Here is a 55,336-nt window from a genome sequence, read left to right as displayed (position 1 = left end):
TGCTCCAGCCGATCTCCTCCGCGAGCAAGTCGACGCGGACCGGGCCCGCGCAAAGCCGGTCCCACGCGTGACGGACAGGTGCGTCCAGTGCGGGGCCACGAGCGAGCCTGGCCGCGAGGTACGCGTCCAGCAGCCGGAATCGCTCCGGCCAGTCCGCCGCCTCGGCCAGCCGTTCGGTCAACGACACCGACGGCAGCAGATCCGACGCCGCGACGACCGAATTCGCCAGCTCCCGCAACGGAATCCCGAACAACGCGTACGAACCGAGCGGCGTCAGGGTGACGACGATGCCGCGCGATGCCCCGGCCTGGTCGACCCGCAACGGCCGGTCCCGCAAGCCCAGTACCGGAGAAGCGGGAATCTCCAGCCCTCTGGCCGGCGCGGCGATGTCGATCACCCAGGTGAGCACGGACAACGGGGTGACCTGCCAGGAGTTCGTTCCCGCGTCGGGAAGATCGTGCGCGACATAACTCGACACGTGGGCGGCAAGGGCGGGGTGCGGCCATCGGAGAACCCGCTCGCCGGGCGCGCGGACGATGTCCCGCCGCGGCACCACGAGACCCCACCCGCCCATGCCGTCATCTTACTTTCGTTCAAGACCCCGGACGACGTCCTTACCTAGCGTTCCGCTCATGAACAAAATCGGGGGCTTCAGAGATCCGGCGGCCGAAGAACGCTATTTCGCCGCCTACGACCGTGCCATGGCCGAATGCCCGGAACCGCACGCGGTCTTCGACGTCGAAACGCGCCACGGGACCACGCGGGTCTACCGTTACGGCGACGGCGGCGCTCCGATCGCCCTGTTGCCGGGACTCCTGGCGACGTCGGCCTGCTTCGCGGAACTGATTCCCGCCTTGGCCGCACGGCACACGGTCTACGCGATCGACACGCTCGGCGAAGCGGGCCGTAGCGTCCAAAAGGCGCCGTTCAAGGACGTCCGCGACCGAGCGAGCGCACTCGACGACGTCTTCGAGAACCTGGGGCTGACCGGGGTGCGCCTCGTCGGCGGTTCGACCGGCGGCTGGCACGCGGTCAACCAGGCGATCCACGCGCCCGGCCGACTCGGCTCCATCGTGTTGCTGGACGCGACGACCGTCTCGGCGCCATTCACTCGGAAAGTGCTCTGGTACGGCGTGGCCGCGGCCGCGCTCGACAGTGAGTGGCTGTGGCGCCGGTTCTTGACGTGGTCCGTCGGCGAGGACGTCCTCGACCAGCCCGCCGCCCGGCTCGTGCTCGCCGGGATCCGATGCTATCGCGCCCGCGTGCCGTTCCAGGTCTGCCCGACCGAGGAGGCATTGCGGTCCACCGACGTTCCCACGCTCGCCTTGTTCGGCGGACGCAGCGTCGTGCACGATTCCGCCGCTGCCGCCGCACGGCTGGAAGATCTGCTCCCCCATGCCGATGTCGAAATCCTGCCCGACGCCGGTCACTACCTCTATCTCCGCCCGCAGGATCGCGATCTCATCCTCGGCAAGGTCGCCTTAGCCGCCCGCGCGCCGGCGCCCCGGCGTGCCGCGGCCAAACTGGCGCGACACGCGGCGATCAGCCGGGCCGAGGCGGCGCTTTCGCCATGACCGCACCGCGGGCAGGACATCGTGACGTCACCGGACAGTTCGTCGACGGAGACGGTCAACGCGGTCGCGCACGAACGGCACCACCGGTGCCGCGTGACCGGGTTGACGTGCAGCGGCGAAGCCACGCACTGATGGATCCAGCGGCCGTGCACGTGGCAGGTCAGGCGGTCGTCCGGGGACAGGCGGCCGACGTCTTCCGCGTCGTCCTCCATCGCCAGCAGAACCGGCAGGGTGCGGCTCACCGGGTTCAGCCGCGTGGTCGAGGCCAGTGTCGTGGTGTTCATCGCTTTCTCCTTCCGGCTCTTATCAGGACGTCGAACGGGGAACGCCAGATACGACACAGCCGGGCGGCCTTCTCGCCGAAACCTCCCTCAGGCGGGTGAATTGATCTTGGTCGAATCCGAACCGTTACCCCATTCGGGTTAATCGCGCGTATCTTTCGGATCATGACGGCCGACCTGGTTGCACTGTCCACATCAGACAGTCACGGACCCGGCTACCTGCTGTTTCCGCCCGCCGGCGGCATCAGCCGGGCGTTCGGCGCGCTCGCGGGCGCGGTGGACGCCGACGTCCGAGCCTTCGAATATCCCGGACACGGAGAACGGCTCGCGGAATCACCGGCGTCGTCTCTCGAAGAACTCGCCACGCGACTGGCCGCCGCGACACCGAAGGCCTGGTTCTCCAGTTCCGTGACGATCGGTTTCGGAATGGGCGCCTTCGTGGCGTTGGAAACCGCTCAACGGCTCGGTGTCGCCCCCGGCGCGCTGATCGTCGTGGACGCGTGCGCCCCGCAGCGGCGCTCACCGGACAAGAACGCCAAGGCGGGCGCGTCGGCGATGGGGCGGGTGTTCGGCCGCACCGGGCTCACCCCCGTCGCGGGCTACCGCGACTCGCCCGAAGGCTGGGAGTACGCCCTGGACCTGCTGCTCGGCGACCTCCAGTTGCTGAACGCCTACCGCGGGCCCGCCAGGACGCGGCTCCCGTGCCCGATCGCGGCGATCCGCGGCACCGACGATCCCGCGTCCGCCTCGGGCGACGACGCCACGGGCGGCTGGCGGGTCTGGACGTCCGGCCCGTTCGTGGGGCGCGTCGTACCCGGTGGGTATCTGGGCGTTCTCGAGGCCGGCCGGGAGGCCGAGTTCTGGGCCCGGATCCGCAGGCTGGAAGCGGCCTTCGTGACCGCTGAGCCCGAAGTCGCTTAGACGGGTGACGTACACCGGTGACGTCGTCCGACGGTCGCCGCGCTCGGCGCAGGCCGCTTAATTTCGTCCCGTACCAGGCGTTTCGCGGGAGGAATCAGGATGCTCAGCAGGAGAAGGTTCGCGCAGGCCGTCGTCGCAGCCACGGCGGGGGCCACCGTGGCTGGCTGCTCGGCCCAGCCCGCGGCGGCACCGGCGGCGGCGCCCGTCACGACCGGCGGAAACACCTCGTTCGGTCCGATCAAGCAGATCGAGGCCGGGGAACTGAGCATCGGTTACGCCGAAGCGGGCCCCGCCGGCGGTCCGGTGGTCGTGCTCCTCCACGGCTGGCCTTACGACATCCACAGTTACGTCGACGTCACCCCGCGCCTGGTCGCGGCCGGGTACCGGGTGATCGTGCCGTTCCTGCGTGGCTACGGGCCGACCCGGTTCCTGTCGAAGGACACGTTCCGCAACGGCCAGCAGTCCGCGATCGCCGCCGACATCGTCGCGCTGCTGGACGCCCTCAAGATCGAGAAGGCCGTCTTCGGCGGCTTCGACTGGGGCGCCCGCACGGCCGTGATCATCGCCGCGCTGTGGCCAGAACGCTGCAAGGCACTCGTCTCGGTGAGCGGCTACCTGGTGACCAACCGGGAGACGAACAAGCAGCCGCTCTCACCCGCCGCCGAACTGGGTTGGTGGTATCAGTACTACTTCGCCACCGAGCGCGGCATCCTCGGCTACACGAAGAACCGCCACGACTTCAACAAGCTGATCTGGAAGATCGCGTCGCCGAAGTGGACCTTCGACGACGCGACCTACGACCGTTCCGCGGCCTGCTTCGACAATCCGGACCACGTCGCCATCGTGATCCACAACTACCGGTGGCGGCTGAGCCTCGGCGATGGCGACCCGAAACTCGACGCGCTGGAACAGAAACTCGCGCAGGGCCCGGCGGTTTCGGTGCCCACCATCACGATCGGCAGCGATTTCGACGGCCCGAACACCGACGGCAAGGCGTACCGGTCGAAGTTCTCCGGCAAGTACGAGCACCGCGTCCTGAACGGGATCGGCCACAACGTCCCGCAGGAGGCCCCGGCGGAGTTCGCCAAGGCCGTCCTGGACGTCGACCGGTTCTAGCGTGCCCCGGTGAGGTGTTCGAGGGCGAGCTGGGAGAGGCGGATGAAGCCATACCCACGTTCCGCGGCCTTGTCCGGATCGAAGTCCTCGAACGCCGACCGGTCCGCCAGCAGATCCGCCGCCGTCTCGCCGTCGTTCAGGGTCGGCGTCGCCAGCTCCGGGACCAGGGCGGCGTCCAGCGCGGCCCGCACCTCGGGATCGGCGCGGAACGCGCGGGAACGTTCGGCGAACAGGAGGTAACTCGCCATGTTGGCCTCGGCGCTGGCCCAGACGCCGTCCATGTTCTCCGTGCGCAGCGGCTTGTAGTCGAAATGCCGCGGCCCGTCGTACCCGCCGTGCTCGAGCAGATCGACCAGGAAGAACGACGACAGCACGTCGCCGTGGCCGAACACGAGGTCCTGGTCGAAGCGCGGGCCGCGCTGACCGTTGAGGTCGATGTGGAACAGCTTGCCCTGCCACAGGGCCTGGCCGATGCCGTGGACGATGTTGAGCCCGGCCATCTGCTCGTGCCCGACCTCCGGGTTCACGCCGACGATCTCGTGGTTGTCCAGCGTGGAGATGAACGCGAGCGCGTGCCCGATGGTCGGCAGCAGGATGTCACCGCGTGGTTCGTTCGGCTTCGGCTCGAGCGCGAGCCGCAGGCCGTAGCCCTGGTCGAGGACGTACTGGGCGAGGAAGTCGATTCCCTCGCGATAACGGTCCATCGCCGCGCGGACGTCCTTCGCGGCATCGGTCTCGCTGCCTTCCCGGCCGCCCCAGAGCACGAACGTCGACGCACCGAGTTCGGCGGCGAGGTCGAGGTTCCGCATCACCTTCCGCAGCGCGTAGCGGCGGACGTCACGGTCGTTGCTGGTCAGGCCGCCGTCCTTGAAGACGGGGTGACTGAACAGGTTCGTGGTCACCATCGGGACCACGAGACCTGTCTCGGCGAGCGCGCCCTGGAACCGCTTGAGGTGCCGCGCGCGCTCCGCGTCGGCCGAGCCGAACGGAACGAGGTCGTCGTCGTGGAAGGTGATCCCCCAGGCGCCGAGATCCGAAAGACGGTGCACGGCTTCGACCGGGTCGAGCGGAGGACGGCTCGCCGGGCCGAACATGTCGTTCGCCTGCCAGCCCACGGTCCACAGCCCGAAGCTGAACTTGTCCTCACGCGCCGGTGCCTGAGCCATCTCGCCTCCAATTAGTTTGATGCCTGAACTTATCGACGCCGCTCCGGCGGGTCAAGGCTTTCGTTCAGGCATCGAACGAATACAATCGCGCGATGATCGGCACTCGCCCGGCGGGACAGCACACGGTGCGGCAGCACAACGCCGCCCTCGTCCTCGGCGCGATCGCGGACGGTCCGGGCACGTCGCGGGCAGGTCTCGCCGCCGCCACCGGGCTCACGAAGGCCACCGTGTCGACGGTGGTGGACCGCCTGATCGCGGCGGATCTCGTGGCCGAAGGCGAGCCGGAACAGCGCGTCGGCCCCGGACGGCGCGGCACCGTCGTGTCGCTCTCCCCGACCGGCCCGCATGGGCTCGGCATCGAAATCGGCGTCGACTACCTGGCGTCCTGCCTCGTCGATCCGACCGGCACCGTCCGGGCGCAGGAGGTCCGGTACGCCGACAACCGGACGCCGCGCGTCTTCCAGCGCGTCTCGGCGTTCCTGCGCAGAGCACGGAAGCGGGCGGACGCGCTGGGCGTGCCCGTCGGCGGCGTCGGTATCGCGGTTCCGGGCCTGGTCGAGTCCGGGCTCGTGCGGCTCGCGCCCAACCTGGGCTGGCGCGACGTCGACCTCGCCGACCGGCTCGGCGAGACGTTCACCGTCGCCAACGAAGCGAACTTCGCGGCCCTCGCCGAGCTGTGGCACGGCTCGGCGTTGCCGGATTTCGTCCACGTGTCCGGGGAGATCGGGATCGGCGCGGGCATCGTGCTGGACCGCGCCCTGTTCGAAGGCGTCCGCGGCGCGGGCGGCGAGATCGGTCACCTGCCGGTGGCGCCCGACGGCCCGCCGTGTTCCTGTGGCGCGAACGGCTGCCTGGAACGGATGGCGGGACAGGAGGAGATCCTGCGGCTCGCGGGCGCGGACACGGTGGACGACCTCGTCTCCGCGCTGGAATCCGGCGACGAGGCGGCGGTTGCCGCCGTGACCGTCGCCGCGCGGCATCTCGGCGTCGGACTGTCCACTGTGGTCAATCTGATGGACGTTCCGGCGGTGGTACTAGGCGGAACCTACGCGCGGCTGGAGCCGTGGCTGCGTGAGCCACTCCTCGCCGAGCTGGAACGCCGTGTGCCCAGCACGGCGTGGTCGCCGGTACGTGTCGTCCGCTCGGCGCTCGGCACCGGAGCCGCCGTACGCGGGGCCGCCGGTTCGGTGATCCGCGGTATCCTCGCGGACCCCGAGCACTATCTCACGACTCACTGGCCATCCGATCAGGACGCTCGGGATCGGTGACCCCGGGCAGCGACGCCTCGATGGCCTGCGCGCGCGCCTCGATGTCCGCACGCTGGACGCGCCGGGCGTAGGCGATCAGTTCGTCCCGATCCGCGTGCGGGAGCCAGCCCTGCTCACAGCCGGTCTCCAGCCGCACGAGGTACCGCACCAGCTCAGCCGACTCGGCGCCGAACTCCCGCATGCGGCGCGTCAGCAGTTCCGCCGCGGCGAGGTAGCCGTTGTTCCAAGCGTGGACCGCCAGCAGTTGCGCCGTCGCGGCGAGGATGTCACCGAGGTGGAACCCGCCCTCCGCGGCGAGATGCCCGGCTATCCGGAAGCTGCGTCTGCCCTCGCCGACCGGCCCCTCCTCGCGAATCGCTTCGAGCAGCGCCCCGATCTGCCGTGTCAGGTAGTCCTGACCCGCGTCCTCCACCGTCACCGCATTCCTCCACCCAGTCGCCGTGATCGTAGAAAGGTGTCAATGGGGAGCAGGCCAGATACGTCGAATGCCGAACCGTTATCACCCGAATGGCGTGCGCCGGTCAACAGGGAGCCACCGCTCCGGTCTCGCCCGCGGGGCACCAACCCGGATGCTCGCGGAGCCACTCGTCGCGCTGCTTCGTTCTGGCGGCACGCTGCCTGCGCCTTGCCAGACGAGAGGCCGCGATCGGCAGAAGGAGCAGAACCCGCGCCATGATTCCTCCACCTCCGCCATCGAACCCGCCTGTATTCGGCGAGAACGCGAAGAGCGTTACAGGGGGGTGCCGGGCCGCCACACGTGTCGTCCATGAAGGATTCGGGACCCCGGACGGCACACAAGAACCCGTCCTCACCACTCACGAGGGGCGGAACCCCGCTGCTCCTCGAAGATCAGCCAAGTCCGCGTCGACCGCACGCCGTCCAGCGCCTGCAACCGTTCCAGCACGACGTCCCGCAGCGAAGCGTTGTCCGGCGTCCGCACCAGCAGCAGGATGTCGAAGTCGCCGCCGACGAGCGAAACGTGCTCGACGAACGGGATCTGCCGCAGCTCGGCCGACATCGTCCGCCATGACGTCTGCTCGACGGTGATCAGGATGTACGCGCTCGTCCCGAGTCCGGCCCGCCGCGGGTCGATCCGGGCGCCGAAGCCGGTGATGACGCCTTCGGACATCAGCCGGTCCAGCCTCGCGTAGGCGTTGGTGCGCGAGATGTGCAGACGCTCGGCCAGCGTGCGGACGGCGAGCCTGCCGTCCGCGGTCAGCTCGGCGAGGATCGCGCGATCGATGTCGTCGAGGGCAAGGACCGTTCGTCCCGGATCCCGCCCGTGAGCCACGCCACTACTGGACGGTTGGCCCGGCTGAACCGATCCTGCGGACAGTTTGTCGCTCATTTCTCGTGCCTCTTGAACACTGGGACTCCGGAAACCACCATCTCAGCATCATATGTCTGCGAAAGGTGGTGCTGCGCCATGTCGAGGGAGACCACTGTCGCCGCGTTGCTGCCGTCCGGGACCCCGGTGCGGTTCCTCGCCGAGGACGGCACACGCGTCGACGAGCACGGTCACTACTCCGAACCGCCGTCCGAGCGGCTCGTCGAGGCCTACCGGCTGATGGTGCTCGGCCGCCGGTTCGACGCCCAGGCGACCGCGCTGACCAAGCAGGGCCGTCTCGCGGTCTACCCGTCGAGTGCCGGCCAGGAGGCCTGCCAGGTCGCGAGCGCGCTGGCCCTCACCGACGCCGACTGGCTCTTCCCCACCTACCGTGACTCCGTCGCTCTCGTCGCCCGGGGGCTCGAACCCGGCGAGATCCTGACGCTGCTTCGCGGCGACGCGCACTGCGGCTACGACCCCGCCAAGACCCGCGTCGCTCCCCAGTGCACCCCACTGGCCACTCAGACGCTTCACGCGGCCGGGCTCGCCCACGCGATGCAGCGCCGAGGCGAGGACAGCGTCGCGTTCGCGCTCATCGGTGACGGCGCCACCAGCGAAGGCGACTTCCACGAGGCGCTCAACTTCGCGGCCGTGTTCAAGGCGCCGGTGGTGTTCTTCGTGCAGAACAACGGGTTCGCGATCTCGGTGCCGTTCGAGAAGCAGAGCGCCGCCCCCGCGCTGGCGTACAAGGGCGTCGGTTACGGCGTCCGCTCCGAGCAGGTCGACGGCAACGACGCCGTCGCCGTCCTTTCGGTGCTGGACGACGCCGTCGCGCACGCGCGGTCCGGTCGCGGGCCCGTCCTGGTCGAGGCGCACACCTACCGGATCGACGCGCACACCAACGCCGACGACGCGACCCGCTACCGCGACCAGGCCGAGGTCGAGAAGTGGCGCGCGGCCGACCCGGTGCGCCGCCTCGAAACGTATCTGACCACCGAGAATCTGGTGTCCGACAGCGATATCGAGCGATTCCGGGCCGAGGCGGAGAAGTTCGCCGCCGGGGTGCGCGACACCCTCAACGCCGACGTCGAGCCCGACCCCTTGTCGCTGTTCGAGCACGTGTACGCCGTCCCGACCCGCCAGCTGGCCAACCAGCGCGCGCTGGTCGCCGCCGAATTGGAGGCCTGATGACCGAGATCTCGATGGCCCAGGCGCTCAACGCCGCCCTGCGCGACGCGGTCAAGGACGACGACCGCGTGCTGATCTTCGGCGAGGACGTCGGCCCGCTCGGCGGCGTGTTCCGGGTGACCGACGGCATCACCGCCGACTTCGGTGAGGAGCGCTGTTTCGACACGCCGCTGGCCGAGTCCGGCATCGTCGGCTTCGCGGTCGGGATGGCGATGGGCGGGTTCCGCCCGGTGGTCGAAATGCAGTTCGACGCCTTCGCCTACCCCGCCTTCGAGCAGATCACCTCGCACGTGGCGAAACTGCGCAACCGGTCTCGCGGCGCGCTGTCGCTGCCGATGGTCATCCGCATCCCTTACGCGGGCGGGATCGGCGGCGTCGAGCACCACTGCGATTCGAGCGAGGCCTACTACACCCACACACCCGGCCTGCGTGTCGTCACGCCGGGCACGCCCCAGGACGCATACGACCTCCTGCGCGACGCGATCGACTCACCGGATCCGGTGATCTTCCTCGAACCCAAATGCCGCTACTGGTCGAAGGAGCCCGTGTCCTTCGCCCGGGGCGGTGCGGCCATGGACCGCGCGGTCGTGCGCCGAGAGGGCAAGGACGTCACGCTGATCGCGTACGGACCGATGGTCGCCACCGCGCTGGAGACCGCGGAGGCCGCGACCGCCGAGGGCTGGGACGTCGAGGTCGTCGATCTCCGGTCGCTCAGCCCGTTCGACGACGAGACCGTGACCGCTTCGGTGCGCCGCACCGGACGCGCGGTCGTCGTCCACGAGGCCGCCGGATTCGGCGGTTACGGCGCCGAGGTCGTCGCCCGGGTCACCGAACAGTGCTTCCACCAGCTGCACGCGCCGGTCCTGCGGGTCACCGGCCTCGACATTCCTTATCCGCCGCCGAAACTGGAGCGCCATCAGCTTCCGGACGTCGACCGGATCCTGGACACCGTCGCCCGCCTGCAGTGGAACGACGAGCCGGTGGTGGCCGGTGCCTGACTTCCTGCTCCCGGACCTCGGCGAGGGGCTGACCGAAGGCACCATCGTCACCTGGCTGGTCGCGGAGGGCGACACCGTCGGTGTCGACCAGCCCGTCGTCGAAGTGGAGACCGCGAAGGCCGCGGTCGAGGTGCCCGTGCCGTTCGCCGGCGTCGTCATCCGTCTCCACGGCGAGCCCGGTCAGTCGCTTCCGGTCGGTGCTCCCCTGCTCACCATCGGCCCCGGTTTCACCGAACCCGGCGTGACGACCGCGAGCGAAGGCAGCGGCAACGTCCTCATCGGCTACGGCACGACCCACACGACCAGACGACGCCGGACGCGCACCGTCGTCACCGTCGCCGACAAGCCGTCGAAAGCGCCCGGCGTGATCTCCCCGTTCGTCCGCAAGATGGCCGCGGACAACAAGATCGACCTGACGAAGCTGACCGGCAGCGGTCCGGGCGGGATCATCCGGCGCGCCGACGTCGAAGCGGCGCTCGCCGTCCCCGAACAGAGGGGCGGCGAAACGCGGATCCCGCTGACCGGCGTCCGCAAGGCGGTCGCCGACAAGCTGACGGCTTCTCGGCGCCAGATCCCCGAAGCGACGGTCTGGGTCGACGTCGACGCGACCGGACTCGTCGCGGCGCGCAAGTCGCTCAACGCCTCGGCACCGGATCGCCCGGTGAGCCTTTTGGGCCTCGTCGCCCGCTTCGCCGTCGCGGGCCTGCGGAAGTACCCCGAGCTGAACTCGCGCGTCGAGGGCGACGAGATCGTCCAGCTGCGGGACATCAACCTCGGTTTCGCCGCGCAGACCGACCGTGGTCTCGTCGTGCCGGTGGTCCGCGACGCGGGCTCACTGTCCACAAGGGAGCTTTCGGCCGCGATCGGAGAGCGCACCGCCCAGGCCAGGGAAGGAAAACTGGGCCCGGCGGGCCTCACCGGCGGGACCTTCACGGTCAACAACTACGGCGTGTTCGGGGTCGACGGCTCGGCCGCGATCATCAATCACCCGGAAGCGGCGATCCTCGGCATCGGCCGGATCATCGACCGCGCCTGGGTGGTCGACGGCGCGCTCGTGGCCCGCAAGATCTGCGAGCTGACCCTGGCGTTCGACCACCGGGTGTGCGACGGCGGGACCGCCGGCGGATTCCTGCGGTTCGTCGCCGACTGCGTCGAGTCCCCGGTCACCGCGCTCGGGGATCTCTGACCGGGTCGCACAACCCGCGGTTGTGATCAGCCAAGGACCCGTTGTTCGACTTCGAGGTCCCGGCTTGCTTGGATCTCGCGAGTGGGCGGGAGATCGCTGGGGCGACGGTTCGGCTGGCTGTGGGCGGCGTACGCGGCGAGCGCGTTCGGTACGAGGTTCGCGTTCGACGCGTTCAGCCTGATCGCCATCGTGGTGCTGGGCGCGGGTACCACGGAGGTCTCGCTCCTGGCGTCCGCCGGGCTCGTCGTCGGCGCGGTGGTCGCACTGCCGCTCGGCCCCTGGGTCGAGTTCCGCCGCAAACGGCCGGTGATGATCGCGATGGACCTCGTGCGGTGTGGCGCGCTGCTGACCGTCCCGGTGGCGTACGCGTTCGGGCTGCTCGGTTTCGGCCAGCTCCTCGCCGTGTCCGTCGTCGTCGCAGCGGCCGACATCACGTTCCTGGCGGCCAGTGGGGCCTTCCTGAAAACCCTGCTGCCACGGGAGGACTTGCTGGTCGCGAACGCCCGGTTCGAATCGACCACCTGGACCGCGACCGTCCTCGGCCCGCCGCTGGGCGGTTTCGCGGTCGGCCTGTTCGGGCCGGTGGTCACGATCGCCGCCGACGCGGTCAGCTATCTGCTTTCGGCGCTCGGCATCCGGGCGGCCGGTGGTTCGGAGCCGCCACCGGCCAAGCCGGAAGGCCCCCGGCTGACCGGCCGCGACCTGAGGGAAGGCTGGCGGTTCATCCTCGCTCACCCGTCGCTGCGGCCGCTGTTCGTCAACACGATCGTGGTCAACGGCCTGATCATGGCGACCGCGCCGCTGATGGCCGTCCTGATGCTCGGGCAGCTCGGTTTCGCCCCGTGGGAGTACGCGGTGGCCTTCGCCGTGCCGTGTCTCGGCGGGCTGCTCGGGGCGAGGCTCTCGCGGACCGTGGTCGCCCGGTACGGCCGGGACAGGGTCCTGTTCGTCGCCGGTTGGCTGCGGGTCTGCTGGCCCGTCGGGCTGGTGTTCATCCAGCCCGGGATTCCCGGCCTGATCCTGGTGATCGTCGTCGAATTCGGCCTGATCACCTGCATCGGCGTCTTCAACCCGGTGCTCGCCACCAGCAGGCTCGAACAGGTTCCCCTCGACCGCGCGGCGCGCACGCTGTCGGCCTGGTCGATCGCCGGCAAACTCACCACCGCCTCGCTGACCGCGCTGTGGGGGCTGCTCGCCGCGTTCACCGGACCGCGCGCGGCGGTCGGCATCGCGGGTGCGCTCATGCTGGCGACCCCGCTCCTGCTCCCCCGAAACCGTCGGACCCCTGTGCCAGTATCCCCACATGGCGATCAACAGGGTGATGCCCGACCTCGAAACCCGGACATTGGAGGAAGCGAAGGCCTTCTACGTACAGGTACTCGGCTTCGAAGTGGTGATGGACCACGGCTGGATCGTGACCCTGGCCGACCCGAAGCGGCCCGAGGTCCAGTTGAGCCTCATGACCCATGACGAGACGGCGCCCGTCGTGCCGGTCGCCTCGATCGAGGTCGACGACGTCGACGCGCGGTACGCGGCGGCCAAGGCGTCCGGCGCGGAGATCGTGCACGAACTGACCGACGAGCCCTGGGGTGTGCGGCGTTTCTTCGTCCGCGATCCCAGCGGCCACGTGGTCAACGTGCTGTCCCACCACTGACGGCCGGAGGGGGTTTCATCGAAATTTCATGACTCGTCCCTAGCGTTCGAACACGCACCGTAGTCGAACGAAGGGACGATGAATGAAGAAACTCAGGGGGGTCCTGGCCGCCGCCGCACTGGCCGCCGGTCTGCTCGGCGTCGTCGCGCCGACGGCACAGGCCGACCAGGCGCGCTACTACATCCTTATCGGCGGTACCTGCGACGGGGCCGCGACCGTCTACAACGACGCCTGGTTGCGGGGCGGGATCAAGAAGGTGGTCCACTACCCGGCAGGGGCCGCCGGAGCACCGAACTGCGACCAGACGCCGATGGACCAGAGCGTCGCGCGCGGGCACGAAGAAGCCCGCCGCGTCGCCCAAAGCTCTTTCGACGAGAACCCCGGCGCCGAATTCGTCGTCGTCGGCTACTCGCAGGGCGCGCTGGTCGCGAACCTGGTGCTCAACGACATCGCCGACGGGAAACTGGCCGTGGACAAATCGCGGTTCAGGGCGAAGATCTTCGCCGACCCGATGCAGCCCGTCGGCCCGCCGGGACGGGGGATCAGCGCGGTGCTCCCGCCGGGCACCGGGGCGCCGTCGCCGTTCGGCGGCTACGTGTCGTTCGGCCCCGGCCGCACCGACTTCGGCGGTATCCCGTACATCCGCTACTGCATCGAAACCGACGGTGTCTGCCACTTCGACACCATCGAAGCGCCGGGCGGATACTTCGCCCAGCACCTGTGTTACCAGTGGGCCCGTCCCACGGATCACCGCTCGATCATGGAGGACACGATCGCGGACGGCGTGTACACCAACGGATCGCACGCGCTGCCGCGGCAGAACTGCCGTCCGCCGTGGCCGGTGGCTTGACCGGCTGAAGACGGCTGCCGTCCGGCGCCCGATCGCCGGGTGACAGCGGTTCGGGCGATGGCCCGCCCACAGTGTCGTGGGCGGGCCATCGTCGGACGCGAGAGGACCTCACGCGTGTCGTCCGTCTGGACACGCGTGTCGGCCATCCAGTCACCGGAACTCGCCACTCGCGCGACAGCAGCAGGTATCCAAGACAGGTCTAGACGTCCCTTGTGGACATTCAGGACACGGTCGATACCCGTCGTCCGATCCCTTCATCCCCTACCGAGCCGGCAGGCCTTCCGGTGCCGGCGCGTGGCCGGTCGGCCGGGCGGTGAACGTGCCCCGGCCCTGGGTCCGGCTGCGCAGCCGCGTCGCGTAGCCGAACAGTTCGGCCAGCGGCACGGTCGCGGTGACCACGGTCGTTCCCGCGCGCACCGTCGAACCCAGCACGCGGCCACGCCGGGCCGCGAGGTCACCGAGCACCACGCCGACGGCGCTTTCGGGCACGGTGACGGTCACTTCCGCGACCGGCTCCAGCAGTGTGATCGTGCCGGCGGCCAAAGCCGCCCGGAGCGCGAACCGCCCGGCCGTCCGGAACGCCATCTCCGACGAGTCCTTCGAGTGGGTGGACCCGTCGGTCAGCGTGACCCGGACACCGGTCACCGGATGACCGCCGAGCGGGCCTTCCGCCAGCGCGTCACGGCAACCCGCCTCGACGGCGCGGACGAACTCCCGCGGCACCCGGCCACCGAACACAGTGGACCGGAACTCGAATTCCCCTTCCGCCAGGGGTTCCGTGTCGACGACGACGTGGGCGAACTGCCCGGCGCCACCGTCCTGTTTGACGTGACGGTAGACGAAACCGGACACACCGCGCGCCACCGTCTCGCGGTAGGCGACACGAGGCCGCCCCACGCCGACGTCCAGCCCCTGGTCGCGCCGGATCTTCTCCACCGCCACCTCCAGATGCAGTTCGCCCATTCCCGAAAGCAGGGTCTGGCCGGTCTCGCGATCGGTCCGGATGACCAGCGACGGGTCCTCCTCGACCAGTCGCGCCAGCGCCGACATCAGCCGTTCCGTGTCGGTTCCCGTCCGTGCCTCGACGGCGACCGACACGACCGGATCGGCCACGACGGGTGGCTCGAGCAGGAGCGGCTCCGACGGTGTGCACAGCGTCGTCCCGGCACGGGCCGTCTTCAGGCCGACCACCGCGACGATGTCGCCCGCGACGGCGCTGTCCACCCTGGTGTGCCGGTCCGCCTGGACCCGCAGGATGCGGCCGACGCGCTCGATACGACCACCGCCCACGTCCATCACCGCCTCCGAAGTCCTGATCGTGCCCGAGTAGACCCGCAGGTACGTCAACCGCCCGGTGGCGGTCGAGGTCACCTTGAACACCAATGCCGCGAACGGCGCCGACGGATCGGCGGGCCGTTCCTGGGCCGTGCCTTCGTATTCACCCCGGACCGGCGGAACATCCGACGGGGAGGGCAGGTACGCCACCACGGCTTCCAGCAACGGCTCCACACCACGGTCGCGGTAGGCCGAGCCGCACAACACCACGACGCCGTCCCCGGTGCGAGTCAGCTCGCGCAGCGCCGAGACCAGCGTCTCCGTCGACACCGCCGAAGACGCGCAGAACTCCTCCAGCGCGGCCGGATGGAGCTCCGCCACGGTCTCTTCGAGCAGCCGCCGACGCCGGTTCGCTTCGTCCACAAGGGACTCCGGAACCGGACCTTCCTCGGCCGTCCCGGCGCCTTCGGCCCACACGAGTGACCGCATCCGCAGCAGATCGACGACGCCCACGAAACCGTCTTCCGCCCCGATCGGCAGCTGCACCACCAGCGGCCGCGGATGCAGCCGCTCCCGGATGGACTCCACGGCCGCGTCCAGATCGGCGCCCGGGCGGTCGAGTTTGTTGACGAACGCGATCCGCGGAACGCCGTGCCGGTCGGCCTGCCGCCACACCGATTCGCTCTGCGGTTCGACTCCGGCGACGCCGTCGAACACCGCGATCGCGCCGTCGAGGACCCGGAGCGACCGTTCGACCTCGTCGGAGAAATCGACGTGGCCGGGGGTGTCGATCAGGTTGACGAGATGGCCGTCCCACGTGCAGCTGACGGCGGCGGCGAAGATGGTGATGCCACGGTCCCGCTCCTGGGAGTCGAAGTCGGTCACGGTCGTGCCGTCGTGGACCTCACCGCGTTTGTAGGTGGTGCCGGTGACGTACAGGATCCGTTCGGTGAGGGTGGTCTTGCCGGCGTCGACATGGGCGAGGATGCCCAGATTGCGGACGGCGGACAGCGGGACGGTGCGCATGGCGCGGGCCTTTCGAAAGTGATCTCCACAGCTCTGATCGCGCGATTCGGGCGAACGCGGGCAGGCGCCCTCGCCGTCGGGGAACGACGGGAAGAGGGCGCGAAAAAGCCGGGCGTTCGTCAGCGGGCCGGTGCTAGCCGCGCGGCAGGCACCGGACGCGCGGAGACACGAGGATCACCTCGTAGCGGGCCGAGGGGACGACGACGGCGTGGTGATGACGCACTGTCCTGTCCTTCCTCGCCGGGATGATTCGCGAGGAGTGTAGCCACCGGGAACACTGGCCGGGAACCGATTTTCCACGAATCCGGCGGAACCCGACCAGTTTCCGGTGACGGCGGTGTCCATCCTTTCGAGGGGCACCACAGGAGAAAGGGACGGCATGGGGGCGGACGAACTGCTGAGCTTGGCGAAGACCGGTGACGGTGCGGCGTTCCGTGATCTCGTCGCGCCGTACCGCCGTGAGCTGCAGGCTCACTGCTACCGCATGTCGGGCTCCGTGCAGGACGCCGAGGATCTGCTGCAGGAGACGTTGCTGGCCGCGTGGCGCGGGATCGGCGCGTACGAGGAACGCGCCTCCGTGCGGACCTGGCCGTACCGGATCGCGACCAACCGCTGCCTGAACGCGCTGCGTGCGGGCGACCGCCGCCCGCACGACCACGCGGCCTACCGACCGGAGGTCCCGTTGCCCGAGCCGTCGCGCCGCCGCCCGGAACCCAGCTGGCTCGAGCCCTACCCAGACGTCCTGCTCGACGGGATCGCCGATCAGCTGCCCGGGCCGGAGGCGCGCTACGAGACCAGAGAGTCGATCTCGCTCGCGTTCCTGGCGGCACTCCAGCAGCTTCCGCCGCGACAGCGGGCCGTGCTGGTGCTGCGGGACGTCCTCGGGTTCCGTGCCGCCGAGGTGGCCGGGATCCTCGACACCACGGAGAACGCGGTGACCAGTGCCCTGAAGCGGGCTCGTTCGGCGCTGGCCAAGGAGCTGCCCGGCGGCGGACGCGAGACCGCTCCCCTGCCGGACTCGCCGCGGGAACGCCGGATCGTCGACGAGTTCACCCGCGCCTTCGAGGCCGGCGACGTCGAGGCCATCGTGGCGCTGCTGACCGACGACGCGTGGCTCACCATGCCCCCGCTTCCCCTGGAGTACCAGGGCCCGGACGCCGTCGGGCACTTCCTGGCGACCGTCGCGTACTGCGACGGCCGGCGGTACTCGCTGATCCCGGCCCGCGCGAACGGGCAACCCGCCTTCGGCTGCTACCTCCGTGATCCGAGGACGCCGATCGGGCACGCGCACGGGGTGCTCGTGCTGGAACTGTCCGGCGATCGGATCACCGCGGTGACCCGGTTCCTCGACAACTCGCTGCTCGCCGCGTTCGGCCTTCCCCGCTCGTTGCGCGGCTGATCCTCCGCTCTTCCGTGGCCACGTCCGCCGGGCGTGTGCCCCGTCATGCCCGAAACAAGGAGAAACCTTGACAACCAAACAGGCGTGGGTTCTGGGACTCGCCTCGCTGGCGTCGTTCATGATGGCGCTGGACAGCCAGATCGTGACGACCGCGCTGGGCACGATCCACCGGGATCTGGACGCGTCGATCGAACAGCTCGAATGGACCGTGAACGCCTACAACCTCAGCTTCGCCGTCCTGCTGCTCACCGGAGCGGCGCTCGGCGACCGCTTCGGCCGCCGCCGGATGTTCGTCACCGGCCTCGCGGTGTTCACCCTCGCCTCGGTGGCCTGCGCGCTGTCGGCGGACATCGGCACGCTGATCGTCGCGCGCGCCGCACAGGGCGTCGGTGCCGCGATGGTGCTGCCGCTGTCACTCACCTTGATCAGCGCGATCTTCCCGCCCGAGCGGCGGGGCAAGGCGATGGGGCTCTATCTGGGGCTCACCGGGCTGGCGACGTTCAGCGGCCCGTTCATCGGCGGTGCCATCGCCGAAGGGCTGGCCTGGCAAGGGGTCTTCTGGCTCAACCTGCCGGTCGGCGTCGTCGCCGTGCTGCTCACGCTCCGGCGCGTCGACGAGAGCGCCGGACCGGCGACGCGCTTCGACCTGGGCGGCGTCGTGCTGGTGACGCTGGGATCGCTGGGCATCGTGTGGGGCCTCGTCCGCGGAAATCTCGCGGGCTGGGGCAGCGCCGAAGTCCTGGGCTCGCTGACACTCGGCGTCGTGCTGGTGATCGCGTTCGTGTTCTGGGAACGGCACAACGAAGCGCCGATGCTGCCGATCCGGTTCTTCCGGCTGCGGGCCTTCTCCACGGCGAACGCGGCGAACTTCTGCGTCTTCGCCTCGCTGTACGGCACGTTGTTCTTCCTGCCGCAGTACTTCCAGACCGCGCAAGGACTCGGGCCGTTCGAGGCGGGACTGCGCCTGATGCCGTGGACCGCGACCCTGATGATCTGCGCGCCCGTCGCGGGCAGACTGGCGGACAAGTACAGCGCGCGCACGTTCGTGGCCGCCGGGCTGCTGCTCCAGACCGCCGGCATGAGCTGGATCGCCCTGGTCGCCGCGCCCGGCACGAGCTATGCCGCCCTGCTGCCGGGGTTGATCGTCAGCGGCGTCGGCCTCACTTCGGCCATGCCCGCCGCGCAGCGTTCGGTCGTCGGAGCCGTCCGGCCGCCCGAAATCGGGCAGGCGTCGGGTGCGTTCATGACGTTGCGGATCTTCGGCGGGGTCTTCGGCGTCGCGGTGGCGGTCGCCGCCTTCACCGGCTCGGGAAGTCATGGGTCGCCGGAGGAATTCGGCGGCGGTTTCACCGCGGCGATGGGCACGGTCGTCGCGTTCGCCTTCACGGGAATGCTGGTCGCCTTGGCGATGCCGGGCAGGCGACCGGCCGAAGCACCGCGGGCACCCGCCCTGACCGGTACCGATCGAGGAGGAAACCGATGACCGACCTGACCGCTGGAGCCGAAACACTCCGCGCCCTGCACAGCGGGGAAATGCTCGTCCTGCCGAACGTCTGGGACGCGGCGAGCGCCGAAGTCGTGGCGGAGGCGGGTTTCCCCGCGATCGCCACCGCCAGTGCCGCCGTGTCGGCGATGCTCGGCTATCCCGACGGCGAAGGTGCGCCTTGGCAGGAGATGTTCGCGGCGGCAGGCCGGATCGCCGGCGCGGTCTCGTTGCCGGTCACCGTGGACGCGGAAGCGGGCTACGGCCTGAGGCCGCGGGAATTCGTGGACCGGCTGCTGGAGACCGGTGCCGTCGGCTGCAACCTGGAGGACACCGATCACCGGACCGGCAAGCTGACCGATGCCGATCGGCACGCCCAGCGGCTCGCGGACATCCGCTCGGCCGCGGACGAGGCGGGGGTGCCGATCGTCGTCAACGCCAGGGTCGACACGTTCCTGGGCGACCGCGGGATCCCGGAACCGGAAAGGCTCGCCGAGGCCATCCGGCGGGGCCGGCTCTACCGGGAGGCCGGGGCCGATTGCGTGTACCCGATCGGGGTGCGCCGTCGGGACGACATCGCCACGCTGGTCAGCGAACTCGCGTGCCCGGTGAACGGCAACGTCGGCGGCGAACTGGATCTGGCCGCGCTCCGCGAACTCGGCGTGGCCAGGGTGTCGTACGGCCCGCGCTTCCATCGCGCGGCGCTGGAAGGCTTCCGGACGGCCATCGGGAAGCTGTGGCACTGAGGGGTGTCACCTTGCGAGCCGGATACCGACCTGCAGGGCTGTGACCATGACCTGATCCCAGGGCTCGCCCGATCCGCGATTCGAGCGCTTCGCGTGGGGGTCGTGAGTGGCAATGATCGTTCTAACCGTCTTTACCACTCACGACCTTGCACCGGTCACTTGCAGAAGGCGGCGTCCACAGTGGCCATGACCGCCTTGGCCCCCTTCTCCCCGTCGCCGAACGTGCCCGGCAGGGCGGTCACCGCGAGACCGACGATCCGGCCGTCTTCCGTGACTCCACCACGGGTTTCGAATCCGTGGATGTCCCCGCCGTGTCCCCAGTACACGCCACCGCAGCTGAGCGGATTGCTCATCAGGCCCAGACCGTATTTCGTACCGGGGAAGAGCGGCGCGTCGACCGTCTTCCGCATTTCGGCCAGCTGCGCGGCGGGCAGCAACCTGCCTTCGAGCAACACCTTGAAGAACTTGCCGAGGTCACTGGGCGTCGAGATCAGCTGCCCGGCGGCGCCGCCCCAGGACGGGTCCATCTCGGTCGCGTCGACCACCTTGCCGGTGGCGGCGTCGCCGATGGCGTAGCCCTGCGGATGGCGTCCCTGGATGGTCTGGTCGCCGACCTGCGGCCAGTAGGTGTGCTTCAGGCCCGCCTTCTTGATCACGCGTTCGGTGATCTGCTCTTGGATCGGGCGTCCGGTCACCTTCTCGATCAGCATGCCCGCCAGCAGGTAGCCGGTGTTGCTGTACTCCCATTTCGTGCCGGGGGCGAACTTCGCCGGGTGGCTCAAGGCCGCGGCGAGCAGTTCGTGGGCCGGGATGTACCGGTGTCGCACCTGCTCGAAGTTCTCCAGTCCGAGGTATTCGGTGTAGTTCGGCAGCCCGCTGGTGTGCTGCAGCAGCTGCCGGACGGTGATCCTGGTGGCGTCGATGCCCTCGCCACGCACGATCCCGGGAAGGTACTTCTCGATCGGCGCGTCCAGTTCCACCTTGCCCTCGGCCACCAGTTGCAGGACCGCGACCGCGGTGAACGTCTTGGTGTTGCTGCCCGCCCGGACCGTGCCGTCCCGGGGAACCGGGACCTGGCGATCGATCCGCGAGGACCCCGAGACCAGCGACGACGCCCGCCTTCGGTCGGCCACGTAGGCGAGCGCGGCCGGGAACTTCTCCTGACGCACCAACGAGTCCAACCCCTTCTGCAACTCGGTCCCGGTGGCCGGGGCCGCGTCCGCCGCCGTGGTCCACGCGGCGCCCAGCAGCCCCGCCACCGTCAGGACCACGACACCCTTGCGTACTGTCATTCGCACTCCTCGCTCGATCGGATCGACGTCTACGACCTTGGCCGAACCGGGCGCGAAGATCAGGAGTGCCGGCTGCCGAATCCCGGGTAGCGCTGGCGCTACCCCACCGAAAATTTTCGGACCAGAATTCGTCCCACCATTGTCCGCGCGGGATGCGGCTGACTAAGGTCAGTCCGGTAAGTGGACTAGACCACCCGAGGCCGGGAGGCGACGATGCCCCTCGACGAACAGCAGACCTGGGCAATGCTGCGCGAGCTGGACGAACCCGGCCACTGGGAGGTGCCGCACGACTTCGACGGACCGGCCGAACGGGCCAGATTCGAGCGACTGGCCGAACGACTCGGCCACCGATTCGGCTGCACCTGCGAAGTCGACCGGAACGTCCAGGACGCCAGCCACCTCGGCCGGATCGTGATCCCCGCCAGCGCGATCCCCGCGTTGGACCAGGTGACCGTCACGGTCAGCAATTTCGGCGGCCTCGTCGCGGTGACGCTGGGGAATCCGGGCAGTTACGACGAAGACGAGGAACAGGTGTTCTTCCCGGCACCGGTCCGGGGACAGGTCGAAGACGAGCTGGCGGCCCTCGGCTACCTGCCCGTCTCCGAACATCCGCTGTGGACCAAGTACACCGGGATCAGCGGCTTCGACACCCTCTATCCCCGCGACCGGCCGCCGTCGTGGTGGAACCGGTTCTTCGACTATCTCTAGGCGTTGCTCGGTGCGAGCGCGCCCGCGAGTTCCGCCGCGTCCGGCACGCTGACGAGCACCTCGTCGAACGAGAGCCCGGCGGCCCCGCGATCGATCTCGATCCGCAACCCCGGCGCACCCCTGCGGACGGACACGAGCTGACGGATCCCCGTGCCCAGCCCCCAGTAGCCCACCTTCAGTACTCCGCTGATCAGCGCGCCGGCCCGTCCCCCGCGCGTCCGCCGCAGGGGCGCGTCGACGTACTCGACGACCTTGATCGCCGCCCGCGGCACGACCACTTCGTCGCGCCACACGGCCAATCGCTCCCAGGCCGAGAACCTCACCCGCACTCCGCCATCGGTGATGTCCATCGTCGCCATCGTGACCACTTCCCTCCATAGGCAGCTGATGTAGTTGTTATAGCAAGTGTATAGCAGATATCCTTGCGTGGTGTTGCTGACTCTCGACCTCGACAGCGAGGTTCCGATCTACCAGCAGATCCGCGACCGGATCATCGAAGCCGTCGCCGACGGCGTGCTGGCCGAGGGCAGCACCCTGCCCTCCACCCGGCAGCTTGGCGCCGATCTCGGGATCAACTTCCACACCGTCAACAAGGCCTACGACCTGCTGCGGACGCAGGGCTTCATCCGCATCAACCGCAAGACCGGCGCGGTCGTCCGGCGGGACGCGTCCTCCGGTCCGGCGGAAGACGGCTACGCGGACGAATGGCAGGAGCGCCTGCGCACCTTGCTCGCCGAAGCCGTCGCCCTGGGCCTTGGCCCGCGCGAGGTGACCGGCCGGTGCGAGTCCGTACTGGACTCCTTCGCCGTGAGCGCCCGGCGATGACCGGACCGCTCTGGCTGAACCTGGCCATCATCGCGTTCACCGCGGCCACCTTCGCCTCGGCGCCCGCGCTGGCAAGGCCGACCCTTCCCTTCGGCGTCCGGGTCCCGGCCCGGCGCACCGGCGAGGCCGTCATTCTCCGCACGCGGCGTCGCTACAACCAGGGAATCGCGGCAGGCGCGGTCGTCGCCTGCGGCGTCCTCGTCGGCGGCCTCGCACCCGAGATCGTCCTGATCGGTCTCGTCGCGGTCTATTCGCTGCTCGGCGGCCTGGCCGGTCGTTCGATCGCCACCGCGAAACGCGAGGAAGGCTGGTACGCCGGGACACGTCAGGCGGTCACCGCGGACACGTCGCTGCGCTCGGATCCGGTCCGTCCACAGTGGATCCTGCTGGCGCCGGCGGTGCTGCTCACCGTCGTCACGGCGGTCATCGGCCTGTCCAAGGGCACCGGGAACTTCTCGACGGTCCTCACGCAGATCCTGGTCGTCGTCCTGATCCCGCCCCTGACCATCGCCATCTCACGGGCCCGGCCCGAGATCGACGCCGCACAGCCTTCCGCGTCCGCTTCGCGGTACCGGGAGTACCTGCACGGGGTGCTCAGCCTGCTGCTGATCTCCGCGGGCTGCGTCAACGCGACCATGCTCCTCATTTCGCTTCAGCTCTGGGAAGTCGTCGAGACGACGGTGCCGACCACGATCGTGGCCTACCTGCCCCTCCTCGCCGCCTTCATCGCGTGGATCGTCTTCTCCGTCAGCGCAGGCGACGCCGGGCACCGGTTGTCCCCCACCGGCGACGAACCGGAGACCCGGTACGAGCAACGCGACGACGACCGCCACTGGCACGCCGCCGGGATGGTCTATGTGAACCGGAACGACCCCGCGCTCCTGGTGCACCGGCGGGTCGGAACCTACTGGACGCTCAATCTCGGGCATCCGATCGCCTGGATCGTGCTCGCCGCGGTCGCCGTGACCGGGGTGCTCGCCGGATTCGGTGTCGTGAGCCTCCCGGCGAAGGGCGGCTGACGGTACCCTGGCCGTGGGTGAGGAACCGTGGCCGTGGTGCCCGACTTCGTGGGAAAGCAGGCGCTCGACGCCTGGCTCTCCGGGCATGACGCGGGCTTGTCGCTGCAAGGCCCCGATCCGGACAGCCCCCATCCGCTGCTGAACGGCCAGGTCGTCGCGCAGGTGCCCGCGGCCGGAACGCGGCTGCCGCGGTGGAGCGTGGTGACCGTCTGGATCACCGGCGGCGGTGACCCCGCCGGCGTCCGCGAGCCGCGGCGTCCGCTTCCGAACCTTCTCGAAGACCAGGCCGAGGGCTGATCACCGGGTGTGATCGGCGGTGCCCGAGCCGCTCGTTACCCTGAGGCAATGACGTCGCAGAAAACCCCTCAAACCATGAAGCCCGCGACAGCGGCGAAGAAGCTGGGTGTGTACCTCGAGGCGACCCCGGCGGAGTTCCAGGAGGGTGTCGTTTCCCGCGACGAACTGAACGCGCTGCAGGCCGAGCCGCCCGAGTGGCTGCGGGAACTGCGCCGCAACGGGCCGCATCCGCGTCCGGTCATCGCGGCGAAGCTGGGCGTCTCCATCAGCGGCCTGGCGCGCGGCGGGATCACCGGCGCCCTCACCACCGAGCAGATCGACGCGATCAAGAACGACAACCCCGACTGGCTGCAGCGGGAGCGCGAGACGCAGGCCGAGGTCCGTAAGGAGGAGGCGCGCCTCAAGGCCGCCCGTAGCGAGAGCTGACCTCGACGCCGGGCGCACCGGAGGCGTTGCGAAAGGCGCTAACCGCGACGACGGGGCTTGCCGCGCTTCCCGCCCTGAGGAGCGCGGCGATTCCCCGCCTGCGGCTTCCGGCCGGCGGGCTGAGGGCGTTTGCCCTTCGCCGGGGCCTTCTTCTCCGGCGCCTGCTTTTCCGGGGCCTGCTGCCGTCCGCGTGTGCTGTTGACCGTGCGGCCGCGCACGATCCCGATGAACTGCTCCATCAGGTCAGTGGTCTCGTCGTCCGGCCAGGACAGCGCGACCCCGGACTCCGGCGTGCCGGAGATCGGGCGGTAGGTCAGGTCACGCCGGTGGTGCAGCCGCGCGAGCGACTGCGGTACGACGAGGAGCCCGACACCGGCGGCGACCAGCTCGATGGCGTCCGCCGTGGTGGCGGGCCGATCCAGCGCGGGTTTCCCCGGCGGCGCGTCCCAGTCCAGCGTGTCGTCGAGCGGGTGCAGCACGATTTCGTCGGCGATGTCGTCGGCCGAGACCTCGTCCGCGGCGGCGACCAGGTGGTCCTTGGGAACGACCACGACGGTCGTCTCGGTGTAGAGCGGGATCGCGTGCAGCCCCTCGCGATCGATCGGGAGCCTCAACAGGACGGCGTCCACCTCGCGCTCCCGGACCAGCGCGGCGGCTTCGGCCGAGGTCGTCTGGACGAGTTCGAGCGGGACGTCGGGCGACCGTTCGTTCCAGATCCGGACCCACTTCGAGGGCGTCACGCCGGGGACGTACGCGAGCTTGAAGGAGGCGGGTGTGTCCGGGCCGGTCATGGGCGCAAGGTTACCGGGAGTGGTCATCGCCCTCGTGAGTGGCAAGGACGGTTAGAACCGTCCTTGCCACTCACGAGGGCCGCTACGGAGCCCAGGCCGCGGACACCGCCCAGGTCACGTCCTGGTCGTACGAGACCGGGTTGTCGTACGGGTGGCCGCCGCCGCTGGTGGCGACGTAGACCTCCTCGGCGTAGTGCCGCATGTTCGTGCCCAGCTCGTTCACCGACGCCAGCCGCACGCCGCCGGCGCCGGGCTGGGCGCAGAACGTCGCGTCCTTCCGGAACAGGTCGGTGTTGTCGTTCCCGCCCAGCCGCACCCGGAAGTCCGCGTGCCGCAGGAACTGGCCCGGATAGTTCCGGGCCTCCAGCGAGTAGCACGAGGGGTCCGCGAGACCGCGCCGCACGACGAACGTCGCGTCCGCCTTCAGCAGCGCCGCGCTCCCCGCGTTCACCACGTCCGTCCGCGCGAGGCCGTCACGGTGCCGCAGGAACCGGTCGGTGAAGCCGGGAGTCGTCACCTTGAACGACCGCGCCTGGTCCAGCGGCAGATCCGCGCCGCTGCGCCAAAGCGGGACCGACGCCGCCCAGGTCGTGTCCGCCGTGAAGCTCGACGGCGTGTCCCACGGGTTCGGTCCGCCGCTGCGCGCGAGATAGACGGTCGCGGCGTAGTGCCGGAGGTACGCGCCACGCTGGTTGAACGACTCCAGAGCCGTTCCGCCGGCGCCCTCCCTCGCGCAGAAGGTCGCGTCCCCGGCGAACAGCGCCGAACCGTCGTTCGGGTCCTTCCGGATCCGCGACGACGCGTGCCGCAGGAAGTGCCCGGGGTAGTTCCGTGACTCGAACGACAGGCACGACGCGTCGGCCAGTCCCTGCCGGGCCCAGAACGTCGCGTCCTTCTTGGCGAAGTCCGCGCTGCCCTCGCCAAGGACGTCGGTCCTCACGAAGTCGTCCTGGTGCCGGAGGTAGCGATCCGCGTACCCCGCCGTGGTGACCCGTAACGACACGAGTTCGCCCCGGCCGACCTCGGTGCCCTTGGCGATGGCGAGCACCTTCCGGTTGATCTCGCGCACCCGCGCCTCGGTCATCTTCAGCACGCGGCGGTCGTAGGTGTAGAAGCCGTTGACCTCGTTCTCGACGTCGTACGGCTCGGTGTAGACCGACGCGGAAAGCCCGCGGCCGTGCACGAACCGCCCGACCTGCTTGGTGATCTCCACGTACCGGTTCGTCAGCGAAGTCTCGTCCGGGTACAGCGCGCCGTACGCGAAACCCTTGCCCGGTTCCCATTCGTGCCCGGTGACGCGCCGTCCGAGGCCGCCGTACTCACCCAGTACGGCGATCCGGCGTGCGTCGGGTTGCCTCGTACCGGTGGAGACCTGGTACGCGTGATCGTCGATCACGTCGCCGTTGCCCGGATCCGGATCGGACACACAGCAGTTCGATCCGGAGTTGTGGTTGATCAGCCGGGTGCCGTCGATCGAGCGGACCAGGTCCACGATGCGCCCGGCCTCGTACTCGCCCCAGCCTTCGTTGAACGGCACCCACTGCACGATCGACGTGATGCCCTTGTGCTGCTCGATCATCCGCCGCAGTTCGGACTCGAAGTTCGCGTGCCCGTTCGGGACCTCGTCGACCGAATCGAGCGACGGCATGTCCTGCCAGACCATCAGCCCGAGCCGGTCCGCGTGGTAGAACCACCGCGCGGGCTCGACCTTGATGTGCTTGCGGACCATGTTGAAGCCCAGCGCCTTCTGCCGTTCGAGGTCGAACCGCAGTGCCTCGTCGGTCGGCGCGGTGTAGATGCCGTCCGGCCAGTATCCCTGGTCCAGCGTGCCGAGCTGGAAGACGAACTTCCCGTTCAGCAGCGGCCGCATCACGCCGCCGACCATCGCCTTGCCCAGTGACCGCATGCCGAAGTACCCGGTGACGACGTCGCCTCCCGGCAGCCGGACGCGCAGGTCGTAGAGGAATGGATCGTCCGGCGACCACAGCCGCGCGTTCGGTACCGGCACCCGCAGGCGGGAACCGACGGCACCGGTCGCGGTCCCGACCACCTGGCCGCCCGAAAGCACCTCGGCGGTCGCCTGCTGCCCGGGTGTGCCCTGGACGACGAGGTCGAGCGCGCCGCCGGGAACATCGGGTGTGGTGTCGAGCCGGGTGATGTGCTCGGCCCGCACAGGCTCCAGCCAGACGGTCTGCCAGATTCCCGACGCCGCCGTGTAGAAGATGCCGCCGGGTGCCTTGCGCTGCTTGCCCACCGGGTACCGGCTGCCGTCGACCGGCGACGCGACGCCGACGACGATCTCGTTCTCCCCCGCCTTGAGCGCCGTGGTGATGTCGAACGAGAAGGCGTCGAAACCACCGGTGTGGCCGCCGATCGACGTCCCGTTGACCCACACCCTGGTCTCCCAGGTGACGGCACCGAAGTTGAGCTTCACCCGGCGACCGTCCCATGTGGACGGAACGGTGAACGTCCTGCGGTAGAACATGTTGTCCTCATGCCGTTTGATCCCCGAAAGCATCGACTCGATCGGGTAAGGCACGAGGACGTCCTCGCTCAACGGCCTGCCGATCGGTGGCGAGTTCAGGTTCGGCGCGCCGGTGAATCCCCAGGTTCCGTTGAGATTGAGCCATTCCGAGCGCACCAGCTGCGGGCGCGGGTACTCGGGCAGCGCGTTCGATGGGGAGACCTGGTCCGTCCACGGGGTCGGGAGCGGGACGGGGGCGGCTTGGGCGACGGGGACGAGTGCCGTCGCGGCGGCCAGCAGACCGGCCACGACGCTCAGGGCGCGCGCGGTTCTTCGGTGCATGCGATCTCCCTATCTCCGGGCGGTCGTACGGGCCAATGACCGTTGCAGCACAACGACCACCAAGAGGAACGCACCGCTGACCACCGACTGGTAGTTGCTGTCGAGAGTTCCGATCTGGTTGATGACGTTCTGGATGACCGTTCGGATGCCCACTCCGATGACCGTGCCGAGAATCGTGCCCATTCCGCCGGTCAGCAGGGTGCCGCCGATGACGACCACGGAGATGGCGTCCAGTTCGAGGCCGACCCCGATCACCGTGACGCCGGATTGCAGGTACGCCGCCGTGAGCGCGCCCGCGAGCCCGGACAGGACACCGCTCATCACGTAGACGGTGACCTTGGTGCGCGCCACCGGCAGCCCCATCAGTTTCGCGGACTGCTCCGACCCGCCGGTCGCGAACACCGACTGCCCGAACCGGGTCCGCCGCAACAGCAGCCCGCCGATCAGGCAGAGCGCCGCCGCGATGAACACCGGATAGCCGAACCCGAACAGCGTGCCGCGCCCGAGTTCGACGAACGCCTCGCCTTCCGGGATCTTGTACGTCGTCGCGCCCTCGGAGGTGATCGCGAGCAGCAGCCCGCGGGCGAACAGCAGAGACGCCAGCGTGACGATGAACGGCGCCATCCCGGTCTTCGCGACGAGCAGCCCGTTGATCAGGCCGATCAGCCCGCACACCGCCAGCGGCAGCAGCAGCGCGACGAGGAAGCCCCACTGCGACCCGTAGGCGGCGAGGACCCCGCCGAGCGCGTAGACCGACCCCACCGACAGGTCGATCCCGCCGGTGATGATCACGAACGTCATCCCGAGTGCGATGATGGCGAGGAACGAGCTCTGCAACGCGATGTCGCGCAGGTTGTCCAGGCTGCCGAAGCGCGGGAACAGCAGCCACGCGACGGCGACCATGAGCACCAGCGCGATCGCCGCGCCCTGTTTCTGCAGCACTCCGGCCATCAGCTCGCGCCGCGTGGAGTCCTGAGCGGCCATCGTGGGCGCCGCGGTCATCGGCTGCTCCGTTCCCGTGCGACGTACACCGCGCCGACGATGATCGCGGCCTGGATCATCTGCGCGGTCGAATCCGGCAGGTTGTGCTTGATGAGCGTGGCGCGGACGAGCTGCATGAGCAGGACCCCCATCACCGTGCCGAGGATGCGGACCCGGCCGCCGGTCAGCGGCGTGCCGCCGACCACGACCGCGGTGATCGCGGACAGTTCCATCAGCAGGCCCGCGTCCGCGGGGTCGCCCGCGCCCAGCCTGGCGGTGGAGAGCACTCCGGCCAGCGCCGCGAGCAGCCCGCAGATCGCGTAGACACCGATGAGGACGCGAGTGACCGGCAGCCCGGCGAGCACGCTGGCCCGCCGGTTGCCGCCGATCGCGACCAGCCGCCTGCCGAACGCCGTCTTCCCGACCAGTGCCGCCATCAGCACGGCGAGGACGGCCGCGATGAGCACGCTCACTGGGACCCCGAGCACCTCGCCGGTGCCGAGTGCGAGGAAACCCGGATCGTGCAGCTGGATCAGCTGGCCGTCGGCGAGCACCAGCGCGAGCCCGCGCCCGCCGACGAGCAACGCCAGCGTCGCCACGATGGGCTGGATCCCGACTCTGGCCACGAGAACGCCGTTGAACGCCCCCGCCGCCAGCCCCGCGGCGAGCGCGATGGCGACCGCGGGCAGCGTTCCGTAGCCGAGGTAGAGCGGAACGAGCGCGGCCGAGAGCGCCATCACCGCGCCCACCGACAGGTCGACGCCTTCGGTGCCGATCACCAGCGCCATCCCGAGCGCGACCACCAGTACCGGCGCGGCCTGGATGAGCTGGGTGCGGAAGTTGCCGACGGTCAGGAAGTTCGCCGTGAACGCGATGTTGAACAGGACGAGCGCGACGACGGCGACGTACACGCCGTACTCCTGCAGCCACCGCGCCGCCCGGGTCCGGTCCACCGTTTTCGCCGTATCCGTCATGGTGGGCCCCGGTTCCTCCGTTCTCCGCTGGGTGCTAGTCATCCGCGCCGCCCGAGGCGATCGCGGTCAGCACGTGGTCCTGGGTGAGCTGGTCCCCCGCCAGTTCCCCGACCACCGCGCCGTCCTTGAGCACGATCAGCCGGTCGGCGCCGTCGAGGAGTTCGTCCATCTCCGACGAGATCAGCAGGACCGCGAGCCCGTCTTTCGCGAGTTCGTCGATGAGCGCCTGCACCTCCGCCTTCGCGCCGACGTCGATCCCCCGCGTCGGCTCGTCGAGCAGCAGCACCTTTGGTTCGGTGCAGAGCCAGCGGGCGAGCAGCACCTTCTGCTGATTTCCGCCGGAGAGCTCCGCGACCTTCTGATCCGGGCTGGACACCTTGATCCGCAGGCGTTTCACGAACGTGTCGACGATCCTGTCCTGCCTCGCCCGGCTGACCAGACCGAAGCGCGACAGCCTCGGCAACGCGGCGAGCACGATGTTCTCCCGCACCGAGAGATGCGGGATGATGCCCTCGGTCTTGCGGTCTTCGGCGAGCATGCTGACGCCCGCGCGCATCGCGGCGGCCACGTTCCCTTGCGGGACTTGCTTTCCGCCGACGAGCACCGTGCCACCGGAGAGCGGCAGATCGCCGACGATCGCCCGCGCGGTCTCCGTGCGGCCGGAGCCGAGCAGTCCCGCGAGGCCGACGATCTCGCCGGGTTTGATCTCCACCGAGACGCCGCTGAGCCGGTTGCCGCTGGTGAGGTTCTCCGCACGCAGCACCGGCTCCCGGCCGGTGTCGTGGTCGCCCTCGAACGCCGTCGCGCCGTGCGAGCGGATGTCGCCCACACTACGGCCGAGCATCATCGACACCAGTTCCAGCCGCGGCAGGTCGGCGAGCGGTCCGGTGTGGACCCGCTTGCCGTCCCGCAGCACCGTCACCCGTTCGCAGATCCGGTACAGCTCGTCCATCCGGTGGCTGACGTACACGATCGCGATCCCGCGTTCGTGCAGCCTGCCGATGACCTCGAACAGCGTCTCGACCTCACGCGGCTCCAGCGAGGACGTCGGCTCGTCCATGATCACGACGTCGGCGTCGACCGACACCGCTCGGGCCAGCGCCACCATCTGCTGCGCGCCGACCCCGAGTGTCCCGAGTGGACGGCGGACGTCGGCGTCGATGCCGTAGTCCTTCAGCAGCGCCGCCGCGTCGGCGTTCATCCGCGCCCAGTCCACCAGCCCGAACCGCTTCCTCGGCTCGCGGCCGAGGTACACGTTGCTCGCCACGCTCATCAGCGGGATGAGGTTGACCTCCTGGTAGATCGTGGAGATCGCGCCCCGCGCGTGGATCGTGCCGGAGTCCGGCTTGTGCACGCCGGTGAGCACCTTGATCAGCGTCGACTTCCCGGCGCCGTTCTCGCCCACCAGCGCGTGCACCTCGCCCGGCCGCAGCGCGAACGACACGTCGTCGAGCGCGCGCACCCCGGCGAACGTCTTCGTCACGCCTTCGACCTCGAGAACCGGTTCCATCGTCAGTACGCGTTCCCGAGCTTCTGGGCCGCGTTCGCCGAGTCGTACTGGTCGTCGGAGATCACCACGGTCGGCGGGATCTCCTTGCCGGCGGCGAAGTCCTGCAGCGTGGAGAAGGCGAGCGGGCCGAAGCGCGGGTTGGACTCGATCACCGCGTTGTAGCTGCCGTCGGCGATCAGCTGGACGGCGTTGCGGGTGCCGTCGATCGAGACGATCTTGACGTCCTTGCCCGGCGTCTTGCCCGCGGCCTTGAGCGCGGTGACCGCACCGATGCCCATCTCGTCGTTCTCGGCGTAGACGGCGGTGATCTCCGGGTTGCTCTGGATGAGCTGCTCCATGACCGCCTGGCCTTTGGACCGGTCGAACTCGCCGGTCTGCTCGGCGACGATCTGGATCCCCGTGGTCGCGGCGATCTCGTCCTTGAACCCCTTGGTGCGGTCGGTGGTCACGTTGTTGCCGGACGCGCCGAGCAGGATCGCGACCTTGCCGGTGCCGCCGGTGGCCTTCACCATCTCCTGCGCGGCGCGCTTGCCCTGCTCGACGAAGTTGGAGCCGATGAAGGTCAGGTAGTCGGAGCACGGCTGGGAGGTCACCTTGCGGTCGATCGTGACGACCGGGACCTTCTTGGCCTTCGCCGCGTCGAGGGCGGGCTGGAGGCCGTCGGAGTTCAGCGGGGCGACGATGAGCAGCTGCGCGCCGCGGTCCAGCAGCGACTTGATGTCGCTGACCTGCTTGTTGAGATCGCTCTGCGCGTTGGTGATCAGGAGTTTGTCCGCCGGGACACCGAGTTTCGTCGCTTCGTCCTTGATGGACTGCGTCTCGGCGATGCGGAACGGATTCGCCTCCTTCTCCGACTGGGAGAAGCCGATGACCGCGTTCTTCACGTCCACCTGCGGGTAGCCGATCTTTTCGCGGGCACATCCCGGCCCCGCGGCCTGGTTCGGCGCCGCCGAAGCGGCGGGCCCCGCCCCCGACGGGGCGGATTGCTGGGTCTCGCGGCTGGTGCAGGCCGTCAGCGCGAGCGCGAGGCCGGTCACCAGGAGCAGGGTGCGGCGGATGGGCAGGGACATCGATCGCTCCTCGGGGAAGTCGAGCACACGGATCTGCGGTGACCCATGTCACTCATAGGGACGATGCCAGATTTACATCGTTGGTACAACGTTGTAAATCCGCCGTTCGCGCGGCTAGGCTGTGCCGGATCTGTGCCGGAGCACTGCAGAGGGGAGCGAGGGTGGCCACGCTCAAGGACGTCGCCAAGCTTGCGGGCGTCTCGGTCAAGACCGTGTCGAACGTGGTCAACGGCTACGACTTCGTCAAGCCGGAGAACCGCAAGCGCGTCGAGGAGGCACTGGCGTCGACCGGATACCGGCCCAACCTCGGTGCCCGCAATCTCCGCCGCGGCCGCACCGGGTTCCTCGGGCTGATGCTGCCCGAGCTGAGCATCCCGTACTTCGGCGAGCTGGCGGGGCTGGTCCTGCAGGCGGCGCAGGAACACGAGTGGAACGTCCTCATCGAGCAGACCCTCGGCACCAGGGAGCGGGAGCGCAACGCGCTGTCCGCGCTGGGGCCGCATCTGATCGACGGCGCGATCATCAGCCCGGAAGCTTTGCACACCAACGACTTCGAAGACCTGGCGCCGGGCGTTCCGCTGGTGATGCTCGGCGAGCACGTCGTCGACGTCCCGATAGACCACGTCGGTATCGACAACGTGCAGGCCGCCCGGATCGCGGTGCGGCACCTGATCTCGCTCGGCCGCCGCCGGATCGCCGCGATCGGCGCGCATCCGCAGCGTCACACCGCCGCGCAACGGCTGGAGGGTTACCACTCCGCGCTCGAAGAGGCCGGGCTCGCGCCCATACCGGAACTGGTTCTGCCCGCTCTGCGCTACCACCGCGCCAACGGTGCCGAGGCGATGGCGCATCTCCTCGCGCTGCCGGAACCGCCCGACGCGGTCTTCTGTTTCAACGATCTTCTCGCCATCGGCGCCCTGCGCGCCGCGGCCGAACGCGGCGTCCAGGTGCCGTCGGACATGGCGATCGTCGGCTTCGACAACAACGAGGAGAGCGCGTACAGCCTGCCTTCGCTCACGACGATCGCGCCGGACAAGGCGGCGATCGCGCGGGCCGCGGTCGATCTGCTGCGACGGCGTATCGCCGGCGGGAGCGACCTGGAACCCGAGGACGTCCAGACGCCGTTCTCGCTGGAGATCCGGAACAGCACCATCGCGTGACCCCGCATTTCGTCCTCTGAATGCGGTCCTTGCGCGTGCATATACCGCATTCAGAGGACGAAATGCGGGAGTCGTGGCATGGTGTGTCCGTGAACCGGGCCCTGGCCGTGCTGACCCTCGTCGCGTACGTGACGTTGCCGCTCGGCTCGGCCAACTACGAGACGCTCGTGCTGCCGACGCTCTTAGCCGGGCTGGTCTACGCGGCGATCGCGATCGCCGGCTTCCCCTGGGTGCAGAAACACGGGCGCACGTGGGCGATCGTGTACGTCTGCGTTCAGTTACCGCTCGGCTTCACCCTGTTCTCGCTTTCGGGCGCCGCCGTCGGGGCCGTCCTGCTTCTCGTGGTCCTCGTCTGCCACACCGTGTTGCTCCTTCCCCTGCCGGTAGCGTTCGGGGTCGCGGTCGTGATCCCGTTGATCCACCTGCCGATGGCGCCGCTGGACGGGCTCCGCGAGGGGCTCGGGACACTGGCGGTGATGGTCTTCGCCGCCGTGGTGACCGAGTTGGTCGTCCGCGAGAAGCGGGCCCGGGAGGAACTGGCCGAGGCGCATGAACGTCTCCGCGACCAGGCCGCGCAGGCCGAACAACTCGCCACGATCCAGGAGCGCAACCGCGTCGCGCGCGACATCCACGACGGGCTCGGTCACCATCTCACCGTCGTCCAGATGATGTTGCAGGCCGCCCGGGCGGTGATCGGCACCGGCGACACGGAGCGGGCCGACGGGATGCTCGCCAAGGCACAGGACCAGTCGCGCGAGGCGCTGGCGGAGGTCCGGCGGTCGGTGTCGGCGTTGCGGGAGCCGCGCTCCGAACCGCTCGCGGACGCCGTGCGGGCGCTGACGGAGGAGACCTCCGCGGCGGGCGTGCCGACCGGGTTCGAGGTCAAGGGCACCGCGAGGGACACCCGCGCCGACGTGGAGGAGTCGCTGTTCCGGGCGGCTCAGGAGGGACTGACCAACGTGCGCAAGCACGCGCGGGCCACCGCCGCTTCCGTGGTGCTCGACTACGCCGTCACCGATCGAGTCCGGCTCGAGATCCGCGACGACGGTCTCGGGTTCACCGGGGATCCCCCACCGGACAAGGGTTTCGGTCTCGTGGGACTGCGCGAGCGGGTCGCCGGGCTCGGTGGCAGTGTCTCGGTCGACTCAACGGAAGGACACGGCTCGACGCTCACCGTGGAGGTGCCGGGATGAGCGTCCGGGTGCTGATCGTCGACGACCAGGCGTTGTTCCGCGAGGCCCTGGCGACACTGCTGGAGGTCCAGCCGGAGATCGACGTCGTCGGCGAGGCGGGCGACGGCGAGGAGGCCGTCCGGCTCTGCGCCGAACTCCGTCCCGACGTCGCGCTGATGGATCTGCGGATGCCGGTGCTGGACGGTATCGCCGCCACCGTCCGGCTTCGGGCCGAGCAACCGGACGTGCGTGTTCTGGCGTTGACGACGTTCGACGACGACGAGGACGTGTTCGCCGCGTTGCGCGCGGGCGCCGTCGGCTACCTGCTCAAGGACGTCTCGTCGACGCGGCTGGTCGAAGCGCTGGTCGCGGCCCAACGGGGTGAATCGGTGCTGCAGCCCTCGGTCGCGGCGAAACTCGTCGCGCACGTGGCGCGGCTGCCCGCCGAGGCACCCCGGCCGTTGGCGACGCCGCTCTCGGAGCGGGAACTGGAGGTCGTCCGGCTCCTGGCCGACGGCCGCAGCAACCGCGAGATCGCCAAGACGCTGTTCCTCGCCGAAGGCACGGTAAAGAACCTCGTGACGAGCGTCCTGTCCAAGCTCCAGGTGCGGGATCGCACCCAGGCCGCCCTGCGTGCGAAGGAACTCGGCCTGTTCTGAGTGAGGCGCCCGATTGAACGCTTTGCATCCTTTCGCCCGGGGCCAGAGGTGGCGTGCTGGCTTCGTGTCTTGCTGGTGGCGCATGGGGGCTCGCACCGCGACACGGGTGTGACCATTCGCGTCGTGCCTGGCCGGACGACACGCGTGATCAGACGGACGACACGCGTGACTGGATGGACGACACACTCTCGACGCGGGCGAACGCCGGTCACATGACCTCGCGCATGACTTCCGGCACCTGACCCCGTGACCCGCCGCGGCCGAACATTGCTCCCGTCGCACCGACCGAGGGAGCCGAAATGAAGCACACGACCGAACCCAAGACCCGCAAGCAGTCCGTTCTGCACTTCATCCGTCACGCCGTGGAGATGCTGATCGCGATGGTGGCCGGGATGATCGTCCTGGAACCGGTCTGGTCGTTCCTGTGGCCGGGCCTTCCCGGGAACGTGACCGCGAACGCGCTGGTGATGGCGACGAACATGTCGCTCGGCATGGCGCTGTGGATGCGGATCCGGCGCCACGGCTGGGCTTCGATCGCCGAGATGTCGGCCGCGATGTACGTGCCGTATCTGCTGTTCCTGCCGTTCTTCTGGACCGGTCTCGTCCCGGGGGCGACCTTGATGACGGCCGGGCACGTGCTGATGGTGCCCGCGATGCTCGCCGCCATGCTCCGCCGCCGCGCCGAGTACGGGCTCTGACCATGCGATCCTTCATCCGTGTCGCGCTGACCGTGCTGGCGTTCACCGTCGCCGCGCTGGCCCTCCCGGTCACGCTCGGCGCCATCACCCTCAGCGCCAGTTTCGAAAACCGCTACTCGCAGAGAACCGACGGGATCGCGGCGCGCCCGGCCCACCGGCCGCACGATCCCGCGAAACCCACCGCGGTGGTCGTCGTCGGCAACGAGGGTGCCGTCGTCTCGGACGCGCTCGCACCCTACGAGGTCCTGGCGGCGGCCGGCGCGTTCAACGTCTACACCGTCGCGCCGGAGGCCCGGCCGGTCACCCTGACCGGTGGTCTCGACCTGATCCCCGACCTGGATTTCGCCGATCTCGACCGGCTGCTCTCGTCCGCCGCGCCGGACGTCGTGGTGGTGCCCGCGCTGCCGGATCTCGGTGAGCCGACCACACGGCCGGTGACCGAGTGGCTGAAGCGGCAGTCGGCGCGGGGCTCGCTGCTCATGAGCGTCTGCAACGGTTCGGGCGTGCTCGCGACGGCCGGGCTCCTCGACGGGCGCAAGGCCACCGCGCACTGGATCCGCATCGGTGGCTTCGACGCCGAATTCCCCGCCGTGGACTGGATTCGCGGCACGCGCTACGTCGACGACGGGAACATCGTGACCACGGCCGGAATCCTCTCCGGGATCGACGGGGCACTCCGCCTCACCGAGCGCTTCGCCGGCACAGAGGCCGCGCGGAAGGCGGCGGAAGCCGTGGGCTGGGCCCACTACTCCCCCGGCTCCAGCCCGCCGATGGAGCAGAACAGCTTCGAAGCGGCGGACACCGTGGTCGGGTTCAACACCGCCTTCCGGTGGGACAAGCCCATGCGGGAAGTCCTGCTGACGACCGGGATCCGGGAACTGGAACTGGCCGCGGTGTTCGACACCTACGGCCAGTCCCTCGCGGTCGAAACGCGGGCGGTCGGTCTCGACGGCGCGCCGATCCGGTCCCGGCACGGCCTGACCTTCGCGCCGCGCGGCACCCCGGCCACCGGCCTCGACCGGCTGATCGTGCCCGGCGCCGACGCGGCCGCCAGTCACGCCGCCGGGCCCTCACCGGTGTACCTGCACGCCGAACCGGGGTTCCCGTTCGACGCCGTCCTCGAAGACCTGGCCCGCACGACGGACGCCGCGACCACGAGATGGACGACGAGGACGTTGGAGTACCAGCCCGCCCACCTCGCGGTCGGCGGCGAGGCGTGGCCATGGACGGTCACGCTCCGGCCCTTCGGGCTGGCCGTCCTCGGCCTGCTCGCCGCCTTCGGGATCCGCGCCGTCAGCCGGCGATTCGCGGGCCGGGGCCCGTTTCCCGGACGACGCGGTAGCGGGGATTAGCGCTGACCAGTGATTCGGCCTTGCCGGGCAGGCCGTCGAGTGCCGCTTGGATGGCCGCGAGCCGTCCGGCGGTATCCGACGTCTCTTCGAAATTCCGGTAGTCCGCTTCACTCGCCCAGCTGACGACGTTCACGACCCTTGTCCCGTCCACGCTCGCGTGGAAGCGGGCCGAAACGTAGCCCGGGTAGAACCGGACCCAACGGTCCTGGATCTCCGCGAACGCCTCCACCAACGCCGCCTGGGTCTCCGGTCCGTCGACCGCGTACTCGATGATCGAGTAGAAACCTTTGTCCTCGCCCATGTTCACTCCTTGACGCGATTCGGTGAACACCAGGCTTCACCCTCCACCTAACTGGAGATCAAGTGCGGCCCGCCTCGTGGGCGACGATCGCCAGCTGGATCCGGTTGGTCAGGTCGAGCCGGGTCAGCGCACTGGAAACGGTCGCCTTGATACTCGACCGGGAAAGATGCAGCCGTTCGGCGATCTCCGCGTTGCTCAGTCCCTCCGCGACCGCGTGCGCGACATCACGTTCCCGCTCGGTCAGCAGGTCCATCCGGTTTCTCGCGGTTCCGCGATCCGGGCCCCGCCGCGCCGCCATCGCGATCACGGTCCGGGTCACCTCCGGCGACAGCACCGGTTCGCCTGCCGCCGCGCGCCGGACCGCCTCGACGATCTGCTCCGGCGGAGTGTGTTTCAACAGGAATCCCGCCGCGCCCGCCCGTAAGGCCGCGAGCACGGTCTCGTCGGCGTCGAAGGTCGTGAGGATGACCACGGCGGGTGCGTGCTCCCCCGTTCGCCCGGCGAGCGAGGCGGTGGCGGCGATCCCGTCGAGTACCGGCATCCGGATGTCCATCAGCACGACGTCCGGCCGCAGCCGGGTCACCGCGCCGGCGACGTCGGCACCGTCGGCCGCCTCACCGACGACCTCGACGTCGACCGCGCCGCCCAGCATGAGCCCGAGTCCAGCGCGCACGAGAGGATCGTCGTCGACCACCAGTACCTTGATCACGGCGCACACGGTATCCGTGCCCGCACTCGGAACTTCCCGTCGCTGATCTCCCTGCTCAGCTCCCCGCCGTGCAGCGCGATCCGCTCGGCGAGCCCGACCAGTCCCGCGCCCGCGCCGGGGATCTCGCTCGTGGTGACGCCGATCGGTGCGGCGTTGGCCACCTGCACCAGCACCTCCCCCGTCGCGGAGCCGCTCACCAGCACGTCGACGGCCGCACCGGGAGCGTGTTTCCGCGCGTTCGTCAGTCCTTCTTGGACGATGCGGTAGATCGTGCGCTGTACCTGCGGTCGCAACTCACCGAGTCCCTCGGCGAAATCGGCCCGCACCTGCTGTCCGCTGAGGCGGGCTTCGTCGACCAGAGCGGGCAGCCGGGCCACCGTCGGCTGCGGTGCCTCGCGGCCGTCCTCGCCGTCGGGCCGCTGACGCAGCAGGTCGAGCACCTCGCGCAGTTCGTCCAGCGCCTGGTGGGCGTTGGACCGCACGACCGCGACGACGTCTCGGACTTCGGCCGCCGAAGGTTCCGGCGCCGCACCGCGTTCCGCCTGCGCCGTGCGGTACTCCAGCGCCCCGGCGTGCACCGCGAGCAGCGAGATCCGGTGCGCGAGGACGTCGTGCATCTCGCGCGCGATCCGCTGGCGTTCGGCCAGGCGGCTCTCCTCCAGTTCACGGCCGTGCGCCCGCCGCTCGGCGTCGGCGCGCATCCGCAACGCCAGCACGACCTGACGGCGGGCGCGCACGCCGATCCCGGCCGTCACCACGAGCGCCGCCCCGAGGACCAGGCTGATCAGCCAGGGCAGGGGTTGCGCGGCCGCTCCGGGGAAGTACGCGTGGATGTACGGGACGCTGATCAGCACCGCCACCGACGTGATCGGCACCGCCGCCTTCCAGCCCCGGTGCAGGGCGAGGGAGAACAGCAGCAGGATCATCGCCGCCGCCGCGGTGTTCGCGAGCGCCCCGGCCGTCGCGGCCAGGACACCGCCCGTCACCGGGAACCGCCGTCGCCACCACAGCGCCAGGCAGACGATCCCGCCCAGGACCGCGTCGGCCACCTGCGTCCAGCTCGGCAGCCCGAGCACGTCGGGAAGGACGAAATACCGGAACTCGAGGAACCAGACGAGGGCCGCGACCGCGAACATCGTCACGTCCACCGCCCAGTCGCGCGGCGTGCGCGTCCTGGACCACTCCCCCGGCTCGTCGGCACGGGCGAGCTCACCGGGCAGCATCCAGCGGTCCACCGTCACGGCCATCCTCGCAGTGTAGATACCGACAGACCGGACAAGTGGCCACGATCTTCCTGGTCACCCGGCCATCGAGCCGGCCCCGTCGGCCGAAGCGGCGCGCGTACCCCGCGGTCATCGTGGACCCATGCTGAGCGAACCGGCGCCCGCCCTGCGACTCGACGGGCTGACCAAGACGTTTTCCGGGAAGACCGCCGCCGACCACGTGGGGCTCACCGTGCCGCCCGGATCGCTGACCGGGCTGGTCGGCCCGAACGGCGCGGGCAAGACCACCTCGCTGGCGATGGCCGTCGGGTTGCTGCGCCCCGATTCGGGGAGCGCGCTGGTCCACGGGGTCGACGTCTGGGCCGAGCCGGCCAGGGCGAAGACCATGCTCGGTGTCCTGCCCGACGGCCTCGCCCTGCCCGAACGCCTGACCGGCGCCGAACTGCTGACCTACTGGGGGCTGCTCCGGGGCATGGACGCCGCCGTCGTCCGGTCACGGGCGGCCGAACTGCTGCGGATCCTCGAACTCGAAGAGGCCGAGGATCGGGGGGTGCTCGTCATCGAGTACTCGACCGGGATGCGGAAGAAGATCGGTCTGGCGACGGCACTGCTGCACGCGCCGAAGGTGCTCGTGCTCGACGAACCGTTCGAGGCCGTCGACCCGGTTTCGGCGCGGGTGCTGCGGGCGATGCTGCTGCGGTTCGTCGCGGCCGGCGGCTCGGTCGTCCTCTCGTCGCACGTGATGTCGCTGGTCGAGGAGCTGTGCGATCGGGTGGCGATCATCGCGGACGGACGTGTCGTGGCGAGCGGCACGCTGGCCGAGGTCCGGGGCGATTCGACGCTCGAAGACGTGTTCGTGCGACTCGTCGGCGAGCGTTCGGTCGGAGCGGAGGACCTGCTGTGGTTGGCGACCTGATCCGGCTGAAACTCGCGATCCAGCGGCATACGCACAGCTGGAAACGAGCGCTCGGCCTGCTCGCCGGGGTCCTGGCGGCCGCGGCGACCTGGGCGGCCGTGTTCCTCGCCGAACCGGCCTCCCGCACCGACGTGCTGCTGCTCGTCCTGGCTTGCTGGACGGCGGGCTGGCTGATCGGCCCCGTCCTCACCTCCGGCGCCGCGATGCTGCGCCCGGAGTACTTCACCCTGCTGCCGCTCGCGCGGCGCGGGCTCGGAGCCGGGCTCCTGGCGTCCGCGTTCGCCGGCGTCGGCGGTGCCGTGACCGCGATCGCGGCGCTGGCGCTGATCCCGTACGCCTTCGCCACGGCGACCGGCGGGACCGCGATCGCCTCGGTCGCCGTGGCCCTCGTGGGCGCGGTGCTCCTGGTCGTGTTCGTGGTGGCGCTGTCCCGGACCGTCTACGCGTTGCTGGGCGCCGCGATGCGCACCCACCTCGGCGTTGAGCTCGCCGCGGTCCAGTACGGCCTGCTGCTGTCGTCGATGACGGCGGGCTGGGCCGTGGTGCGGCCGGTGCTGGACTCGGTCCCGGTGTTCCTGCGCGACGGTTTCGGCACCGTCCCCGCCCGCGCGGCGCTGGAGTGGACGCCGTTCGGGCTTCCGCTGCGCGCCGTCGGCGAGATGGCGGCGGGACGGCCGTTGCCCGCGCTGGGTTCGCTCGCGTTGCTCGCCGGCGCGACGGCGGCCGTGACGACGGCCGCGATCGCGCTGCTGACCCCGCATGTCGGCGCCCGCACCGCACGACGTCGTCGCCGTCCCCTCGGCAGCCGCGTGCTCACCCGAACCCGGCTGCTCCCCGCGAGCCCGCTCGGCGCCGTCGTCGGCAAGGAACTCCGTACCTGGTGGCGGGATCCTTGGCGGAGCCTGGAGGTCCGCTCGGCCATCTGGTTCGGGGTGTTCATCGCGGTCTACGGCGCGATCGCCGGAGTGCCCGAGATCGCCGGGCTCGCCGGTGCCGCCGTCGCGCTCACGGTGGCGCTCAGCGGCGCGAACCTCTACGGCCAGGACGGCACCGCGCTGTGGCAGCTCGTGGTGGCCGAGAGCCCGGCGACCGTGCGTGCCGACATCCGAGGCCGCCAGATCGGCATCACCGTCCTCTTCGGACTGCCCGCACTGGTCCTGTCCGCGGCGATGATGGCCGTGACGGGGATCTTCACCTACGCGGTGCCGATCCTCGCGGTGCTGATCGCGCTGCTCGGGGTCGGCTGCGGTACCGCGGTGGTGATGTCGGTGCTCGGCGCGACTCCCGGCGTCGACCCGCACCGGCGCGTCGACGCCACGGACGCCGGCGAGAACACGGCCGGGATCTTCGCGGCGTTCCAGATCCAGCTGTGGGCGACCGCGCCGACGTCCGGGATGGCCGCGATGCTGACCTTCGCGGGTGATTCGCTACCGGACTGGTTCGGGGCAGCGACGCTCGCGGTTGCGCTGGTCAACGCCGTCGCCGGAGCCTGGCTCGGGGGAGCCATCGCGACCCGGCGGCTGGCGACGCGGCTGCCCGAGACCTTCGGGAAACTCCGGCAAAGCTGATGGATCGGGCACATTGCTCCTACCGGCCCTGGTGGAAGGGGCGACCACTCGACGAGGATCGCCCGATGCGCGACAGCAAGACATTCGGCCTGATCGCCCGTGGCGGGCTCGTCTGTTACGCGGTCGTGCACCTGCTCGTCGCCTGGCTCGCGGCGCAGGTCGCCCTCGGCGACAGGGCGAAGGCGGACAAGGCGGGCGCATTGCAGATGGTGGTCGCCGAGGGCGGTGCGTGGCTGCTGTGGCTGATCGCGGCCGGTCTCGCCGTCCTGGCGTTGTGGCAGCTCAGCGAGGCGATCACCGGGCACCGGCACGTCAAGGCACGGCGGCGGACCGTGCGCAGGATCGTCAGCGGGATCGAGGTCGTGCTGTACGGCCTCGTGTCCTACAGCGCGGTGAAGATCGCCCTCGCGGGCGCCGACGACGGGCAAGGTTCTCTCGTCGCCGGGATCCTCGCGGAGTCGTACGGACCGGTTCTGGTCACCGCCGCCGGGATCGCCGTCGTCGCGGTGGCCGTGTTCCTCGCCCAGCGCGGAGTCCGGAAGACCTTCGTGCGGGAGCTCGACTTCGGCGGCGTCTCCGGCCATACCCGGACCACGACGATCCGGCTCGGGCAGATCGGCTGGATCGCACTCTCCGCCGCGTACGGCACCATCGGCGTGCTGACGGTCGTCGCCGCGGTCACCTTCGACCCGGCCAAGGCGAGCGGCCTCGACGCCGCGTTGAAGACTCTCTCCGCCCAGCCGTACGGCCGTCCGATGCTCCTCGCGCTCGCGGCCGGGATCGCCGCGTTCGGCGCCTTCGCGCTGCTGGACGCGCGTTTCCGCAAGATCTGATCTGCCCGCCGACCCGACCTGTGGCACCGTGAACGACGTCTGGAGGTCGTGATGGCAGGTGTGATCGACTCGATCCGCGAGCGCGGCGAAGACGACCGTCAAGCGCGGATCGTCGAAGTGCTGGTGGAGGCCTTCGAGGACCTCATGCGCGCGAACGCCGACGCGTTCCGCCGCAAGTTCCGCAAGATGGCCGCCGCCCCGTTCGCCTTCTACCGGGGTTCGGCGTGCCTGTTCTACGCGGACATGGCCCACGAGGAGGACCCGTGGGCGAACGCCGAGACCAGTCGCGTGTGGATCCAGGGCGACCTGCACGCCGAGAACTTCGGCAGCTACATGGATTCGTCCGGGACGCTGGTGTTCGACGTCAACGACTTCGACGAGGCGTACCTCGGCTGCTTCACCTGGGACCTCAAACGTCTCGCCGCCAGTGTCGCGCTGCTGGCGTGGAGCAAGGCGATCTCCGACGCCGACATCGAGAAGCTGATCGGCACCTATCTGCGCGCCTACGTCAAACAGGTCCGCGAGTACGCCGAGCGTCCCGGCGACGAGCTCGTCCGCCTCCAGCTGGACAGCACCGAGGGTGCGCTGCACGACGTCCTGCTCAGGGCCCGGCTGAAGACGCGGATCGATCTGCTCGACGAGCTGACCACTGTGGAGGATTACGACCGCAGGTTCCGGCACGGGCCCGGCGTCCGGGTCCTCGACGAGGCCGAGCACGAGATCGCGACCAGGGCCTTCGAGTCCTATTTGGACACGATCCCGGAGAACAAGCGGTTCGGCAGCATCACCTACCGGGTCAAGGACATCGTCGGCCGGACCGGGTTCGGCATCGGCTCGGCCGGGCTGCCCGCGTACAACATCCTCGTCGAAGGCCGCACCCAGGCACTCGAGAACGACGTCGTCCTGTCGATGAAACAAGGCAACGTCGCGGCGCCGAGCCGGATCGTGTCCGAGGAGAGCATCCGCGGCTACTTCACCAACGAGGGGCACCGCACCGCCGTCTCGCAGCGCGCGTTGCAGGCGCACGCGGATCCCTGGCTGGGACATACGGAGATCGACGGGACGGGGTTCGTCGTATCGGAGCTGTCGCCCTACGTCGACGACCTGGACTGGTCGGATCTGACCGAACCGTCGGAGATGGGTCCGGTCCTCGACTACCTCGGCCGCGCCACCGCGAAGATGCACTGCGTGTCCGATTCGGACTCCGAGCAGACGCTCGTCGATTTCCAGAGCGAAGCGGCCATCGCCGAGGTGATCGGCGACCGCGAGGAGGAGTTCGTCCGCACGCTGACCGAGTTCGGGATGGCCTACGCCGAGCAGTCACGAAACGACCACCGGTTGTTCGTCGATGCCTTCCGCGGCGGGAAGATCCCCGCCGTCCGGCCTGCCGCCGAGGGCTGACCGGACGACGGGGAACGCGCTACTCGCGGAGACCGATCGCCTCGATCGGCTTCGACCGCAAGGCCACGCGGGTGGCGAGGCCGAGCGACAGGACGCCCAGCAGGATCGCCCCGGCGACGACGCCGCCGAAGACGGTGATCGTGCCGGACGGGAGCGGCGTGCCGCGCAGGCCGAGGTTCAGCAGTACCAGCGGAACCCCCGCCACCACGGTCCCCAGCAACGCCGCGACACCGACGGTCGTCAGCGCTTCGAACCGCATCATCCGCACGACCTGGCGTTTCGACGTGCCGATCAGGCGCAGGAGCGCGAACTCCCGGGAGCGCTGCGCCGTGCTCATCACCAGCGTGTTCGCCACCGAGATGACGACGTAGCCGAGGATCACGCCGACCGCGACCAGGTTCACGTAGAACTGGGCCTGCTGCTGCCCGCCCGCGGGAGCGGCCACGGACGATCCCGGTGTCACGGCCAGTCCCGGGTAGCGGGTCGCGAGATCGTTCAGCGCGGCGGTCACGGTCGCGGCGTCCGCGTCGGGCTGTTGTCGCACCAGCACCGCGTCGTCCATCCGATCGCCGGTGTGTGCCCTGGCGAGGTCCGCGGGCAGCACGTAGCGGCCGAAGGCCTGGTCACGGGTGTAGGTGGCGACCAGCCGCAGTTTGGCCGGGGCACCGTCTCCGAAGTAGAACTCGACCTCGTCGCCGACCTTCTTCTCGTACCAGCCGGCCTCCGATTCGCTCATCGCGACGGTGTTCCCGGTCAGGTCGGTGATCTTGCCCGACACGACGCCCAGTTCGAGGTTCCCGCGGATCTGCGAGCCGTCCAGTCCTTGCGCCGCGTACCGCTCGACGCGCATGCTGTCCTGTTCCTGCACCGTGTTGATCACCTCGGTGCGGACGACCGGGGTCGCGGCGGCGACGCCGGGGATCCGCCGCGCCGCCTCGGCGACCTCCGGCGAGAGCCCGCCCGTGCCACTGGCGAGCACGTGGTCCGCGGTCGTCGACTCGACGGTCTCTTCCTGGCGTGCGGCGGCCGCGGAGGTCTGGCTGTAGAACATCGTCAGCGCGAACGAGACCGCCAGCATCACCGGCGTCACCGCGGCGGCGAGGCGGCGCGTGTTGGCCTGGCTGTTCGCCGCGGCGAGGTAACCGCTGATCCGCGACGTCCGGTTGAGCACCGGAGCGATCAGCCGTGTCATGACGGCGACCACCTTCGGGCCGACCACGGCCAGCCCGATCACGATGATCAGCGACGAACTTCCCGAAGCCGCGAGTCCCGCGTCACCGCTGAGAAAGATCGGGACCATCGATCCGCCGAGGCCGGCCACCACCAGCGCACAGCCGATGATGACGCGCACGCGCCCGAGTTCACGCCGCTCCACGGCGGCCTCGCCGAGCGCCTCCACCGGGCGGATCGACGACGGGCGCCGCGACGCCGACCAGGCGGCCAGACGCGCCGTACCGAGGCCGAGCAGCAGCGCGGCGACGAGCGGGATCGGGCTGATCGCCAGTTCGAAGTCCGGCGGGATCACGCCGATGGCGCCGAACGCGTTCCTCAGCCCGTATCCCACGGCCACGCCGAGGCCGCTGCCCAGTACCCCGGCTCCCACCGCCACGATCATCGTCTCGGCGCCGATGAGCTTGCGGATCTGCTGGGGGGTCGCCGCGATCGCCCGCAGCAACGCGAACTCCCGGCGCCGCTGGTTGATGACCAGCGCCAGCGTGCTGGCCACGACGAACACCGCGATGAGGAGCGCGAAACCGCCGAACGAGCCCGCGAGCGCCATCAGCAGCATCCGCGTCTGGCTGACGTCGAGGAACTCGACCGTGCTGCGCTCGACGCCGGTCGTCACCGTCACCTTGTCGGTGCCGACCGCGTCACGGATCCGGTCGGCGAGGTCCCCCGGCGTGACCCCCGGGTCCGCCAGCACACCGATCGCGTGCGCCTGGCCGGGTGTCCCGGCGAGTTCGGCGGCCTTCTCCGGCGAGAAGAACACCGCGGATTGCCGGGCGAGGCCGTCGCCCGACTTCGGAGCGGCGATACCGGAGACCCGGAACTCCACCGGAGCCGAGCGGACGGCGATCTTCACCCGCTGACCGGCCGACACCCCGCTCCGCGCCGCCAGAGCCGCGTCCAGGACGACCTCGTCGGCACCCGCGGGCGCACGTCCGTCACGCAGCGAGAACGGCGCCAGCGCCGCGGCGTCCCAGTTGTGCCCCAAGGACTGGCCGCCTTCTGGCCCGTTCAGCACCTGGCCGTCGGCTGTCACCACGTGCGCCGGGAAGCTCTGCTCCGCCACCACGCCGCGGACCCCCGGCACCGCGGAGATCACCCCGGCGAGGCTCACCGGCACCGAAGCCTGCTCGGCGACCTGCTGGGTCTCGAGCGGACCGGCGCCCGGCGGGTCGACCGTCTGCTGACCGCCGACGACGACCGCCGCGTCCGCGTACCGCTGTGTCGGGACACCCGCGCGCAGACCGGATTCCATCAGGATGCCGCAACCGGCGACCAGCGCCGTCCCGCAGAGGATCGCGACGAACGCGCCGACGAAACCGCTCAAGCGGGTCTTCGTCGTCTGCCAAGCCAAATCCCACATGACGTCACCACTCCCCGAGGTGGGTCATGCGCTCGGCGACCCGTTCCGGAGTCGGCTCCGGGAGGTGGCCCGCCAGCTTGCCGTCGGCGAGGAACAGCACGCCGTGCGCGGCCGAAGCCGCGACCGGATCGTGGGTGACCATCAGCACGGTCTGCCCCATACCGTCCACAATGGAGCGAAGCAGGTCGAGGACCTGGCGCGCGGTGCGCGTGTCCAGTGCACCGGTCGGTTCGTCGGCGAGGACGACCTCGGGCCGGGTGATCAGCGCGCGGGCGATCGCGACCCGCTGCTGCTGACCGCCGGAGAGCTCCGACGGGCGGTGTTCGAGCCGCTTCGCGATCCCGACTCCCTCGACGATCTCGCGCAGCCACTGCGGATCGGGCTTCTTCCCGGCCAGCCGCATCGGCAGCGTGATGTTCTGCAGCACGTTCAACGACGGCAACAGGTTGTAGGCCTGGAAGATGAACCCGATCCGGGTCCGCCGCAGCTCGGTGAGCGCTTTCTCGCGCAGCCTGTTCAGTTCCGTGTCCCCCAGCAGCACCCGGCCGGAGCTCGGCTTGTCCAGCCCTGCGGCGCAGTGCAGGAAGGTGCTCTTGCCCGATCCCGACGGTCCCATCACCGCGGTGAACGAGCCCTTGCGCACCTCGACGGTCACCCCGTTCAAGGCCGTGACCGCGCCGTCGCCGGATCCGTAGACCTTGCTCACGGACTCCAGCGTCAAGGCGCGTGTGCCCCCTGAATTCATCATTTCCCCTTAACCGGTGGTGATCTCTCTCGATGAAACCTACGGCCGGAGAGGGCTCGGATCGATCCCGCGTGAGGGAAGACTCGTGGTAGCGCTGGCACCACCATGACGCAGGTCACGTCGACGATATCGACGGCCTGCGAGCGGTGTACCCGTTCGCCTTCTCCAGCGCGTGCGCGATTCCGAGCGCGCGCAGGTCGGCGTGACGTGCCGTGACCACCTGGACCCCGACCGGCAGTCCGTCGCCGGTGAAGCCCGCCGGGACGGCGGTCGCCGGGCATTCCGTGGCGGAGATCAGGTAGGCCGCCCGCATCCAGTGCAGGTAATCCTCCACTTCGGACCCGCCCACCGTCTTCGGGTATTCCAGTTCCGCGTCGAACGGAAGTGCCTGGCTGGCGGGAAGAACGACGGCGTCCACAGTGGTGAAATAGGCGCGGACACGGTGGAAGAGTTCGGTGCGCAGCCGGATGGCCGTCGCGACGTCGGTGCCGGTGAGCGCGCGTCCTTTCGCGACATTCCAGTGGATGGCCTGCTTCACCTTGTCCGGCGCGCCGTCGACGAGGTCACCGACTCCCTGCGCGTAGTACAGGGCGCGGAAGGTCTGGAAGACCTCCTCGGCCCCGGTCAGGTCGGGACAGCCGGTGACGACATCGGCACCGAGGCCGCGCAGCACGTCCACCTGGGCCTCCACGATCGCCGCGACCTCGGCGTCGACGGGCACCCGGCCATCCAGATCGGGTGAGACGGCGATCCGGAGGCCGTCCAGCCGGATCGGCAATCCGTCGGCGAACACGGCGCCGGATTCGGGCAACGACAGCGGCGCGCGCTCGTCCGGTCCGGCCTGGACGGACAGCAGCAGGGCCGCGTCGGCGACTGTGCGCCCCATCGGACCTTGGACGCCGAGGGTGAACCAGGCGTCTTTCGCCGGCCACGCGGGGACTCGGCCCGGGCTCGGCCGGTGGCCGACGACATTGCAGAACGAGGCCGGATTCCGCAGCGATCCACCCATGTCGCTTCCGTCGGCCAGCGACGTCAGCCCCGCCGCGAGCGCGGCGGCGGCGCCTCCGCTCGAACCGCCCGCGGAGCGGTCCGGCGCGTAGGGGTTGCGGGTCAGGCCGAAGACCGGGTTGAAGGTGTGCGAACCCGCGCCGAACTCGGGAACGTTCGTCTTGCCGAAGACGATCGCTCCGGCCGCCCGCATCCGGGCGACGACGAGCTCGTCCGCGTCGGGCACGTTGTCCTCAAACGCGGGCGAGCCGAAGGTGGTGCGCATCCCGGCTGTCGCGTGGAGATCCTTCACGGCGAGCGGGAGCCCGTGCAGGGGCCCGAGCGGCCGCCCAGCCGCCTGCGCTTCGTCGGCCGCCGCGGCGGCGGCCCGTGCCCTGTCCTCGTCGATGCTGACGACGGCGTTCAGCACCGGATTCAGCTCCGCCACGCGGTCGAGGGTGGCGTCGAGCAGCTCCCGCGCCGACAACTCGCCGGAGGCGAGCATCCTGGCCTGGATGGTGGCGGGCAGATCGTTGATCGCGCTCACGCGCGGACCTCCTCGATGTCGGGGGCGGGGTAGGGAAAACCTTCAGCCGGGGAACAGGTTCCTCCACTTGGCGCCGTACCTGGACCTTCCTACCTTGGGACGAACGTTGCCGGGAGGGGTGCAACGTCGACCGTCCGTCACCGTTCAAGGAAGAGCGCGCATGACAGCATCCACCGCTCCATCCAAGACCACCTCCGCCCAGACCCGCAGGCTCGCGATCGGCGCGGGCGCCGGAACCTCACTGGAGTTCTTCGACTTCTCGATCTACACGGTCGCCTCCGCGCTGGTCTTCCCGAAGGTGTTCTTCTCCGGCGACACCGATCCCTGGTTCGCCTCGTTCATGAGCCTGGCGACCTACACGATCGGCTACGTCGTCGCGCCGCTGGGCGCGATCGTGATGGGCTGGGTCGGCGACCGTTACGGCCGCCGCCGCGCCATGCTCATCACCTTCTACCTCATGGGCGCGGCCACCGTCCTGATGGGACTGCTGCCCGGCTACGCCACGATGGGTGTGGCCGCGCCGCTGCTGCTCGTCCTGTTGCGCCTGGTGCACGGGTTCTCCCGCGGCGGGGAACTGGGTGGCGCGTCGGTGCTCGCCGTGGAACACGCGCCACCGTCACGGCGCGCGGCGTTCGGCGCGTTCGTCGCCCTGGGGTCGCCGGTGGGTGCGCTGCTGGCGAACCTGGCCTTCGTGCTGATCTTCTACTTGCCGCCGGGGGTGATCACCAGCTGGGGCTGGCGGATTCCGTTCATCGCGGGCGCGGTCGTCCTGGCCATCGGTGTCTGGGCGCGGCGTGCCCTCGAGGAATCGCCCGTGTTCCACGAGCTCGCGGCCAGCAAACTGGACGAGAAGATCGTCAAACTGCCGATCTGGAACGTCATCCGGGACAACTGGGGCAAACTGCTGCTCGCCGCGGGCGCGAACACCGGACTCAACGGCGTCATGTTCGTCCTGGCCGGGTTCATGCTCTCCTACGCCGCCGGCCCGGCACCGAAGGGCCTCGGCCTGGACATCCAGGACGTGCTGTGGGGCACCTTGCCCGGCCTCGCGCTCCACGCGGTCACGGTGGTGCTCGGCGCCCGGCTCTCCGACAAACTGGGGCGCAAACCCGTGATGCTCGCGTCGGCCGTCGCGGTACTGGCCTACATGTTCCTGCTGTTCCCGATCGCGCGGACCGGCACGCTGACCGCATGGGCGCTCGCCATCGCCGTCGGTTTCGCCCTCACCGGGTTCCTGTTCGGCCCGCTGATCACCTACCTGACGGAGCTGTTCACGCCCGAACAACGGCAGTCCGGCGCCGGGCTGGCCTACCAGCTCGGCGCGGTGCTCGGCGGTGGCCTCGCGCCGTCGATGGCGAACCGGCTCATCGAATGGACCGGCTCATCGACGTCGGTCGGCTACTACCTCGCCGGCGGGATGGCGCTGACCGTCGTCTGCCTGCTGGCCCTTCCCGAAACCGCACCAGTGAGGACCCGCCGATGAAGGACGAACTCGCCGAACTGCGTTACCGCGTCGAAGTGCTGGAGGCCGAGGCCGAGATCCGCCGGATCCAGGCCCGCTACATGTTCCTCTGCGACACCCCATGCCCCGAGTACGGCGTCACCGGCGACGACCACCGCATCGAGCTGATCCTCGAGCTGTACACGGAGGACGCCGTGTGGGAGGGCGTCGGCGAGTACTACGACGGGCAGTTCGGCCGCGCGGCGGGCAAGGACCGGATCCGGGCGCATTTCGAACGGTTCTGGGGTGAGAAGCGGGAGCCGGCGCTGGTCCTCAACGCGCATTACCTGACGTCGGAACAGATCCACGTCGACGGCGACCGGGCCGAGGGGCAATGGATCCACGTCCAGCCGTGGCTGTACGCCGACGGCACCGGCCTGCTGCGATCCAGCAGGCTCAACAACGCGTTCCGGCGCCAGGACGGCCGCTGGCTCATCACCCGCACGCGGACCGAGAACGTCTTCATCGCTCCGCTGCCCGGGGGTTTCGCGTCGGACTTCCCGGCGTCGTCGGTGCTGATGGCGCCAGGCACGGTGCCCGGTCCGTGAAGGCCTCCTTGAGGGACTCTGGGTCCCTCAAGGAGGCCTTCACGGACTCGACAATCGTCACGTTTGCCCCATGGGCGCCGGCAGTCGCAGCAGGTGTGCGTGACTGGACGGACGACGCGCGTGTTGGGATGGACGACACGCGTGACTGGACGGACGACTCTCGGCTGAGCTCCGGGCGCGGCCGTGTCGTCCATCCAGTCACGCGTGTCGTCCGCCTGATCACGCGTGTCGTCCAGTCCGTCACGGGACGTCGCTTGGCAGGCTTGTGAGCGGTAAGCACGGTTCCAACCGTCCGTACCACTCACGAGGCCGAATCGCGCCTAGACGGTGACTTGGTGCTGAAGGACGTCCCGCACCAGGGTGCCGAGGCTGTCCGACCCGGTTTTGGCCTTGATCCGCGCCCGGTGCACATCGACGGTCTTCACACTGGTGCCCAGTCGGCGCGCGATCAGCTGGCTGGGCAGACCGTCGATCACCAGCCGGAGCACCTCCCGCTCCCGCGGGGTCAGGGTCGCGATCCGTTCGGCGACGGCTTTGCGGCAAGCCGCCGCCGAGAACCGTTCCGCCGCGACCACCAGCTGTGCCTGCACGACCTCCAGCATCCGCTGCGGCTCGTACGGCTTTTCGAGGAAGTCCACGGCGCCCAGCCGGAGCGCCCGCACCGACATCGGGATGTCACCGTGCGCGGAGCAGAAGATCACCGGGGCCGGGAATTCCCGCGCGACGAGTTTCTCCTGCAGCTGCAATCCGCTGAGCCCCGGCATCCGGACGTCGATGATCAGCACGCTCGGCTCGTCGGGGTCGAACTCCTCCAGGAACGTCGGCCCGTCCGGATAGACGAGCGCCTGGATGCCGACGCTCTCCAGCAGGAACACCAGGGATTGGCGGATGGCCTCGTCGTCGTCGACGATGTAGACCACCGGCGACGTCTCGCCGCCGGGCGCGGAATCGGTGGTGACCATGGAGAGCTCCTTACCATGAATCCCCGGCGAGCACCCGCTCCACCCAGCAGGCGTGTCCGAGCAGTTCGGCATCCCCGCCGTGACGGCCGACGAGCTGAAGCCCGAGCGGCAGACCCGCCGTGTCGGTGAACCCGGGCAGCGCGACCACGGGCAGGCCGAGCGCCTGCCAGCCCCGGCTCAGCAAGGGATTCCCGGTCGCGTCCAGTCCTCGCGGCGCCGCGCCGGGCGCGGCCGGGCCGAGTACGACGTCGTAGGAGCCGAGCACCTCGGCGAGCCGGACAGCGCCGTCGGCGATGGTGGCGCGGGCACTTTCGTACTCGTCGGACGAGGTCGCGGCACCGGTGCGGAGCAGCTGCGCCAACGGAACGCTCAACCGCTCGGCCACGGCGAGCTCGGCGGCCCTTTCGCGGGCCGCTTCGTAGGCCATCACCACAGGATGGGCGGCGGTGAGGTCGACCATCAACCGTTCGTCGAGGAAAGCCGAGACGGTCGCCCCCGCCTCCCGCAGCCGCTTCGCCGCTTGTGTCACGGCGTTCTGCATCGGCGCTTCGACGACGTCGAGCGCGTCGGCGGCCCACACCAGGATCCGCGGCGGCCGAGGTTCCGGATCGGGATCGGCGGTCAGCGCCGACCAGGCCGTCGCGAGGTCGGAGACAGTGGCCGCGAAGACACCGTGACTGTCCAAGCTGGGGCTCAGTCCCGTCACCCCGGTGACCGGATACCGGCCATGGCTCATGACCAGCGACGCGACCCCGCAGTACGACGCCGGTCTGGTGACCGATCCCGCGGTCTGCGAGCCCAGCGCCAGCGGAACCTGCCCGGACGCGACGGCGGCGGCCGATCCACTCGACGAGCCGCCCGGGGTATGACCGGGAGCCGCGGGATTGCGGGTCGGGCCGGGGGCGAAGAACGCGAACTCGGTGGTGACCGTTTTCCCGAGCGGCACGGCGCCGGCCGCGCGCCACGCGGTCACGATCGCCGCGTCCGAGGTCGCCGGAGCGGTTTCCGCGCGCAGCGCCGAACCGCAGCGGGTCGGCACGCCCGCCAGATCGATGATGTCCTTGACCCCGAGCGGCACACCCGCGCCCGGCAGGAAGTCCGTCCGGTCGACCCAGGCGTGCAGCTCCGCTTCCGTCTCGGCAATCCGGGCCGATGCCCGCTTCGAAGCCGCCTCCGGGGTGGTCCGCCCCTCTCGCAGATCCCGGACGAGTTCCCGCAGCGACCACGGGCGCGCGAGTCTCATCGCTCCTCCCAAGCGGCGTCCGCTTCCCAAAAGTCCACGCCGCCGGCGCTCACCCCGTGCCGCCACTCCGAGGTACGCCTCAGCAGGGGCTCGACCCGCGCGGTCACCTCGTCGGCGGCGTCGGGACCGTCGGCCGCGACCTGCCAGTGGACCCACTCCAGTTCGCGGCCCTCGGCGTCGTGCACGAACAGGTCCACATGACGCCAGCCGTACCCGTGGTTGTCGTTGTAACACATCAACGTGGTGCGCTCGGTCATGGCGCGATCCGGTGGAATTCGCGGCGGAAGTAGGCGAGACCCCCGGCGTCCTCGTTGACGAAAACCTCCTCGACCTCGACGAAGAGCACGGTGTGCGTGCCTTGCGTGAACTCGGCGCCGACCCCTCCGATCAGGACGGCGGCCGCGTCGCGGACGACGGGGATGCGGAACCGGTCGTGATCCCAGACGTCGAACCGGAACCGGTCGAGCATCGGCACGTCCGTCGCACCGGCGAACTGCAGGGCGAGGTCCTTGTGCTGGGACGCCAGGACGTTGATGGCCATCCGCCCGTTCGTGCGGAAGATGTCGTGCGTGTAACTCGACTGGTTGACGCAGACCAGCAGGGTCGGCGGCGAGTCGGTGACCGAGCAGACCGCGCTCACCGTGATGCCGGCGCGGCCGCTGACGCCGTCGGTGGTGACGATGTTGACAGCCGTCGAAAGGTTCGCCATCGCCGCGCGAAACCGTCGCTGGGTCGTGGTCAGCTCATCGGGCATACCTCGACGCTAGAGCCGTGGCCGAAACCGGCGATATCCCGAGTTCCACCGCGCCGCCTGAGGATTTCCCTTACGTGGCCAGCGGCAGCGCGAACCCGAACCGGGAACCACCGCCGTCGCGCCGCTCGGCCCAGATGCTTCCGTGCTGCCGCGTGATGATGCGGTGGCTCAGCGCCAGCCCGATACCGCTGCCGCCGGGTTTGCTGGTGAACGACTCGGCGAAGGGATCCCTGGCGACGCCGCGCCCGTGATCGTCCACGGTGAGGACGCCGACGCCCTCCTTGGCGCGGGTGCCCACCGTGATCCGCCGTTGCACGGGTTCGCATTCCGCGGTCTCGTCGATCGCGTTGAGGCACAGGTTCATCACCACCTGACCGGTGAGGACGCGTTCGCACCGCACCAGCACCGGCGCCGGATCGAGCCGGACGCGGACCTCCACGGCGTGCGGCGCGGCGCTCAGCTCGATGAAGTACAGGCATTCCCGGACGATCTCGTTGAGGTCGACCATCTGCTCGACCTGCTCCAGATGCCCGACGAAGGACCGCAGCGAACCGACGATCTCCTTCGCCCGGTCGATCTGGCGGGCGACGCTGTCCAGGCCGTATCCCATCTGCTCACGCACGTCACCGCCGGTCGCGATCGTGGCGGCCCGCGCGCGGATGCCCGCGATGAAGTTCGCGGCGGCGGCCAGCGGCTGGCCGAGTTCGTGCGCGATCGCCATCGCCATGTCGCCCATGGCGTTGTAGCGCGCCAGATAGTTCTCGTGCCGTAGTTCCAGCTCTCGCCGCGCTTCGCCACGCACCCGCTCGGAGACGTCGTGCAGGATCATCAGATAGGCGTCGACCTCGGACTCCGACAGCCGCTCCAGGCTCCCTTCCAGCCAGGTCGCGTTCTCCCCCGGCAACTCCAGCTGCACCGGCCCAACCGGATCCGCGCCGGCCACCACCTCGGTCCAGCGCACCGGCCTGCCGCCCAGATGCAGCCGCGCGTACGCGGTCAGCGGCTCCCCGGCCAGCCGATCGTCGTCGCCGGTCAGGCCGAGGAAGGTCAGCGCGCTGTCCGTGGCGAACCGCACGGCTCCGGCGGCGTCGAGCATGAACGCCACGGTCGAGGTGTGCCGGGCCAGCGCGTCGACGTACGACGTCGTCAGCTTCAGCTCGCGTTCGACCTCCTCCGCGCGCTGGATGTCGCGGAACTGGACCATCACCGCGGGTCCCCGCTCCAGCTCGACCCGGATGGCCACCGCGTCGGTGGGGATCACGCGGCCGGATTTGCTCCGGTAGTGCCACACGATCCGGCTCGACCCGTGT

At 69.9% G+C, this 55,336-nt stretch carries 53 protein-coding genes (2 of these 53 running past the window's edge); 29 read left to right on the top strand and 24 right to left on the bottom strand.

The annotated features are described in order from the left end of the window. Positions 1 to 574: the 5' portion of a helix-turn-helix domain-containing protein gene (locus tag ACZ3HL_RS33730; protein WP_465535372.1), read on the bottom strand. Its footprint begins 260 nt before the window's first position; only the first 574 of its 834 coding nucleotides appear in the window; the start codon lies at positions 572 to 574; the stop codon falls past the left edge of the window. Positions 575 to 632: 58 nt separating this feature from the next. Between ACZ3HL_RS33730 and ACZ3HL_RS33725 the strand changes: the two genes are divergently transcribed. The 3 genes from ACZ3HL_RS33725 (at position 633) to ACZ3HL_RS33715 (ending at position 3,892) form a co-directional block, all read left to right on the top strand. Further along, positions 633 to 1,574, top strand: a complete 942-nt coding sequence (locus ACZ3HL_RS33725) for an alpha/beta fold hydrolase (protein WP_465535371.1) — start codon at positions 633 to 635, stop codon at positions 1,572 to 1,574. A 446-nt stretch (positions 1,575 to 2,020) separates the two neighbouring features. Then, positions 2,021 to 2,776 (top strand): thioesterase II family protein, encoded by a 756-nt coding sequence (locus ACZ3HL_RS33720; protein ID WP_465535370.1) that lies wholly within the window; start codon positions 2,021 to 2,023, stop codon positions 2,774 to 2,776. A 99-nt stretch (positions 2,777 to 2,875) separates the two neighbouring features. Further along, positions 2,876 to 3,892, top strand: coding sequence for an alpha/beta fold hydrolase (locus tag ACZ3HL_RS33715; protein WP_465535369.1), 1,017 nt, complete (start codon positions 2,876 to 2,878; stop codon positions 3,890 to 3,892). Here ACZ3HL_RS33715 and xylA read toward each other — a convergent pair. Next, positions 3,889 to 5,058, bottom strand: coding sequence for a xylose isomerase (xylA, locus tag ACZ3HL_RS33710; protein WP_465535368.1), 1,170 nt, complete (start codon positions 5,056 to 5,058; stop codon positions 3,889 to 3,891). The two genes, ACZ3HL_RS33715 and xylA, sit on opposite strands and share 4 nt — an antisense overlap. A gap of 92 nt (positions 5,059 to 5,150) precedes the next feature. On the opposite strand from xylA, the gene ACZ3HL_RS33705 reads away from it, so the two are divergent. Next, positions 5,151 to 6,326 carry an ROK family transcriptional regulator gene (locus ACZ3HL_RS33705; protein ID WP_465535367.1) on the top strand — a complete coding sequence of 392 codons (1,176 nt, stop codon included), beginning with the start codon at positions 5,151 to 5,153 and terminating at the stop codon, positions 6,324 to 6,326. On the opposite strand, the gene ACZ3HL_RS33700 is transcribed toward ACZ3HL_RS33705, so the two are convergent. Both ACZ3HL_RS33700 and ACZ3HL_RS33695 read right to left on the bottom strand, forming a co-directional pair. Continuing rightward, the gene (locus tag ACZ3HL_RS33700; RefSeq protein WP_465411437.1) at positions 6,283 to 6,744 is read right to left on the bottom strand and encodes a hypothetical protein; all 462 of its coding nucleotides are present in this window, start codon (positions 6,742 to 6,744) and stop codon (positions 6,283 to 6,285) included. The genes ACZ3HL_RS33705 and ACZ3HL_RS33700 overlap by 44 nt on opposite strands. A 390-nt stretch (positions 6,745 to 7,134) precedes the next feature. Continuing rightward, a complete protein-coding gene (locus ACZ3HL_RS33695) occupies positions 7,135 to 7,617 on the bottom strand; it encodes an Lrp/AsnC family transcriptional regulator (protein WP_465535366.1) in 483 nt (160 codons plus the stop codon). A gap of 135 nt (positions 7,618 to 7,752) precedes the next feature. Here ACZ3HL_RS33695 and pdhA point away from each other — a divergent pair, with 135 nt between their 5' ends. From pdhA to ACZ3HL_RS33665, 6 genes are all read left to right on the top strand, one after another. Beyond that, complete coding sequence (gene pdhA, locus ACZ3HL_RS33690; RefSeq protein ID WP_465535365.1) at positions 7,753 to 8,841, top strand: pyruvate dehydrogenase (acetyl-transferring) E1 component subunit alpha; 1,089 nt, start codon at positions 7,753 to 7,755, stop codon at positions 8,839 to 8,841. Further along, the gene (locus ACZ3HL_RS33685) at positions 8,841 to 9,839 is read left to right on the top strand and encodes an alpha-ketoacid dehydrogenase subunit beta (RefSeq protein WP_465535364.1); all 999 of its coding nucleotides are present in this window, start codon (positions 8,841 to 8,843) and stop codon (positions 9,837 to 9,839) included. The genes pdhA and ACZ3HL_RS33685 overlap by 1 nt, the downstream gene beginning before the upstream one ends. Next, positions 9,832 to 11,025 carry a dihydrolipoamide acetyltransferase family protein gene (locus ACZ3HL_RS33680; protein WP_465535363.1) on the top strand — a complete coding sequence of 398 codons (1,194 nt, stop codon included), beginning with the start codon at positions 9,832 to 9,834 and terminating at the stop codon, positions 11,023 to 11,025. The genes ACZ3HL_RS33685 and ACZ3HL_RS33680 overlap by 8 nt, the downstream gene beginning before the upstream one ends. A gap of 81 nt (positions 11,026 to 11,106) precedes the next feature. Next, positions 11,107 to 12,495 (top strand): MFS transporter, encoded by a 1,389-nt coding sequence (locus ACZ3HL_RS33675; RefSeq protein ID WP_465535362.1) that lies wholly within the window; start codon positions 11,107 to 11,109, stop codon positions 12,493 to 12,495. Further along, positions 12,416 to 12,679: a VOC family protein gene (locus ACZ3HL_RS33670; protein WP_465535361.1), complete on the top strand. Its 264-nt coding sequence runs from the start codon at positions 12,416 to 12,418 to the stop codon at positions 12,677 to 12,679. The genes ACZ3HL_RS33675 and ACZ3HL_RS33670 overlap by 80 nt, the downstream gene beginning before the upstream one ends. Positions 12,680 to 12,761: 82 nt before the next feature. Next, the gene (locus ACZ3HL_RS33665; protein ID WP_465411446.1) at positions 12,762 to 13,529 is read left to right on the top strand and encodes a PE-PPE domain-containing protein; all 768 of its coding nucleotides are present in this window, start codon (positions 12,762 to 12,764) and stop codon (positions 13,527 to 13,529) included. Between the two features lie 261 nt (positions 13,530 to 13,790). Here ACZ3HL_RS33665 and fusA read toward each other — a convergent pair whose 3' ends face one another. After that, complete coding sequence (gene fusA, locus ACZ3HL_RS33660; RefSeq protein WP_465535360.1) at positions 13,791 to 15,830, bottom strand: elongation factor G; 2,040 nt, start codon at positions 15,828 to 15,830, stop codon at positions 13,791 to 13,793. Between the two features lie 379 nt (positions 15,831 to 16,209). Here fusA and ACZ3HL_RS33655 point away from each other — a divergent pair, with 379 nt between their 5' ends. From ACZ3HL_RS33655 to ACZ3HL_RS33645, 3 genes are all read left to right on the top strand, one after another. Then, positions 16,210 to 17,229, top strand: coding sequence for a sigma-70 family RNA polymerase sigma factor (locus ACZ3HL_RS33655; protein ID WP_465535359.1), 1,020 nt, complete (start codon positions 16,210 to 16,212; stop codon positions 17,227 to 17,229). Between the two features lie 67 nt (positions 17,230 to 17,296). After that, positions 17,297 to 18,712 carry an MFS transporter gene (locus ACZ3HL_RS33650; RefSeq protein ID WP_465535358.1) on the top strand — a complete coding sequence of 472 codons (1,416 nt, stop codon included), beginning with the start codon at positions 17,297 to 17,299 and terminating at the stop codon, positions 18,710 to 18,712. Next, positions 18,709 to 19,458, top strand: a complete 750-nt coding sequence (locus ACZ3HL_RS33645; RefSeq protein ID WP_465535357.1) for an isocitrate lyase/PEP mutase family protein — start codon at positions 18,709 to 18,711, stop codon at positions 19,456 to 19,458. Before ACZ3HL_RS33650 ends, ACZ3HL_RS33645 begins: the two co-directional genes overlap by 4 nt. Before the next feature lie 155 nt (positions 19,459 to 19,613). Here ACZ3HL_RS33645 and ACZ3HL_RS33640 read toward each other — a convergent pair whose 3' ends face one another. After that, complete coding sequence (locus ACZ3HL_RS33640; protein WP_465535356.1) at positions 19,614 to 20,750, bottom strand: serine hydrolase domain-containing protein; 1,137 nt, start codon at positions 20,748 to 20,750, stop codon at positions 19,614 to 19,616. Positions 20,751 to 20,963: 213 nt separating this feature from the next. Here ACZ3HL_RS33640 and ACZ3HL_RS33635 point away from each other — a divergent pair, with 213 nt between their 5' ends. After that, positions 20,964 to 21,458, top strand: a complete 495-nt coding sequence (locus tag ACZ3HL_RS33635; protein WP_465411451.1) for a hypothetical protein — start codon at positions 20,964 to 20,966, stop codon at positions 21,456 to 21,458. Here the strand turns inward: ACZ3HL_RS33635 and ACZ3HL_RS33630 are convergent. Next, on the bottom strand, positions 21,455 to 21,808 hold the full coding sequence (locus ACZ3HL_RS33630; RefSeq protein WP_465535355.1) for a hypothetical protein: 354 nt from the start codon (positions 21,806 to 21,808) through the stop codon (positions 21,455 to 21,457). The two genes, ACZ3HL_RS33635 and ACZ3HL_RS33630, sit on opposite strands and share 4 nt — an antisense overlap. Positions 21,809 to 21,887: 79 nt before the next feature. Here ACZ3HL_RS33630 and ACZ3HL_RS33625 point away from each other — a divergent pair, with 79 nt between their 5' ends. The 4 genes from ACZ3HL_RS33625 (at position 21,888) to ACZ3HL_RS33610 (ending at position 24,025) form a co-directional block, all read left to right on the top strand. After that, the gene (locus ACZ3HL_RS33625) at positions 21,888 to 22,283 is read left to right on the top strand and encodes a GntR family transcriptional regulator (RefSeq protein WP_465535354.1); all 396 of its coding nucleotides are present in this window, start codon (positions 21,888 to 21,890) and stop codon (positions 22,281 to 22,283) included. Next, a complete protein-coding gene (locus ACZ3HL_RS33620; RefSeq protein ID WP_465535353.1) occupies positions 22,280 to 23,302 on the top strand; it encodes a DUF1648 domain-containing protein in 1,023 nt (340 codons plus the stop codon). Before ACZ3HL_RS33625 ends, ACZ3HL_RS33620 begins: the two co-directional genes overlap by 4 nt. A gap of 36 nt (positions 23,303 to 23,338) precedes the next feature. Beyond that, positions 23,339 to 23,599: a PASTA domain-containing protein gene (locus tag ACZ3HL_RS33615; RefSeq protein ID WP_465535352.1), complete on the top strand. Its 261-nt coding sequence runs from the start codon at positions 23,339 to 23,341 to the stop codon at positions 23,597 to 23,599. 75 nt (positions 23,600 to 23,674) lie between these two features. Beyond that, a complete protein-coding gene (locus tag ACZ3HL_RS33610; protein WP_465411914.1) occupies positions 23,675 to 24,025 on the top strand; it encodes a DUF5997 family protein in 351 nt (116 codons plus the stop codon). A 38-nt stretch (positions 24,026 to 24,063) separates the two neighbouring features. Here the strand turns inward: ACZ3HL_RS33610 and ACZ3HL_RS33605 are convergent, their stop codons facing one another. From ACZ3HL_RS33605 to ACZ3HL_RS33580, 6 genes are all read right to left on the bottom strand, one after another. Next, positions 24,064 to 24,816: a LysR family substrate-binding domain-containing protein gene (locus ACZ3HL_RS33605; protein WP_465411456.1), complete on the bottom strand. Its 753-nt coding sequence runs from the start codon at positions 24,814 to 24,816 to the stop codon at positions 24,064 to 24,066. An 82-nt stretch (positions 24,817 to 24,898) separates the two neighbouring features. After that, positions 24,899 to 27,622: an AbfB domain-containing protein gene (locus ACZ3HL_RS33600; RefSeq protein ID WP_465535351.1), complete on the bottom strand. Its 2,724-nt coding sequence runs from the start codon at positions 27,620 to 27,622 to the stop codon at positions 24,899 to 24,901. Between the two features lie 9 nt (positions 27,623 to 27,631). Further along, a complete protein-coding gene (locus tag ACZ3HL_RS33595; RefSeq protein ID WP_465411459.1) occupies positions 27,632 to 28,624 on the bottom strand; it encodes an ABC transporter permease in 993 nt (330 codons plus the stop codon). After that, positions 28,621 to 29,577: an ABC transporter permease gene (locus ACZ3HL_RS33590; protein ID WP_465535350.1), complete on the bottom strand. Its 957-nt coding sequence runs from the start codon at positions 29,575 to 29,577 to the stop codon at positions 28,621 to 28,623. Before ACZ3HL_RS33590 ends, ACZ3HL_RS33595 begins: the two co-directional genes overlap by 4 nt. Before the next feature lie 34 nt (positions 29,578 to 29,611). After that, positions 29,612 to 31,087: a sugar ABC transporter ATP-binding protein gene (locus tag ACZ3HL_RS33585; RefSeq protein WP_465535349.1), complete on the bottom strand. Its 1,476-nt coding sequence runs from the start codon at positions 31,085 to 31,087 to the stop codon at positions 29,612 to 29,614. A gap of 2 nt (positions 31,088 to 31,089) precedes the next feature. Continuing rightward, positions 31,090 to 32,157: an ABC transporter substrate-binding protein gene (locus ACZ3HL_RS33580; RefSeq protein ID WP_465535348.1), complete on the bottom strand. Its 1,068-nt coding sequence runs from the start codon at positions 32,155 to 32,157 to the stop codon at positions 31,090 to 31,092. A gap of 161 nt (positions 32,158 to 32,318) precedes the next feature. On the opposite strand from ACZ3HL_RS33580, the gene ACZ3HL_RS33575 reads away from it, so the two are divergent. The 5 genes from ACZ3HL_RS33575 to ACZ3HL_RS33555 all read left to right on the top strand — a co-directional run bounded on the left by ACZ3HL_RS33575 (position 32,319) and on the right by ACZ3HL_RS33555 (position 37,198). Continuing rightward, positions 32,319 to 33,317 carry a LacI family DNA-binding transcriptional regulator gene (locus tag ACZ3HL_RS33575; protein ID WP_240598331.1) on the top strand — a complete coding sequence of 333 codons (999 nt, stop codon included), beginning with the start codon at positions 32,319 to 32,321 and terminating at the stop codon, positions 33,315 to 33,317. An 89-nt stretch (positions 33,318 to 33,406) separates the two neighbouring features. After that, positions 33,407 to 34,510 (top strand): sensor histidine kinase, encoded by a 1,104-nt coding sequence (locus tag ACZ3HL_RS33570; protein WP_465535347.1) that lies wholly within the window; start codon positions 33,407 to 33,409, stop codon positions 34,508 to 34,510. Next, positions 34,507 to 35,148, top strand: coding sequence for a response regulator (locus ACZ3HL_RS33565; protein ID WP_465535346.1), 642 nt, complete (start codon positions 34,507 to 34,509; stop codon positions 35,146 to 35,148). The genes ACZ3HL_RS33570 and ACZ3HL_RS33565 overlap by 4 nt, the downstream gene beginning before the upstream one ends. Positions 35,149 to 35,447: 299 nt before the next feature. Next, positions 35,448 to 35,846, top strand: coding sequence for a hypothetical protein (locus ACZ3HL_RS33560; RefSeq protein ID WP_465411467.1), 399 nt, complete (start codon positions 35,448 to 35,450; stop codon positions 35,844 to 35,846). 2 nt (positions 35,847 to 35,848) lie between these two features. Next, positions 35,849 to 37,198, top strand: coding sequence for a DJ-1/PfpI family protein (locus tag ACZ3HL_RS33555; RefSeq protein WP_465535345.1), 1,350 nt, complete (start codon positions 35,849 to 35,851; stop codon positions 37,196 to 37,198). Here ACZ3HL_RS33555 and ACZ3HL_RS33550 read toward each other — a convergent pair. The 3 genes from ACZ3HL_RS33550 to ACZ3HL_RS33540 are packed head-to-tail and all read right to left on the bottom strand — an operon-like array spanning position 37,140 to position 39,455. Further along, entirely contained in the window at positions 37,140 to 37,499 is a 360-nt protein-coding gene (locus ACZ3HL_RS33550) for an antibiotic biosynthesis monooxygenase family protein (protein WP_465411471.1), read from the bottom strand. The two genes, ACZ3HL_RS33555 and ACZ3HL_RS33550, sit on opposite strands and share 59 nt — an antisense overlap. A 58-nt stretch (positions 37,500 to 37,557) precedes the next feature. Then, on the bottom strand, positions 37,558 to 38,208 hold the full coding sequence (locus ACZ3HL_RS33545) for a response regulator (RefSeq protein WP_465535344.1): 651 nt from the start codon (positions 38,206 to 38,208) through the stop codon (positions 37,558 to 37,560). Continuing rightward, the gene (locus ACZ3HL_RS33540) at positions 38,205 to 39,455 is read right to left on the bottom strand and encodes a sensor histidine kinase (protein ID WP_465411474.1); all 1,251 of its coding nucleotides are present in this window, start codon (positions 39,453 to 39,455) and stop codon (positions 38,205 to 38,207) included. The genes ACZ3HL_RS33545 and ACZ3HL_RS33540 overlap by 4 nt, the downstream gene beginning before the upstream one ends. Before the next feature lie 118 nt (positions 39,456 to 39,573). Between ACZ3HL_RS33540 and ACZ3HL_RS33535 the strand changes: the two genes are divergently transcribed. The 4 genes from ACZ3HL_RS33535 to ACZ3HL_RS33520 all read left to right on the top strand — a co-directional run bounded on the left by ACZ3HL_RS33535 (position 39,574) and on the right by ACZ3HL_RS33520 (position 44,149). Then, on the top strand, positions 39,574 to 40,347 hold the full coding sequence (locus ACZ3HL_RS33535; RefSeq protein ID WP_465535343.1) for an ABC transporter ATP-binding protein: 774 nt from the start codon (positions 39,574 to 39,576) through the stop codon (positions 40,345 to 40,347). Next, a complete protein-coding gene (locus tag ACZ3HL_RS33530; RefSeq protein WP_465535342.1) occupies positions 40,332 to 41,915 on the top strand; it encodes a hypothetical protein in 1,584 nt (527 codons plus the stop codon). Before ACZ3HL_RS33535 ends, ACZ3HL_RS33530 begins: the two co-directional genes overlap by 16 nt. Positions 41,916 to 41,980: 65 nt before the next feature. Further along, entirely contained in the window at positions 41,981 to 42,748 is a 768-nt protein-coding gene (locus ACZ3HL_RS33525; RefSeq protein ID WP_465411477.1) for a DUF1206 domain-containing protein, read from the top strand. 51 nt (positions 42,749 to 42,799) lie between these two features. Next, positions 42,800 to 44,149, top strand: coding sequence for a DUF2252 domain-containing protein (locus tag ACZ3HL_RS33520; RefSeq protein ID WP_465411478.1), 1,350 nt, complete (start codon positions 42,800 to 42,802; stop codon positions 44,147 to 44,149). A 19-nt stretch (positions 44,150 to 44,168) separates the two neighbouring features. On the opposite strand, the gene ACZ3HL_RS33515 is transcribed toward ACZ3HL_RS33520, so the two are convergent. From ACZ3HL_RS33515 to ACZ3HL_RS33505, 3 genes are all read right to left on the bottom strand, one after another. Beyond that, entirely contained in the window at positions 44,169 to 46,739 is a 2,571-nt protein-coding gene (locus ACZ3HL_RS33515) for an FtsX-like permease family protein (RefSeq protein WP_465535341.1), read from the bottom strand. Positions 46,740 to 46,743: 4 nt separating this feature from the next. Further along, positions 46,744 to 47,484 (bottom strand): ABC transporter ATP-binding protein, encoded by a 741-nt coding sequence (locus ACZ3HL_RS33510; protein WP_465535389.1) that lies wholly within the window; start codon positions 47,482 to 47,484, stop codon positions 46,744 to 46,746. Between the two features lie 115 nt (positions 47,485 to 47,599). Then, positions 47,600 to 49,018 carry an amidase gene (locus tag ACZ3HL_RS33505; RefSeq protein ID WP_465535340.1) on the bottom strand — a complete coding sequence of 473 codons (1,419 nt, stop codon included), beginning with the start codon at positions 49,016 to 49,018 and terminating at the stop codon, positions 47,600 to 47,602. A 160-nt stretch (positions 49,019 to 49,178) separates the two neighbouring features. Here ACZ3HL_RS33505 and ACZ3HL_RS33500 point away from each other — a divergent pair, with 160 nt between their 5' ends. Together ACZ3HL_RS33500 and ACZ3HL_RS33495 are read left to right on the top strand one after the other, a co-directional pair. Beyond that, positions 49,179 to 50,501, top strand: a complete 1,323-nt coding sequence (locus ACZ3HL_RS33500) for an MFS transporter (RefSeq protein WP_465535339.1) — start codon at positions 49,179 to 49,181, stop codon at positions 50,499 to 50,501. After that, the gene (locus ACZ3HL_RS33495; RefSeq protein WP_465535338.1) at positions 50,498 to 51,067 is read left to right on the top strand and encodes a nuclear transport factor 2 family protein; all 570 of its coding nucleotides are present in this window, start codon (positions 50,498 to 50,500) and stop codon (positions 51,065 to 51,067) included. Before ACZ3HL_RS33500 ends, ACZ3HL_RS33495 begins: the two co-directional genes overlap by 4 nt. A gap of 320 nt (positions 51,068 to 51,387) precedes the next feature. Here the strand turns inward: ACZ3HL_RS33495 and ACZ3HL_RS33490 are convergent, their stop codons facing one another. The 5 genes from ACZ3HL_RS33490 to ACZ3HL_RS33470 form a co-directional block, all read right to left on the bottom strand. After that, positions 51,388 to 52,029, bottom strand: a complete 642-nt coding sequence (locus tag ACZ3HL_RS33490) for a response regulator transcription factor (RefSeq protein WP_465535337.1) — start codon at positions 52,027 to 52,029, stop codon at positions 51,388 to 51,390. A 10-nt stretch (positions 52,030 to 52,039) separates the two neighbouring features. Continuing rightward, on the bottom strand, positions 52,040 to 53,272 hold the full coding sequence (locus tag ACZ3HL_RS33485; protein WP_465535336.1) for an amidase: 1,233 nt from the start codon (positions 53,270 to 53,272) through the stop codon (positions 52,040 to 52,042). Beyond that, complete coding sequence (locus ACZ3HL_RS33480) at positions 53,269 to 53,529, bottom strand: hypothetical protein (RefSeq protein WP_465411487.1); 261 nt, start codon at positions 53,527 to 53,529, stop codon at positions 53,269 to 53,271. The genes ACZ3HL_RS33485 and ACZ3HL_RS33480 overlap by 4 nt, the downstream gene beginning before the upstream one ends. Then, complete coding sequence (locus ACZ3HL_RS33475; protein ID WP_465411488.1) at positions 53,526 to 54,026, bottom strand: flavin reductase; 501 nt, start codon at positions 54,024 to 54,026, stop codon at positions 53,526 to 53,528. The genes ACZ3HL_RS33480 and ACZ3HL_RS33475 overlap by 4 nt, the downstream gene beginning before the upstream one ends. Positions 54,027 to 54,096: 70 nt before the next feature. Then, on the bottom strand, positions 54,097 to 55,336 hold the 3' portion of the coding sequence (locus ACZ3HL_RS33470; RefSeq protein ID WP_465535335.1) for a PAS domain-containing sensor histidine kinase. It continues 248 nt past the right edge of the window; 1,240 of the gene's 1,488 nt are visible here — the last part of the coding sequence; the start codon falls outside the window, past its right edge — the gene reads right to left on this strand; the stop codon is at positions 54,097 to 54,099.

Source organism: Amycolatopsis sp. NPDC000009, assembly GCF_055563465.1.
The sequence above is the reverse complement of the archived record's forward strand: the minus strand, read 5'-3'. Positions and strand labels throughout refer to the sequence as shown.

Coding starts and splice junctions, on each gene's coding strand:
- ACZ3HL_RS33685 (WP_465535364.1), top strand. CDS start 8,841: ATGACCGAGATCTCGATGGCCCAGGCGCTCAACGCCGCCCTGCGCGAC.
- ACZ3HL_RS33595 (WP_465411459.1), bottom strand. CDS start 28,624: ATGACCGCGGCGCCCACGATGGCCGCTCAGGACTCCACGCGGCGCGAG.
- ACZ3HL_RS33525 (WP_465411477.1), top strand. CDS start 41,981: ATGCGCGACAGCAAGACATTCGGCCTGATCGCCCGTGGCGGGCTCGTC.
- ACZ3HL_RS33515 (WP_465535341.1), bottom strand. CDS start 46,739: ATGTGGGATTTGGCTTGGCAGACGACGAAGACCCGCTTGAGCGGTTTC.
- ACZ3HL_RS33485 (WP_465535336.1), bottom strand. CDS start 53,272: ATGAGACTCGCGCGCCCGTGGTCGCTGCGGGAACTCGTCCGGGATCTG.
- ACZ3HL_RS33495 (WP_465535338.1), top strand. CDS start 50,498: ATGAAGGACGAACTCGCCGAACTGCGTTACCGCGTCGAAGTGCTGGAG.
- ACZ3HL_RS33535 (WP_465535343.1), top strand. CDS start 39,574: ATGCTGAGCGAACCGGCGCCCGCCCTGCGACTCGACGGGCTGACCAAG.
- ACZ3HL_RS33665 (WP_465411446.1), top strand. CDS start 12,762: ATGAAGAAACTCAGGGGGGTCCTGGCCGCCGCCGCACTGGCCGCCGGT.
- ACZ3HL_RS33585 (WP_465535349.1), bottom strand. CDS start 31,087: ATGGAACCGGTTCTCGAGGTCGAAGGCGTGACGAAGACGTTCGCCGGG.
- fusA (WP_465535360.1), bottom strand. CDS start 15,830: ATGCGCACCGTCCCGCTGTCCGCCGTCCGCAATCTGGGCATCCTCGCC.
- ACZ3HL_RS33715 (WP_465535369.1), top strand. CDS start 2,876: ATGCTCAGCAGGAGAAGGTTCGCGCAGGCCGTCGTCGCAGCCACGGCG.
- ACZ3HL_RS33590 (WP_465535350.1), bottom strand. CDS start 29,577: ATGACGGATACGGCGAAAACGGTGGACCGGACCCGGGCGGCGCGGTGG.
- ACZ3HL_RS33510 (WP_465535389.1), bottom strand. CDS start 47,484: ATGAATTCAGGGGGCACACGCGCCTTGACGCTGGAGTCCGTGAGCAAG.
- ACZ3HL_RS33520 (WP_465411478.1), top strand. CDS start 42,800: ATGGCAGGTGTGATCGACTCGATCCGCGAGCGCGGCGAAGACGACCGT.
- ACZ3HL_RS33725 (WP_465535371.1), top strand. CDS start 633: ATGAACAAAATCGGGGGCTTCAGAGATCCGGCGGCCGAAGAACGCTAT.
- ACZ3HL_RS33500 (WP_465535339.1), top strand. CDS start 49,179: ATGACAGCATCCACCGCTCCATCCAAGACCACCTCCGCCCAGACCCGC.
- ACZ3HL_RS33605 (WP_465411456.1), bottom strand. CDS start 24,816: ATGACCGGCCCGGACACACCCGCCTCCTTCAAGCTCGCGTACGTCCCC.
- ACZ3HL_RS33565 (WP_465535346.1), top strand. CDS start 34,507: ATGAGCGTCCGGGTGCTGATCGTCGACGACCAGGCGTTGTTCCGCGAG.
- ACZ3HL_RS33600 (WP_465535351.1), bottom strand. CDS start 27,622: ATGCACCGAAGAACCGCGCGCGCCCTGAGCGTCGTGGCCGGTCTGCTG.
- ACZ3HL_RS33580 (WP_465535348.1), bottom strand. CDS start 32,157: ATGTCCCTGCCCATCCGCCGCACCCTGCTCCTGGTGACCGGCCTCGCG.
- ACZ3HL_RS33620 (WP_465535353.1), top strand. CDS start 22,280: ATGACCGGACCGCTCTGGCTGAACCTGGCCATCATCGCGTTCACCGCG.
- ACZ3HL_RS33480 (WP_465411487.1), bottom strand. CDS start 53,529: ATGACCGAGCGCACCACGTTGATGTGTTACAACGACAACCACGGGTAC.
- ACZ3HL_RS33550 (WP_465411471.1), bottom strand. CDS start 37,499: ATGGGCGAGGACAAAGGTTTCTACTCGATCATCGAGTACGCGGTCGAC.
- ACZ3HL_RS33540 (WP_465411474.1), bottom strand. CDS start 39,455: ATGGCCGTGACGGTGGACCGCTGGATGCTGCCCGGTGAGCTCGCCCGT.
- ACZ3HL_RS33640 (WP_465535356.1), bottom strand. CDS start 20,750: ATGACAGTACGCAAGGGTGTCGTGGTCCTGACGGTGGCGGGGCTGCTG.
- pdhA (WP_465535365.1), top strand. CDS start 7,753: ATGTCGAGGGAGACCACTGTCGCCGCGTTGCTGCCGTCCGGGACCCCG.
- ACZ3HL_RS33705 (WP_465535367.1), top strand. CDS start 5,151: ATGATCGGCACTCGCCCGGCGGGACAGCACACGGTGCGGCAGCACAAC.
- ACZ3HL_RS33555 (WP_465535345.1), top strand. CDS start 35,849: ATGCGATCCTTCATCCGTGTCGCGCTGACCGTGCTGGCGTTCACCGTC.
- ACZ3HL_RS33490 (WP_465535337.1), bottom strand. CDS start 52,029: ATGGTCACCACCGATTCCGCGCCCGGCGGCGAGACGTCGCCGGTGGTC.
- xylA (WP_465535368.1), bottom strand. CDS start 5,058: ATGGCTCAGGCACCGGCGCGTGAGGACAAGTTCAGCTTCGGGCTGTGG.
- ACZ3HL_RS33655 (WP_465535359.1), top strand. CDS start 16,210: ATGGGGGCGGACGAACTGCTGAGCTTGGCGAAGACCGGTGACGGTGCG.
- ACZ3HL_RS33560 (WP_465411467.1), top strand. CDS start 35,448: ATGAAGCACACGACCGAACCCAAGACCCGCAAGCAGTCCGTTCTGCAC.
- ACZ3HL_RS33635 (WP_465411451.1), top strand. CDS start 20,964: ATGCCCCTCGACGAACAGCAGACCTGGGCAATGCTGCGCGAGCTGGAC.
- ACZ3HL_RS33610 (WP_465411914.1), top strand. CDS start 23,675: ATGAAGCCCGCGACAGCGGCGAAGAAGCTGGGTGTGTACCTCGAGGCG.
- ACZ3HL_RS33475 (WP_465411488.1), bottom strand. CDS start 54,026: ATGCCCGATGAGCTGACCACGACCCAGCGACGGTTTCGCGCGGCGATG.
- ACZ3HL_RS33720 (WP_465535370.1), top strand. CDS start 2,021: ATGACGGCCGACCTGGTTGCACTGTCCACATCAGACAGTCACGGACCC.
- ACZ3HL_RS33645 (WP_465535357.1), top strand. CDS start 18,709: ATGACCGACCTGACCGCTGGAGCCGAAACACTCCGCGCCCTGCACAGC.
- ACZ3HL_RS33630 (WP_465535355.1), bottom strand. CDS start 21,808: ATGGACATCACCGATGGCGGAGTGCGGGTGAGGTTCTCGGCCTGGGAG.